This window comes from Spirillospora sp. NPDC047418 (genome assembly GCF_040643275.1).
Classification (GTDB): Bacteria; Actinomycetota; Actinomycetes; order Streptosporangiales; family Streptosporangiaceae; genus Spirillospora.
Map to the genome: position 1 here is coordinate 1 of NZ_JBEYTW010000048.1, position 55,369 is coordinate 55,369.

The 55,369-nt window shown below is 73.4% G+C and carries 55 protein-coding genes and 1 riboswitch (1 of these 56 cut by a window edge); of the genes, 37 read left to right on the plus strand and 18 right to left on the minus strand.

The window, feature by feature from the left end; genetic code table 11:
* Positions 1-145 precede the first annotated feature (145 nt).
* Together ABZ806_RS26535 and ABZ806_RS26540 are read right to left on the minus strand one after the other, a co-directional pair.
* Entirely contained in the window at positions 146-343 is a 198-nt protein-coding gene (locus ABZ806_RS26535) for a DUF397 domain-containing protein (RefSeq protein WP_500220101.1), read from the minus strand.
* Positions 344-350: 7 nt separating this feature from the next.
* The gene (locus tag ABZ806_RS26540; protein ID WP_500220102.1) at positions 351-1,202 is read right to left on the minus strand and encodes a helix-turn-helix domain-containing protein; all 852 of its coding nucleotides are present in this window, start codon (positions 1,200-1,202) and stop codon (positions 351-353) included.
* A 169-nt stretch (positions 1,203-1,371) separates the two neighbouring features.
* Between ABZ806_RS26540 and ABZ806_RS26545 the strand changes: the two genes are divergently transcribed.
* On the plus strand, positions 1,372-2,151 hold the full coding sequence (locus ABZ806_RS26545; RefSeq protein WP_500220103.1) for an ATP-binding protein: 780 nt from the start codon (positions 1,372-1,374) through the stop codon (positions 2,149-2,151).
* Entirely contained in the window at positions 2,148-2,774 is a 627-nt protein-coding gene (locus ABZ806_RS26550) for an SUKH-4 family immunity protein (protein ID WP_500220104.1), read from the plus strand. The genes ABZ806_RS26545 and ABZ806_RS26550 overlap by 4 nt, the downstream gene beginning before the upstream one ends.
* 92 nt (positions 2,775-2,866) lie before the next feature.
* On the opposite strand, the gene ABZ806_RS26555 is transcribed toward ABZ806_RS26550, so the two are convergent.
* Positions 2,867-3,277 carry a DoxX family protein gene (locus ABZ806_RS26555; protein WP_500220105.1) on the minus strand — a complete coding sequence of 137 codons (411 nt, stop codon included), beginning with the start codon at positions 3,275-3,277 and terminating at the stop codon, positions 2,867-2,869.
* Positions 3,278-3,432: 155 nt separating this feature from the next.
* A riboswitch (FMN riboswitch) is annotated at positions 3,433-3,563 on the plus strand.
* Between the two features lie 72 nt (positions 3,564-3,635).
* On the opposite strand from ABZ806_RS26555, the gene ABZ806_RS26560 reads away from it, so the two are divergent.
* Genes ABZ806_RS26560 through ABZ806_RS26570 form a run of 3 tightly spaced genes read left to right on the plus strand, consistent with a single transcriptional unit; the run spans position 3,636 to position 6,105 of the window.
* A complete protein-coding gene (locus tag ABZ806_RS26560; RefSeq protein ID WP_500220106.1) occupies positions 3,636-4,229 on the plus strand; it encodes a riboflavin synthase in 594 nt (197 codons plus the stop codon).
* Positions 4,226-4,870 carry a nicotinamide riboside transporter PnuC gene (pnuC, locus tag ABZ806_RS26565; protein ID WP_500220107.1) on the plus strand — a complete coding sequence of 215 codons (645 nt, stop codon included), beginning with the start codon at positions 4,226-4,228 and terminating at the stop codon, positions 4,868-4,870. Before ABZ806_RS26560 ends, pnuC begins: the two co-directional genes overlap by 4 nt.
* Positions 4,867-6,105 carry a bifunctional 3,4-dihydroxy-2-butanone-4-phosphate synthase/GTP cyclohydrolase II gene (locus ABZ806_RS26570; protein ID WP_500220108.1) on the plus strand — a complete coding sequence of 413 codons (1,239 nt, stop codon included), beginning with the start codon at positions 4,867-4,869 and terminating at the stop codon, positions 6,103-6,105. Before pnuC ends, ABZ806_RS26570 begins: the two co-directional genes overlap by 4 nt.
* On the opposite strand, the gene ABZ806_RS26575 is transcribed toward ABZ806_RS26570, so the two are convergent.
* Entirely contained in the window at positions 6,062-7,441 is a 1,380-nt protein-coding gene (locus ABZ806_RS26575; RefSeq protein ID WP_500220109.1) for an RNA-guided endonuclease InsQ/TnpB family protein, read from the minus strand. The genes ABZ806_RS26570 and ABZ806_RS26575 overlap by 44 nt on opposite strands.
* 14 nt (positions 7,442-7,455) lie before the next feature.
* Between ABZ806_RS26575 and ribH the strand changes: the two genes are divergently transcribed.
* From ribH to ABZ806_RS26595, 4 genes are all read left to right on the plus strand, one after another.
* Positions 7,456-7,962 (plus strand): 6,7-dimethyl-8-ribityllumazine synthase, encoded by a 507-nt coding sequence (gene ribH, locus ABZ806_RS26580; protein ID WP_500220110.1) that lies wholly within the window; start codon positions 7,456-7,458, stop codon positions 7,960-7,962.
* Positions 7,963-8,054: 92 nt separating this feature from the next.
* A complete protein-coding gene (gene hisG / locus ABZ806_RS26585) occupies positions 8,055-8,930 on the plus strand; it encodes an ATP phosphoribosyltransferase (protein ID WP_500220111.1) in 876 nt (291 codons plus the stop codon).
* Entirely contained in the window at positions 8,923-9,369 is a 447-nt protein-coding gene (locus tag ABZ806_RS26590) for a PH domain-containing protein (RefSeq protein ID WP_500220112.1), read from the plus strand. The genes hisG and ABZ806_RS26590 overlap by 8 nt, the downstream gene beginning before the upstream one ends.
* 60 nt (positions 9,370-9,429) lie before the next feature.
* Complete coding sequence (locus ABZ806_RS26595) at positions 9,430-10,056, plus strand: Uma2 family endonuclease (protein ID WP_500220113.1); 627 nt, start codon at positions 9,430-9,432, stop codon at positions 10,054-10,056.
* 38 nt (positions 10,057-10,094) lie between these two features.
* Here ABZ806_RS26595 and ABZ806_RS26600 read toward each other — a convergent pair whose 3' ends face one another.
* Positions 10,095-10,733, minus strand: coding sequence for a hypothetical protein (locus tag ABZ806_RS26600; protein WP_500220114.1), 639 nt, complete (start codon positions 10,731-10,733; stop codon positions 10,095-10,097).
* On the minus strand, positions 10,730-12,130 hold the full coding sequence (locus ABZ806_RS26605) for a selenium-binding protein SBP56-related protein (RefSeq protein WP_500220115.1): 1,401 nt from the start codon (positions 12,128-12,130) through the stop codon (positions 10,730-10,732). Before ABZ806_RS26605 ends, ABZ806_RS26600 begins: the two co-directional genes overlap by 4 nt.
* Positions 12,131-12,469: 339 nt before the next feature.
* Here ABZ806_RS26605 and ABZ806_RS26610 point away from each other — a divergent pair, with 339 nt between their 5' ends.
* The 4 genes from ABZ806_RS26610 to ABZ806_RS26625 are packed head-to-tail and all read left to right on the plus strand — an operon-like array spanning position 12,470 to position 16,242.
* Positions 12,470-13,366, plus strand: coding sequence for an AAA family ATPase (locus ABZ806_RS26610; protein ID WP_500220116.1), 897 nt, complete (start codon positions 12,470-12,472; stop codon positions 13,364-13,366).
* Between the two features lie 27 nt (positions 13,367-13,393).
* A complete protein-coding gene (locus ABZ806_RS26615; protein WP_500220162.1) occupies positions 13,394-14,491 on the plus strand; it encodes a vWA domain-containing protein in 1,098 nt (365 codons plus the stop codon).
* Positions 14,484-15,608: an XdhC family protein gene (locus ABZ806_RS26620; protein ID WP_500220117.1), complete on the plus strand. Its 1,125-nt coding sequence runs from the start codon at positions 14,484-14,486 to the stop codon at positions 15,606-15,608. Before ABZ806_RS26615 ends, ABZ806_RS26620 begins: the two co-directional genes overlap by 8 nt.
* A gap of 40 nt (positions 15,609-15,648) precedes the next feature.
* Positions 15,649-16,242 carry a nucleotidyltransferase family protein gene (locus ABZ806_RS26625; protein ID WP_500220118.1) on the plus strand — a complete coding sequence of 198 codons (594 nt, stop codon included), beginning with the start codon at positions 15,649-15,651 and terminating at the stop codon, positions 16,240-16,242.
* Here ABZ806_RS26625 and ABZ806_RS26630 read toward each other — a convergent pair.
* Positions 16,220-16,690, minus strand: coding sequence for a MarR family winged helix-turn-helix transcriptional regulator (locus tag ABZ806_RS26630; RefSeq protein WP_500220119.1), 471 nt, complete (start codon positions 16,688-16,690; stop codon positions 16,220-16,222). The genes ABZ806_RS26625 and ABZ806_RS26630 overlap by 23 nt on opposite strands.
* Before the next feature lie 73 nt (positions 16,691-16,763).
* On the opposite strand from ABZ806_RS26630, the gene ABZ806_RS26635 reads away from it, so the two are divergent.
* Positions 16,764-17,612: a nitroreductase/quinone reductase family protein gene (locus ABZ806_RS26635; protein ID WP_500220120.1), complete on the plus strand. Its 849-nt coding sequence runs from the start codon at positions 16,764-16,766 to the stop codon at positions 17,610-17,612.
* On the opposite strand, the gene ABZ806_RS26640 is transcribed toward ABZ806_RS26635, so the two are convergent.
* The 5 genes from ABZ806_RS26640 to ABZ806_RS26660 form a co-directional block, all read right to left on the minus strand.
* A complete protein-coding gene (locus tag ABZ806_RS26640; protein ID WP_500220121.1) occupies positions 17,609-18,829 on the minus strand; it encodes a DUF6986 family protein in 1,221 nt (406 codons plus the stop codon). The genes ABZ806_RS26635 and ABZ806_RS26640 overlap by 4 nt on opposite strands.
* A gap of 55 nt (positions 18,830-18,884) precedes the next feature.
* Positions 18,885-19,793, minus strand: coding sequence for an aldose 1-epimerase family protein (locus tag ABZ806_RS26645; protein ID WP_500220122.1), 909 nt, complete (start codon positions 19,791-19,793; stop codon positions 18,885-18,887).
* 29 nt (positions 19,794-19,822) lie between these two features.
* The gene (locus ABZ806_RS26650) at positions 19,823-21,229 is read right to left on the minus strand and encodes a YlbE family protein (protein WP_500220123.1); all 1,407 of its coding nucleotides are present in this window, start codon (positions 21,227-21,229) and stop codon (positions 19,823-19,825) included.
* A complete protein-coding gene (locus ABZ806_RS26655) occupies positions 21,226-22,665 on the minus strand; it encodes an AllF/FdrA family protein (protein WP_500220124.1) in 1,440 nt (479 codons plus the stop codon). Before ABZ806_RS26655 ends, ABZ806_RS26650 begins: the two co-directional genes overlap by 4 nt.
* A 155-nt stretch (positions 22,666-22,820) precedes the next feature.
* Positions 22,821-23,786, minus strand: a complete 966-nt coding sequence (locus tag ABZ806_RS26660; RefSeq protein ID WP_500220125.1) for an oxamate carbamoyltransferase subunit AllH family protein — start codon at positions 23,784-23,786, stop codon at positions 22,821-22,823.
* A 213-nt stretch (positions 23,787-23,999) separates the two neighbouring features.
* Between ABZ806_RS26660 and ABZ806_RS26665 the strand changes: the two genes are divergently transcribed.
* From ABZ806_RS26665 to cutA, 5 genes are all read left to right on the plus strand, one after another.
* The gene (locus tag ABZ806_RS26665; RefSeq protein WP_500220126.1) at positions 24,000-25,745 is read left to right on the plus strand and encodes a PucR family transcriptional regulator; all 1,746 of its coding nucleotides are present in this window, start codon (positions 24,000-24,002) and stop codon (positions 25,743-25,745) included.
* Between the two features lie 138 nt (positions 25,746-25,883).
* A complete protein-coding gene (locus tag ABZ806_RS26670; RefSeq protein WP_500220127.1) occupies positions 25,884-27,335 on the plus strand; it encodes a uracil-xanthine permease family protein in 1,452 nt (483 codons plus the stop codon).
* A 3-nt stretch (positions 27,336-27,338) separates the two neighbouring features.
* On the plus strand, positions 27,339-28,202 hold the full coding sequence (locus tag ABZ806_RS26675) for an FAD binding domain-containing protein (protein WP_500220128.1): 864 nt from the start codon (positions 27,339-27,341) through the stop codon (positions 28,200-28,202).
* The gene (locus tag ABZ806_RS26680) at positions 28,202-28,687 is read left to right on the plus strand and encodes a (2Fe-2S)-binding protein (protein ID WP_500220129.1); all 486 of its coding nucleotides are present in this window, start codon (positions 28,202-28,204) and stop codon (positions 28,685-28,687) included. The genes ABZ806_RS26675 and ABZ806_RS26680 overlap by 1 nt, the downstream gene beginning before the upstream one ends.
* Positions 28,688-31,132 carry an aerobic carbon-monoxide dehydrogenase large subunit gene (gene cutA / locus ABZ806_RS26685; RefSeq protein ID WP_500220130.1) on the plus strand — a complete coding sequence of 815 codons (2,445 nt, stop codon included), beginning with the start codon at positions 28,688-28,690 and terminating at the stop codon, positions 31,130-31,132.
* A 115-nt stretch (positions 31,133-31,247) separates the two neighbouring features.
* Here cutA and ABZ806_RS26690 read toward each other — a convergent pair whose 3' ends face one another.
* Positions 31,248-32,090 carry a polysaccharide deacetylase family protein gene (locus ABZ806_RS26690; protein WP_500220131.1) on the minus strand — a complete coding sequence of 281 codons (843 nt, stop codon included), beginning with the start codon at positions 32,088-32,090 and terminating at the stop codon, positions 31,248-31,250.
* Positions 32,091-32,314: 224 nt separating this feature from the next.
* On the opposite strand from ABZ806_RS26690, the gene ABZ806_RS26695 reads away from it, so the two are divergent.
* Positions 32,315-32,974, plus strand: a complete 660-nt coding sequence (locus ABZ806_RS26695; protein ID WP_500220132.1) for an SRPBCC family protein — start codon at positions 32,315-32,317, stop codon at positions 32,972-32,974.
* Position 32,975: 1 nt separating this feature from the next.
* On the opposite strand, the gene ABZ806_RS26700 is transcribed toward ABZ806_RS26695, so the two are convergent.
* Positions 32,976-33,593, minus strand: a complete 618-nt coding sequence (locus ABZ806_RS26700; RefSeq protein ID WP_500220133.1) for a Pr6Pr family membrane protein — start codon at positions 33,591-33,593, stop codon at positions 32,976-32,978.
* 143 nt (positions 33,594-33,736) lie between these two features.
* A complete protein-coding gene (locus ABZ806_RS26705; RefSeq protein ID WP_500220134.1) occupies positions 33,737-34,111 on the minus strand; it encodes an FKBP-type peptidyl-prolyl cis-trans isomerase in 375 nt (124 codons plus the stop codon).
* A 145-nt stretch (positions 34,112-34,256) separates the two neighbouring features.
* Here ABZ806_RS26705 and ABZ806_RS26710 point away from each other — a divergent pair, with 145 nt between their 5' ends.
* Both ABZ806_RS26710 and ABZ806_RS26715 read left to right on the plus strand, forming a co-directional pair.
* Positions 34,257-36,296: a hydantoinase/oxoprolinase family protein gene (locus tag ABZ806_RS26710; protein ID WP_500220135.1), complete on the plus strand. Its 2,040-nt coding sequence runs from the start codon at positions 34,257-34,259 to the stop codon at positions 36,294-36,296.
* On the plus strand, positions 36,293-38,143 hold the full coding sequence (locus ABZ806_RS26715; protein WP_500220136.1) for a hydantoinase B/oxoprolinase family protein: 1,851 nt from the start codon (positions 36,293-36,295) through the stop codon (positions 38,141-38,143). The genes ABZ806_RS26710 and ABZ806_RS26715 overlap by 4 nt, the downstream gene beginning before the upstream one ends.
* Positions 38,144-38,180: 37 nt before the next feature.
* Here ABZ806_RS26715 and ABZ806_RS26720 read toward each other — a convergent pair whose 3' ends face one another.
* Positions 38,181-38,996, minus strand: a complete 816-nt coding sequence (locus ABZ806_RS26720; RefSeq protein WP_500220137.1) for a class I SAM-dependent methyltransferase — start codon at positions 38,994-38,996, stop codon at positions 38,181-38,183.
* A gap of 34 nt (positions 38,997-39,030) precedes the next feature.
* Positions 39,031-39,630 carry a uridine kinase family protein gene (locus ABZ806_RS26725; RefSeq protein ID WP_500220138.1) on the minus strand — a complete coding sequence of 200 codons (600 nt, stop codon included), beginning with the start codon at positions 39,628-39,630 and terminating at the stop codon, positions 39,031-39,033.
* A gap of 61 nt (positions 39,631-39,691) precedes the next feature.
* Between ABZ806_RS26725 and ABZ806_RS26730 the strand changes: the two genes are divergently transcribed.
* Together ABZ806_RS26730 and ABZ806_RS26735 are read left to right on the plus strand one after the other, a co-directional pair.
* Entirely contained in the window at positions 39,692-40,927 is a 1,236-nt protein-coding gene (locus ABZ806_RS26730; protein ID WP_500220139.1) for a CaiB/BaiF CoA transferase family protein, read from the plus strand.
* On the plus strand, positions 40,927-42,324 hold the full coding sequence (locus tag ABZ806_RS26735; protein WP_500220140.1) for an acyl-CoA synthetase: 1,398 nt from the start codon (positions 40,927-40,929) through the stop codon (positions 42,322-42,324). The genes ABZ806_RS26730 and ABZ806_RS26735 overlap by 1 nt, the downstream gene beginning before the upstream one ends.
* A gap of 25 nt (positions 42,325-42,349) precedes the next feature.
* On the opposite strand, the gene ABZ806_RS26740 is transcribed toward ABZ806_RS26735, so the two are convergent.
* Positions 42,350-42,925 (minus strand): TetR/AcrR family transcriptional regulator, encoded by a 576-nt coding sequence (locus ABZ806_RS26740; RefSeq protein ID WP_500220141.1) that lies wholly within the window; start codon positions 42,923-42,925, stop codon positions 42,350-42,352.
* A gap of 90 nt (positions 42,926-43,015) precedes the next feature.
* Here ABZ806_RS26740 and ABZ806_RS26745 point away from each other — a divergent pair, with 90 nt between their 5' ends.
* The 13 genes from ABZ806_RS26745 to ABZ806_RS26805 form a co-directional block, all read left to right on the plus strand.
* Positions 43,016-43,657, plus strand: coding sequence for an NAD(P)-dependent oxidoreductase (locus ABZ806_RS26745; protein ID WP_500220142.1), 642 nt, complete (start codon positions 43,016-43,018; stop codon positions 43,655-43,657).
* A gap of 145 nt (positions 43,658-43,802) precedes the next feature.
* Positions 43,803-44,729 (plus strand): ABC transporter ATP-binding protein, encoded by a 927-nt coding sequence (locus ABZ806_RS26750; RefSeq protein WP_500220143.1) that lies wholly within the window; start codon positions 43,803-43,805, stop codon positions 44,727-44,729.
* The gene (locus ABZ806_RS26755) at positions 44,726-45,523 is read left to right on the plus strand and encodes an ABC transporter permease (RefSeq protein ID WP_500220144.1); all 798 of its coding nucleotides are present in this window, start codon (positions 44,726-44,728) and stop codon (positions 45,521-45,523) included. Before ABZ806_RS26750 ends, ABZ806_RS26755 begins: the two co-directional genes overlap by 4 nt.
* A 37-nt stretch (positions 45,524-45,560) precedes the next feature.
* Positions 45,561-46,817 (plus strand): sensor histidine kinase, encoded by a 1,257-nt coding sequence (locus tag ABZ806_RS26760; RefSeq protein WP_500220145.1) that lies wholly within the window; start codon positions 45,561-45,563, stop codon positions 46,815-46,817.
* Complete coding sequence (locus ABZ806_RS26765) at positions 46,814-47,419, plus strand: response regulator transcription factor (protein WP_500220146.1); 606 nt, start codon at positions 46,814-46,816, stop codon at positions 47,417-47,419. Before ABZ806_RS26760 ends, ABZ806_RS26765 begins: the two co-directional genes overlap by 4 nt.
* 70 nt (positions 47,420-47,489) lie before the next feature.
* Positions 47,490-48,653 (plus strand): pyridoxal phosphate-dependent aminotransferase, encoded by a 1,164-nt coding sequence (locus ABZ806_RS26770; protein ID WP_500220147.1) that lies wholly within the window; start codon positions 47,490-47,492, stop codon positions 48,651-48,653.
* Between the two features lie 78 nt (positions 48,654-48,731).
* A complete protein-coding gene (locus ABZ806_RS26775) occupies positions 48,732-49,283 on the plus strand; it encodes an RNA polymerase sigma factor (RefSeq protein WP_500220148.1) in 552 nt (183 codons plus the stop codon).
* Complete coding sequence (locus ABZ806_RS26780) at positions 49,280-50,383, plus strand: CU044_5270 family protein (RefSeq protein WP_500220149.1); 1,104 nt, start codon at positions 49,280-49,282, stop codon at positions 50,381-50,383. Before ABZ806_RS26775 ends, ABZ806_RS26780 begins: the two co-directional genes overlap by 4 nt.
* Positions 50,384-50,461: 78 nt before the next feature.
* Entirely contained in the window at positions 50,462-51,424 is a 963-nt protein-coding gene (locus ABZ806_RS26785) for a carbamate kinase (RefSeq protein ID WP_500220150.1), read from the plus strand.
* Positions 51,425-51,478: 54 nt separating this feature from the next.
* Positions 51,479-52,585, plus strand: a complete 1,107-nt coding sequence (gene bar / locus ABZ806_RS26790) for a barbiturase (protein ID WP_500220151.1) — start codon at positions 51,479-51,481, stop codon at positions 52,583-52,585.
* An 80-nt stretch (positions 52,586-52,665) separates the two neighbouring features.
* Positions 52,666-53,361 (plus strand): SseB family protein, encoded by a 696-nt coding sequence (locus ABZ806_RS26795; protein ID WP_500220152.1) that lies wholly within the window; start codon positions 52,666-52,668, stop codon positions 53,359-53,361.
* Positions 53,362-53,402: 41 nt separating this feature from the next.
* Positions 53,403-54,155, plus strand: coding sequence for a phytanoyl-CoA dioxygenase family protein (locus tag ABZ806_RS26800; RefSeq protein WP_500220153.1), 753 nt, complete (start codon positions 53,403-53,405; stop codon positions 54,153-54,155).
* Positions 54,156-54,187: 32 nt separating this feature from the next.
* Positions 54,188-55,369, plus strand: partial view of a glycine--tRNA ligase gene (locus tag ABZ806_RS26805; protein WP_500220154.1) — the 5' portion only. It continues 1,848 nt past the right edge of the window; 1,182 of the gene's 3,030 nt are visible here — the first part of the coding sequence; the start codon lies at positions 54,188-54,190; the stop codon falls past the right edge of the window.

A 55,369-nucleotide genomic window follows, 5' to 3' on the forward strand; every position in this document is an offset into this window, starting at 1 on the left:
TGTTGTTATGCGGCCGCCGATAACAACAACACGCCGCAGATCAACGCGTCTCGTCCCACGGGGTGAGCCTGCCGACCTTGGCTGGGTTGACGCGTCTGGAGTGGTCGTGTGCCATGGCGGCCGCGTCAGGTCGACGTGCGGCGTCCTACAGGTCGAGCCTGCCGCTCTTGATGCGGCTGACCAGTTCTCCGAACGCAGCAGGTGTGAGCTTGTGCAGGGGGCCGACTGCATCCTTGCTGTCCCTGATGAGCACGCCATCGGATGCCCCGCCTACCTCGACGCAGTCATTGCCTCCAACATGAGACCTGCTGCTCTTGCGCCAGGATGCTTGCGATACGTGCATGTGCGCCTCACTCAAGCTGTCGGGTCAGGTATGCGCGCGTTGCCGCAGTGTCGAGCGCCGCGGCACGCAACCGGTCAAACCTGACCATATAGCGCTCAAGTTCGTCGTCCTCTTCCAGCAGGCGATCGTCGAAACAGGTCTCCAAAAACACGATGTCGCGCTCACCTGCGTCGGGGAACCTCAGGTAGGTGAAGATCTCACCCGCGCCGGGGTAGAGCCCCGCGGACATCGGCAGGAGCTGGACGCTTACGTTCTCGCGTTCGGTCATCGCGAGCACGTGGGAGATTTGGGCTGCTCGAACGGCATCGTTACTGATACGGAGTACTGCGCTCTCGTCGATCACGGCGTGGAATCTGCAAGGCTTGACCTTTTGGGCGAGGATGCGCTGACGTTCCAAGCGCGCGTCTACATGTCGTTGGATCTCGGCGTCGTCATCTATGCCAACGCTGGGCCCCACGAGCTTGATGTATTCGGGGGTCTGGAGCAGACCTGGGATGAACATCGTCTGGTACGTCCAGATTTCTGATGCGCCGGCTTCGAATCCGGGGAACTCGTTGGTGAACACGTCGTTGTACTTGCGCCACCAGCCGCGTTGGCGGGCCTCGCGGGTGAGCTTGATCAGGGCGTCCGTGTCCGTGGGGCCCACGCCGTACAACTCGCAGAGGTCGGCGACCGAGTCGCTGTTGGGGTCGACCCACTTCGCCTTCTCGATGTAGTTGAGCTTGGACGGGCTCCAGCGGAGGCGCTTGCAGACCTCGCTTGTGGTCATCCCGCACTGCTCGCGCAACTCGACGAGTTTGCGGCTCAGAGCACGCTTCTTGATCGTCGGGCTGTAGCCGCTCGCCTGTATCGAAGGCATTTGTCCGGATCTCCGCAAGATCGAATACTGGATTTTCGAGAATCTAACTTGAATCCCTTGATGGTTCGACTTCTTGCGAGCAGTATCTAGCCCGTAACGCAGCGTTCGCAGCCGATTGCGGAAACGATCTCGCTGCTTCGACATAGACCCTCGTGAAGAGGAGACCCCCATGGCTCACGGCCATCTCCCTGATCTGGTGCTCGGCGGATGTTCGGCCTGGCCGCTGCCCGCCGACGAGACGTCCGCCGGTGTCGCCCGCGCGCATCTTCGGGCGGCGCTGACGGCGGCCAAGGCGCCGGGCGAACTCGTCGAGGACGTCACGCTCGCGGCATCGGAGTTGGTGACGAACGGTCTTCGGCACGGCATCGGCGCCACGTCGGCCCGCGCGGCGGCGGCGGGGCAGCGCGTGCTGGAGCTGTGGGCCTACCACCGCGGCACGCCGGAGAGCCAGTTCGTGTTCAAGGTGTTCGACCCGAAGCCTGGGTGGACGCGTCCCATGAAGACGGGCGGCGCCTGGGCGGAGAGCGGCCGGGGGATCGCGGTCGTCGACGCCCTCTCGTCGGAGTGGGGCTGGCAGCGGACGCGATCCCGGCTGGGGCCGCTCTCGGTGCCGGGCAAGGCGACCTGGTTCTGCGTCCCGGCCGCCCGGATGTGCGCACGGCCCCACCACCCTCGTCCACTTCCCTGGGAGGCGGCCGTGGTGCTGCGCCGACTGCTGCTCGCCAGGGGGCTGGACGGCACGCGCTGCCACCACGGGTCCGACCGTTCCGTGGTCACGATGCGGGGCCTGACCGTGTGGTCCGAGCCGCCAGGCGTGTTCCGGTGGCGGGTCCGGCCGGGTACACGGGACGCCTACGCGTGCCGACCGTTCGCGGATCTGCACGATGTCGCGGACGAGGTCGTCTGCCACCACGAGCGCGGCGTCGTCCCCGGAGACGACGTCCGATGACGGTTCGTTCCCACGGTGAGCGGGTGGAGTCGCTCGTCCGAGAAGTGCGGGACGCGGCCCTCGCCGTCCTCGCGCGGGACGACTCGGCCGCCGACGCGAGCCGGTTTCTGGCCGGTGCGGTGGTCGCGCTCGCCGACGTCCTGGACGCGCATCGTCCCGCGAGAGCGGTGGCGTGCCCGGCGTGCGAGACGGCGGCGCCCTGCCGCACCGCGCATCGCGTCGCTGATGCGCCCGTGTCGCACGGCGCCCGCTCGGGCATCCCGCTTGACCCTGGCGCCGCGTGGGTGCGCGCGGACGCCCACTTCAACGGTGCGTCCGCGGGCGGTGCGCGTCGGCTCGTCTCGCTCACCGACCTCGGCGCCTTATACGTCGCCAGGGATGTGCGGGCGGGGTTGTCTGAGCCGCCGCAGGTTCCGGAGCCCGATGGGGAGACTGTGCTGCTCATCGACAAGGCGAGCGGCCGGACGAGCCGATGGCCCCTGCTTCCGGACGCCGACCTGATCGTCCAGTACCGGCGCTACCTGCGCGGTGAACCGATGATCCTCGGCGAGCGGTCGACCGTGGAGCGGCCTTCCCGCCCCCGGCTCATCCGCAGGGGTGCGTGGACGGTCCGGAGTTCATAGGTTCCCCGAAGGGCGCCGTGACTGTGGCGCACTGCGGTCCGGTAGCCGCGCCGCCGGGGGTGGTCGGCGGCGCGGCTGCCGGTGCCCCGGGGTCAGGTGAAGAGGGGGCCGACCAGGTTCAGGCCGGGATGGTTGTCTGAGGCGTACAGGGCGAAGAGGGCCAGGGCGCCGCCGGCCAGCGAGATGTCCTTGAGGAACTGCTGCTGCTCCATCTGCCGCGCCTCCGGGGACTCCTGCGTCCAGAAGTCGTGGAACACCACGGCGGTGACGAGCAGGAACGGGACGAGGGCGATGGCGGCGAGGTCGGGCCAGATGCCGAGGATGAGCAGGGCCGACGCGAGCAGGATGTAGGCGCCCGAGACCTGCACGGCGAGCTTGGCCATGGGCAGCTTCTTCGCGGCCGCGTAACCGGCCATGGCGTCGGTCGCGGTGAGGTGGCCGATGCCGGCGCCGATGAAGATCGCCGTGAAGGCGATGCGGGCGATGAGGGCGACGACGTCCATGACTGCCTCCTGGGGGAAAAGTCGTCATGCGTCACTTGTGTCGCAAGATCTACCCTCGTTCCAAGATCGTTGAACGTTCAACCCGCGACCGGCAGTGGCGATGGTCACATGGGGCTCGGAATGGAATGCATGGCACACTGGTTGGCAAAGCATGAACGCGTGCTCCGGGGTCGGTGAAATTCCGAACCGGCGGTGACAGTCCGCGACCCGGCCGAAGCCATCGGCCGGTTGACCCGGTGGGATTCCGGGACCGACGGTGAAAGTCCGGATGGGAGGCAGCGCGCGGTACGCCCCTGACCAGGGGGCGTACGACGATGTATGAACGTCCCCCGGAGCCCTGAACTAGGAGGCCCGGGAGATGTTCACCGGCATCGTCGAGGAGCTCGGCGAGATCGTCGCGATCGACCCCCAGGGGGACTCGGTCGCCCTCGCGATCCGCGGCCCGCTCGTCACCGAGGACGCCGTGCACGGCGCGTCGATCGCCGTCAACGGCGTCTGTCTCACCGTGGTGGACGTCAAGGACGGGGTCTTCACCGCCGACGCCATCAAGGAGACCCTCGACAAATCCAGCCTCGGCGCGCTGGAACCCGGCTCCAAGGTCAACCTGGAACGTCCGGTCCGGCTGTCCGACCGGCTCGGCGGGCACCTCGTGCAGGGCCATGTCGACGGCGTCGGCGCGATCATCTCCCGCGAGCCGGGGGAGCGGTGGGACGTCGTCACGGTGTCCCTGCCCCCCGACCTGAGCCGCTACCTGGTGAACAAGGGCTCGATCACCATCGACGGCATCAGCCTCACGGTGGTGGAGGCCGGCGCCGACCGGTTCAGCGTCGCCCTCATCCCGACGACGCTCGCCCTCACCACGCTCGGCCACAAGAAGCCCGGCGACCCGGTGAACCTCGAAGTGGACGTCGTCGCCAAGTACGTCGAGCGCATGATGGGCGACCGGTCGTGAACTGGCTCGGCGCGGGTTTCGAGGTCTTCGGCGAGCACATCCTGTGGACCGACCTGGTCGGCAACGTGCTCTCGCTCGCCGTCGTCTGGCTCGCCATGCGCAAGACCCTCTGGACGTGGCCGGTGCAGCTCGTCGGCGCACTGCTGCTGCTCGCCGCGTCCCTGCACGCGGACGTCCCCGGCAACGCCCTCAAGCAGGTCCTCTTCTGCGGCCTCGCCCTCTACGGCTGGGTCATGTGGACGCGCGGACGCCAGGGCACCGGCGGCCTCGTCGTCCGGCAGGCGACCCTCAAGGAACGCGTCGTCCTGATCAGCGCGCTGCTCGTCGGGACGGCCGTGGTCGCCCAGCTGTTCACCCACCTCGACTGGCTGCAGATCGCCTGGTCGCCGTGGGCGAACGCCTACATCTTCGTCGGCAGTGCCGTCGCGACGTTCGCGCAGAGCCGCGCGCTGGTCGACTTCTGGATCGTGTGGGTGCTCGTCGACCTGGTCGGGGTGCCGCTGGCGCTCAAGTCCGGGCTGTACGTCTCCGGCGCGGTCTACGGGATCTTCTTCGTGATGGTGATGGCCGGGTTCAGGAACTGGCTCCGGGAGTCCCGGAGCATGCAAACCCCCACGGCAGGTAAGGCGGTGACCGCATGAGCGGCAACGACATCAACGACGGCAGCGGGATCTTCGACCCGATCGAGGACGCCATCGCCGACATCGCGGCGGGACGTCCCGTCGTGGTCGTCGACGACGAGGACCGCGAGAACGAGGGCGACATCATCTTCGCGGCGTCCAAGGCGACGCCCGAGCTGCTGACGTTCACGATCCGCTACACCAGCGGCGTCATCTGCGTTCCGATGGAGGGCGAGGACCTCGACCGGCTGCAGATCCCGCTGATGACCGCGCAGAACACCGAGCGGATGCGCACCGCCTACACCGTCAGCGTGGACGCCCGCCTCGGCGTCACCACCGGCATCTCCGCCGCCGACCGCGCGCGGACGATCCGGACGCTGTGCGACTCGGCGTCCGAGCCCCGCGACCTCGTCCGCCCCGGGCACATCTTCCCGCTCCGCTACCGGGAGGGCGGCGTGCTGCGCCGCCGCGGCCACACCGAGGCCGCCGTCGACCTCGCCCGGCTCGCCGGCCTCGCCCCGGCCGGCGTCCTCGCCGAAGTGGTGAACGAGGACGGCACCATGGCGCGCCTGCCCGAACTCCAGGTCTTCGCCAAGGAGCACGGGCTCAAGCTGGTCTCCATCGAACAGCTCGCCGAACACCGCCGCCGCACCGAGAAGATGGTCGCCCGCGTCGTCGAGACCCGGCTGCCCAACCGGTACGGGATGTGGCGCGCCGTCGGGTTCTCCAGCTCCATCGACGGCGGCGAGCACATCGCGCTCGTGCTCGGCGACCTCGGCGACGGCGACGACGTCCTCGTCCGGGCGCACTCGGAGTGCCTCACCGGCGACGTCCTGCACTCCGAGCGCTGCGACTGCGGCACCCAGCTGGACGCCGCCATGGAGCGCATCTCGCAGGAGGGCCGCGGCGTCGTCCTCTACCTGCGCGGGCACGAGGGGCGCGGCATCGGCCTGCTCGCCAAGCTGAAGGCGTACGCGCTCCAGGACAACGGCTCCGACACCGTCGACGCGAACCTGGAGCTCGGGCTCCCCGCCGACGCGCGCGAGTACTCCAACGCCGCGCATATGCTGCGTGACCTGGGCGTACGGTCGGTGCGGGTGCTCACCAACAACCCGGACAAGCTCAAGGGCCTGGACGGCTTCGGCGTGGACGTGCGCGGACGCGAGTCCATGCCGGTCGTCGTCACCGAGCACAACCGGCGCTACCTGACGGTCAAGCGCGACCGTCTCGGACACCAGATCGAGGGACTCTGTTGACGTCCTCCCTCGCCCGAAGGCGGAGATTCCAATCCGTCCCCCACGCAGGCAGGAGAGCAGGTTGAGGTTCGCGGTTCGCAGGCCGGGCCAACGCCCCGCCTCCCCGCGCAGCCACCGTGCGTCCCACGGCGGTGTCTCTGATGTTACGGGCGGCGTTGACGTCGGCGTTGGCCCGGTGCCCGCAGGCGACGCACCGGAACACCGCTTGGCTCTCGCGGTTGTCCCGGGCGCGGTGCCCGCACGCATGACAGGTCTGCGACGTGTACGCCGGGTCGACCCGGACCAGGCGTCCGGGTGCCTTGTGCTCCAGCCGGGTGACGAGCCGTCCCCACCCGTTGACGAGGATCGAGCGGTTCAGTCCGGCCTTGGCCCGGACTCCCCTGCCGGGAGTGTCCAGGGTGCCGCGCGCCGACCGGGTCATGGCGACCAGGTTCAGGTCCTCGACGGCGATCACGTCGTACTGGCGCGCCAGGTCCGTGCTGGTCTTCTCCACCCAGTCCCTGCGGCGGTCGGTCTCGCGCGCCTTGACCCGGGCGATGGCGGCCTTGACGAGGGCACGCCGGTTCGATCCCCGCTTCGTGCGGGCCAGACGGCGCAGCAGCCGGTTCAGCCGCCGCGCTTCACCCGGCGTCAGGCCCGAAACGCTGGAGATTCCGCCGGTGGACGGCGCGGCGGATATCGCCACGCCCCGGTCGACTCCGACCGCCGCACCGTTACCGGGTGCGGGAATGGGGTTGGGGACGTGCGCGAACGCGACGTGCCGGCGTCCGGCGCGGTCCCGTGCCACCCGGAACGATTTCACCCCGGGCGGGACGGGGCGGGACCAGCGGAATCGCACCCAGCCCACCTTGGGGATCCGCACCGCACCGGTGCGGCGCGACAAGCGCCGCACGTCCCAGGCTCGGCTGCGGGCCCCCACGATCCGGAACCCCTCGTGCATCCCGGCCTTACGCCAGGTGGGGCGCCGGTGCGTACCCGTGAAAAAGTTCGCCATCGCCTGTGCGAAGTCGCGGAGGGCCTGCTGCTGCACCGTCTGCGACCCGGCCGCCAGCCACGCATACGCGGCACGGGCCTCGGTCAACTGGCGTGCCTGCGCGGCATACCCCGGCGCCCGACCCCGCCGCGGCGTCCACCATGCATGCTGCTCCACCGCCAAATTCCACACGAATCGGGCATGCGAGCAGTGCTCCAGCAGCCCCGCCTCCTGCGCGGGCGTCGGACACAACCGGTACCGGGACACGCCCGCAACATACCGACCGCCACTGACAGACTCCGGAGGGTCACCATGTCGCACTGTTCCGCGTTTTCTCCCCGCCCACAGGGCCGGGAGCTCCATGCCGGAGGTATCCGATGAGCGGCGCGGGACGCCCCGAGGACATCACCGTCGACGCGGCCGGGCTCACGCTCGGCATCGTCTGCACCCGCTGGCACGGCCACATCACCGACCAGCTGCTCGACCGGGCGCTGGCCGCGGCGAAGGCGTGCGGCGTGGACGAGCCCGTCGTCGTCCGCGTCGCCGGCGCGCTCGAACTGTCCGTGGTCGCCCAGCAGATGGCCCGCGACCTCGACGCCGTCGTCTGCCTCGGCGCGGTCATCCGCGGCGCCACCGCCCACTTCGACTACGTCTGCGACTCCGTCACCACCGGTGTGACACGGGTCGCGCTCGACGAGTCGACTCCGGTGGGCAACGGGGTCCTCACATGTGACACCATTGAGCAGGCACTGGAACGCAGCGGGCTGCCGGGCAGCTCCGAGGACAAGGGATGGGAGGCGACTGTGGCCGCACTCGACACGGCACTGACCCTGCGAGGTCTGCGGCATCACGGTCACGCCGGGCACGGCCTGGAGCATTTCTAGCGGGTACAGGGGTTCCGCCCCTGAACGACTCGCGCATCGGAGCTCCTGAACCACCCGGTATCCCGTACGCATCCTCACCGAAAGGCAATTCCGTGCTGTCACTCGTCCTGCCCAAGGGGTCGCTGGAGAAGGCGACCATGCAGCTGTTCGACGCCGCCGACCTCACCGTCCAGCGCTCGTCGGACCGCGACTACCGCGCCTCCATCGACGACCCGCGCATCGACCGGGTCCGGGTCCTGCGCCCGCAGGAGATCCCGACCTACCTGGAGCAGGGGCTGTTCGACCTCGGCATCACCGGCCGCGACTGGATCACCGAGACCGACGCCGACGTCGTCAGCCTCGGCGAGCTGAAGTACTCCAAGGCGACCGCCAACCCGGTCCGCGTGATCATGGCGGTGCCGGACGGCGCGCCGTGGCAGTCGGTGGCCGACCTGCCGGAGGGCGTCCGGATCTCCACCGAGTTCCCGGCGCTGACCAAGCGGTTCCTCGACGAGCACGGCGTGAAGGCGACGGTCGTCCCGTCCTACGGCGCGACCGAGGCGAAGGTGCCCGACATCGTGGACGCGATCGTCGACCTCACCGAGACCGGCTCGTCGCTGCGCAAGAACGGCCTGCGCATCCTCGACACGCTGCTGACCAGCTACACCGAGCTGGTCGCGAACCGCGCGGCCTACGAGGACGCCGAGAAGCGCGCCGCGATGGAGGACATCTCGCTCCTCCTGCAGGGCGTGATCCGGGCGCGCGGCAAGGTGCTGCTGAAGCTGAACGTCGCGCAGGGCGACCTGCGGAAGGTCCTCGACATCATGCCCGCGATGTCGTCCCCGACGGTCACCTCGCTCGCCGGCGGCGAGTCGAACGCCGTCGAGTCGGTCGTCGCCAAGCGCGGCATCAACACGCTGATCCCGGCGCTGAAGGCGGCCGGTGCCCACGACATCCTCGAGATCCCCATCACGAAGATCATTGGCTGAGACACCGGCCCTGCCGACCGTGTGGCGCCCCCGCACCACCCGGATCGTGGCCTACACCACGGCGGGCGTGGTCGTGCTCGGCCTGATCGCGCTCGCCGCGGTGGTGCCGGAGCAGTACAAGACGTTCGACCGCGCCCTGATGGTCGGCTTCGGCGCGGCCGTGGCGTGGATCCTGCACATGCTCGCCCGCTGCCGCGTCACCGCCGACGAGTCCGGTGTCACCGTCGTGAACGCCTTCAAGACCCGCCGCCTCGAATGGCCGGAGATCCTGGACGTCAGCATGACGGTAGGCGACCCCTGGCCCACCCTCGACCTGTCGGACGGCACGTCCATCGGCGCCATGGGCATCAACGGAGCCGAGAAGGCCCTCGCCGCCCGCCAGCTGGCCGAGCTCCAGTCCCTCCTGCACACCCGAGGCGAAGCCCCCGACCCCGTCTGAGGGTGTCTGTTCTAGGCTGTTGCCAAGACCGGGAGCGCGGTCGTGTGTCAGGGTAGTGCCATGATTGCGCAGAGTATCGAGAGTATTGCGGAAAGTGGCTACATGGACCTTGAGCCGCTGCCAGACTGGGTGATCCCCCCGCCGGGCGGTTTCACCGCCGACGACTTCCTGCGCATGCGAGGTCTGCCCCGGCACACCGAGCTGATCGACGGGAGCCTGGTCTTCGTGAGCCCGCAACGCAAGTGGCGCGTGCGTGTGATCGACCTGTTGCGGGCCGAACTCGACCGGCAGGCTCCTGCGCATCTGTGCGCGGATCGTGAGATGACCGTCCGGCTCTCCGCACGGCACGCGCCCGAGCCGGACGTGCTGATCGTCTCCGCGGAAGCATACGAGCGAGAAGAGCCATCGACCTACTATCGCCCGGAAGACGTCGTCCTCGTGGTCGAGGCGGTATCCCCGGATTCGGAGATACGCGACCGGGAGATCAAACCGCGCAGGTACCGGGAAGCCGGTATCAGGTATTACTGGCGCGTTGAAGAGGATGAGGGAAGAACCGTCGTCTATGTGTACGAGTTCGACCCCGCCTGTGCCGGCTACGTCCTCACCGGCATTCACCATGATCACCTCAAGGTGACCGGGCCGTTCGACATCGATATCGACCTCACCGCCGTCGGCAGGCGCCGCTAGGACCACGGCGACCGGCTTTCGCGGACTCGCCGTGGTGGTCACAGGGCGGTGAAGAGGGTGAAGGTGCCGGCGCCGATGAGGGCGACGGCCCAGACGCGGTCGAGGTTGAACCAGGCGCGGCGCAGGATCGCCAGGCCGACGATTTCGTAGACGAGCACCGCGATGACGCCCGCGACGACGAACATCGCGAGGGTGTGCACCGCGGTGACGAAGACGCCGGTCGACAGGGCGCTGCCGGACGACGACGTCAGCCCGTGGTCGTGGTGCGCCGGGGCCGTCCCCGAGGACGTGAGCACGGGCAGCAGCATCAGCCCGGCGCCGTGCATCGACGACATCAGGAACGACCAGCCGGCGAGCTGCCACAGCGAGATCCGCATGCCGACCCAGCGGAAGTGCCGCTGGGACAGCAGCCGCCAGAAGCCGAAGGCGACGAGCGCGGCGCCGCCGCCGATCGCGACCGCCTGCGTCGCGACGACCGAGCGGGTCAGCGCGATGAGGACCGCGACGGCGCCGACGGACGCGGCATGGCCCGCGGCGATCGCCGGGAGCGCCTGCAGGACGAGTTTCCTGCTGCGCTCCTGGAGGCCGCGGGCCACCGCGAACAGCCAGCCCATCGCCGGGTTGAGGCCGTGGAACGCGCCGAGCGCCACGAGGGCGGCGAGCGAACCGTCGGTCATGGGTAGCAGTAGGAGTCCGAGGAGGCGTCGCCGCCCTGCAGGCGCGTCTGGTGGGGGCGGCGGCCCCGGAAGGCGTCGCCGTTGGGGAAGAAGCGCTCGTCGAGGGAGAATGCGTCGGGGGTGGAGTCGAGTTTCGCCATCCACGCGCCGACGCCGTCCGGGTAGAACTGGTCGTCCCAGGAGCCGTAGAGCGAGTTGGTGACGTAGACGCGCTTCCCGTCGCGGCTGATCTCCACCATCTGCGGGCCGCCCGGGAGCGGACGGTCGGGAGCGGCGGGGTGCGGTGTCCGGTCGACGATGCCGCCGATGCGGACCGAGCCGGCCTCGACCGGGTTGAACGGGTCGCTGACGTTGTAGCGCTTCAGCTCGCCGGTGCCCCAGCACGACACGTACAGCCACTGGTCGTCCACCGACAGGTCGATGTCGGTGACGAGCGGCGGCACCGCGCCGAACGGCCGGATCACCGGGGGCAGGGCGGAGGCGTCGGCGGGTTCGGCGGGAATGGTGATGACCTTCTTCGCCGCCCACGCGTCGCCGTCGCGGTGCCACACCCAGACGGACGCCGACAGGTCCTCCACGCTGACGACCACGCCGGCGAACCCGTACAGCTTGGTCGGGTCGTGCGCGGGGCGCAGCTCCAGGACCATCTGGTGCTCGTCGCCGAGGTCGACGGTCTGGACGTGCTTGCGCTTGCGCAGGTCGAAGAAGTTCAGCGAGTGCCCGTACTTGCGGCCGAGCAGGAGCTCGCCGACGACGCCGTCCTCGACCATGGAGGGCGTGCCCCACTCGGACGTGATGAGGACGTCGTGCGCGATGTGCCACCACGCGTCGTAGGCGAAGTACTGCGGCCCCCGGTCGACCTCCCAGCGCCCGAGGACGTCGAACGAGTTGTGGTCGAGCAGCGCGATCCCGCCCGGCCCGTCCTCACCGCCGGCGCCGCCGAGCGCCGTCAGGTAGAGGCCCTCGGGCCCGCAGTGGACGGTGTGGGGCCGCGAGTACCCGGCGCGCTTGGCCAGCTCGTCCGGCTCCAGCACCTTGACGATCTTGGGTGCGACGGGGTCGTCCTTGGTGTCGATGACGTACACCCGCGACGACCGCAGGCCCGGCACGATCAGGTACCGGCGCTCGACGTGCGGGTGCGGCGAGCCGGGGCACAGCGCGCTGCTGCACGCGTTCCACCCGAAGTGGTGCAGCTCGTCGCCGAGATAGGGCAGGTCGGTCCAGCCCACCACGGAGCCGTAGGAGCCGGAGCCCGGATCGACGTCCAGGACCGCGATCGCGTCCGGCTTGCGCGCCGCGCGGTCGAACGCCGCCACGTACGCGAGCTTCTCCGCCGGGGCGGAGGCCGCGTCGCGCGGGGACGCGTAGAAGGTCGGGTCCGGCTTCCACAGTGCCATGTTCGTCCTTTCCAGCGGGTGGCCCGGCGCGGTACGGGGGCGCCGGCCGGGTGGCCGGCGACGGTGCGGCGGGTGGAGCCGGCCGCCGGCCGCCGGCGTCCGCCGGAGGTCGCGCGCCTGTCCACGTAGTCAGCGTCCAGCCGGCGCGGCGCCCTGTCCACGGCCGCGCGGGTAAGACCTGCATGCTCCGATGCTCCTCGGCGGTCCGGGTCGACTTTCCCTACCGGTTTATCAGAAAATTCCGAGCACGAGGAGAGGGCCGCGAAAACGCAAGGGGCCGGGGCATGGGAGTTGCGCCTCCCTCCGAGTAGCCTCGGAGCCGTGGGGGAGACCGCGCCGATGACCACGGAGACGACCACGGACCAGCTCGGATCGCCCGCGGATCTCGCGGGCCTGCTCGACCGGCACGCCTACCTGTGCGACGACGGGCTCGCGACGGCGTGCTTCCTCGCACTGCGGATGGGCAGGCCGCTGTTCCTGGAGGGCGAGGCCGGCGTCGGCAAGACCGAGCTGGCCAAAACACTCGCGCGCGGGCTCGGCGCGCCGCTGATCCGGCTGCAGTGCTACGAGGGCCTCGACGCGTCCCAGGCCCTCTACGACTGGGACTTCCCGCGCCAGCTGCTGCACCTGCGCGCCGCCGAGGCGGCGGGTGTGAACGACGTGTCCCGCCTGGAGGGCGAGCTGTACGACCGGCGGTTCCTGCTGGCCCGGCCGCTGCTGCAGGCGCTGGAGACCTCGCCGAGCGTCCTGCTGGTGGACGAGCTCGACCGCGCCGACGACGAGTTCGAGGCGTTTCTGCTGGAGGTCCTCAGCGACTTCACGATCACCGTCCCGGAGCTCGGCACGATCCGGGCGGAGCGCCCGCCGGTCGTCGTGGTGACCTCCAACCGCACCCGCGAGGTCCACGACGCGCTCAAGCGGCGCTGCCTGTACCACTGGCTGGAGCACCCGTCGTTCGACCGGGAGGTCGCGATCATCCGGCGGCGGCTGCCCGGCGCGGCCGGCCGGCTCGCCGGGCAGGTCGCCCGCGCCGCGCAGCGGATGCGCGAGAGCGACCTGCTGAAGCCGCCCGGCGTCGCCGAGACCCTCGACTGGACGGAGGCGCTCGTCGCCCTCGGCGTCCGCGAGCTCGACCCGGCGGCCGCCGCGCTGACGCTCGGCGCCGTGCTCAAGTACCGCGAGGACCAGCAGCGGGTCCTCGGCGCCGGGCTGGAAGCCCTGCTCAACGGGGGATGAGCGGTGCAGCGGGACGTCACCGAGACGATGGTCGGGTTCGCCAGGACGCTGCGCGCGGCGGGCGGCGCCGCCGACCCCGAGCGCGTCCAGGCGCTGCTGGCGGCGCTCGACCACCTCGACGTCCTCGACCCGAACGACGTGTACTGGGCCGGGCGGCTGACCCTGTGCGCCGACCCCGACGACCTCGCCCGCTATGACCGGTGCTTCGCCGCCTACTTCTCCGGCGCGACCGCGCGGATGCGGCGCAGGCCGCCGCCCGTCGTCGTCCGCCGGATGACGCTGCCCGACCCGGGCGCGCTGGCGGGGAACGAGGAGGCCGGGGAGCTGAAGGCGGCCACCGCCAGCGAGGTGGAGGTGCTGCGCGACCGCGACCTGGCGCGGCTGACCGCCGCCGAGCGCGCCGAGGTCGCCCGGCTCATCGCCGTGCTCGGCGCGGGCGCGGAGCGGCGCCGGTCGCGCCGGTTCACACCGGCGCCGGCGGGGCGGCTCGACCCCGCGCGGACGGTCCGCGAGACGCTGCGGCGCGGCGGCGAGATGTCCCTGCTGCGGCACCGCGCGCACCGCACCCGCCCGCGCCGCGCCGTCCTGATCGTGGACGTCAGCGGGTCGATGGGCCCCTACGCCGACGCGCTGCTGCGGTTCGCGCACGCCGCGGCCCGGTCCGGCGGGCGCGCCGTGGAGGTCTTCAGCGCCGGGACGCGCCTCACCCGCCTCACCCGGGAGCTGCGGCACCGCGACCCGGACGCGGCGATGGCCGCGGCGACCGCCGCCATCCCGGACTGGAGCGGCGGCACCCGCCTCGGCGAGGAGCTGAAGGAGTTCCTCGACCGGTTCGGGCAGCGCGGCCTCGCCCGCGGTGCGATCGTCGTGATCGCCTCGGACGGCTGGGAGCGCGGCGACGCGGCGCTGCTCGGCGAGCAGATGGCGCGGCTGCACCGGCTCGCGCACCGGGTCGTGTGGGCGAACCCGCACAAGGCGCGGCCCGGCTACGAGCCGCTGACCGCCGGGATGGCGGCGGCGCTGCCGCACGTCGACGACTTCACCTCCGGCCACAGCCTCGCGGCCCTGGAGGAGCTGGCCCGCATCGTCGCGGGCACCGCTGGAAAGGGGAGCGCTCATGCGTGACGTCCTCGGCGACATCGCCGGCTGGTACGCGTCCGGGGAGACCTTCGGGCTCGCGACCGTCGTGCACACCTTCCGCAGCGCGCCGCGCCCGCCGGGCGCGGCGATGGCCGTGTCGCGCGGCGGGGAGGTGGCGGGCAGCGTGTCGGGCGGCTGCGTGGAGGGCGCCGTCTACGAGCTGGCGCAGTCGGTGCTGGAGACGGGCGAGCCGGTCGTCCAGCGGTACGGGGTGAGCGACGACGACGCGTTCTCCGTCGGCCTCACCTGCGGCGGCATCCTGGACGTCCTGGTGGAGCCGGTCGGCCCCGCGACGTTCCCCGAGTTCGCCGAGGTCGCCGAGTCGATCGAGCGGCACGAGCCGGTCGCCGTCGCCACGGTCATCGCCGGCCCCGGCCGGATCGGCGCCCGCCGCGTCGTCTGGGCCGGACGCGCCTCCGGCTCCCTCGCCCCCGGCGAACCGCACGCCGAACGCCTCGACGCCGCCGTCGACGACGACGCCCGCGGCATGCTCGCGCAGGGCGTCACCGGCCAGCGGCACTACGGGCCCGAGGGGGAGCGGCGGCTGGACGACCTGACCGTGTTCGTCCACGCGTACGCGCCGCCGCCGCGGCTGCTGGTGTTCGGCGCCATCGACTTCGCCGCGGCCGTCGCCCGCGTCGGCGCGTTCCTCGGCTACCGCGTGACGGTGTGCGACGCGCGGCCGGTGTTCGCGACGCCGAAGCGGTTCCCGGACGCCGACGAGGTCGTGGTGAAGTGGCCGCACAAGTTCCTGGAGGAGGAGCGCGGCGCCATCGACGAGCGCACCGCGATCTGCGTGCTGACCCACGATCCCAAGTTCGACGTGCCGCTGCTCGAGGTGGCGCTGCGCACGGACGCCGGCTACATCGGCGCGATGGGGTCGCGCCGCACCCACGACGACCGGCTCGCCCGGCTGCGCGAGGCGGGCCTGACCGGCGCCGAGCTCGGCCGGCTGCGCTCCCCGATCGGCCTCGACCTCGGCGCCCGGACGCCGGAGGAGACCGCGGTGTCGATCGCGGCGGAACTCGTCCAGCTCCGCTGGGGCGGCTCGGGACGCCCGCTCACCGACACCAGCGGCAGGATCCACGCCGAAGCACCCTGACCTTCCACACCGGGCCGCCCGTCCGCACTACCCTCGCTGGATGACGTTGCACGGTGCGCTGTCCCCGGCCGGCCTGCTGCTCGCGGCGGGCGAGGGCCGCCGGCTCGGCCGTCCGAAGGCGACCCTGGAGCTGGACGGCGAACGCCTCGTCGACCGGGGCGTCGCGACCCTGCGGGACGGCGGCTGCTCGCCGGTCCTGGTGGTGGCGGGCGCCGCGCAGCTCGAGGTCATCGGCGCCGTCGTCGTCCCGAACCCCGGCTGGCGGGAGGGCATGGGCTCCTCCCTGCGCGCCGGCCTGGCCGCGCTGCCGCCCGCCTGCCCCGCCGTGGTCGTCGCCCTGGTCGACCAGCCCCTCGTCACCCCGGCCGCCGTCGCGCGCCTGGTCGCCGCCTACGACGAGGGCGCGCGGATCGCCGTCGCCACCTACGGGGGAGCGCGCCGCAACCCCGTCCTGCTGCGCGCCGAGCACTTCGCGGGCGTCGCCGAGGCCGCGACCGGCGACCAGGGCGCCCGCGGCTACCTGCGCGCCCACACCGACCTGATCACCCCGGTGCCGTGCGACGACGTCGCCGCGCCCGACGACATCGACACCCCCGGCGACCTGGACGCCTTCAACCGCCGCGAGCGGCACTGACCGCCCGCTCGTAGGCGAGCAGCGTGTCGATGAACATCGTGCGCTGATCCGGTGCGAGGGGTTCCAGGGCGGCGCGCCAGGCGCCCGCGCCCTGGCCGAGCCAGCCGTTGATCGCGGGCAGGTGCGCGCCGGCGACGCTGACGATCGTGCGGCGCCGGTCGCCGGGGTCCTCGCGGCGTTCGAGGATGCCCTGCCGGCTGAGGTCGCCGACCATCAGGCTGACCGTGGCGGGCGCGACCTCCAGCCGCCCGGCCAGCGTGTTCACGCTCATCGGCCCGTCGAACAGCAGGTAGGCCAGCAGCGACAGGTGTCGTGGCGCGAGGTCGAAGGACGCCAGCTCGGCCGGCACCCTGATCTTCTTGGCGGCGGAGACCAGCCGCGGCATCAGCAGCAGCATCGTCCGGACGGCGTCGTCGACGTCCGGCCCGGCGCTCTCTTCGGTTGACATTGCCTCTGTTTCCAAAATAGCTTTGCTTTCAAAGCAAATAATCCGATCGGCTCCAGGATAGGAGACGGCTCCGATGAGCGACGGGAACCGGCAGGTCATCGAGGAGTTCCGGGCGAACGGCGGCCGGGTCGGCGGCCCCTTCGAGGGCGCGGACCTGCTGCTGCTCACCAGCACCGGCAGGAAGTCCGGCGCACCGCACACCACACCGCTCGGCTCCATGGCGGACGGCGACCGGCTGCTCGTGTTCGCGTCCAACGCGGGCGGGCCGAAGCACCCGGCGTGGTACCACAACGTCCGCGCCGACCCCCGCGTCACCGTCGAGGCCGGCACCGAGACCTTCGACGGCGTCGCGATCCCCGTGGAAGGCGAGGAACGCGACCGGCTGTACGCGCTGCGCGGCGAACTCGTCCCCGCGTTCGCCGAGTACCAGCGGCAGACCGAGCGCGTCATCCCGGTCGTCGCCGTCCACCGGGCCGGACGCGCCGCGGGCACCCAGCTCGCTCGGATCCACCACGACCTGCGGGCACGGCTCGCGGATCTCCGCGCCGACGTCGACGCCCTCCACAACGGGACCCGCGGCGTCCCCGGACTGGCCCGGCAACTCCGCGAGCACTGCGTCTCCGTCTGCGGCGTCCTCGGCGAGCACCACGACAACGAGGAGGGACGCGCCTTCCCCCGCCTGGAGGCCCAGTTCCCCGGCCTCGCCCCGGTCATCGGCCGGCTGCGCCGCGAGCACGCCGCCGTCACCGGCAACAGGCGCAGGCTCCAGGCCGTGCTGGACGACGCCGGCTCCCGCGAGCCGGACGCCGTCCGCGCCGGACTCGACCGGATGACCGCCGAACTCGACGCGCACTTCGCCTACGAGGAGGAGCAGCTCGGCGCCGTCCTCGACGTGGTCGTCCCGCTCTGGCGGAAGGGCTAGGACGCGGGCAGGACGCTCTCGTCCAGGGCGCCGCAGTCGACCGCGCGGCGGAGCCGGGCCGTGAGCGCCGTGATGGTGGCGGGCTCGTCCAGGAAGCCGCTCGCGTCGCCCGCCGCCTGCTCGTGCCACGCCCGGACCCGCCCGATGACCTCGTCGACGCCGGTCAGGTGGAACGCGTACACGGCCGCGTACCGGCTCGGCAGGTGCGCCGGGTGCAGGTCCCAGCCCTGGTAGAAGCCGTGGGCGAGGGAGTGCCGGACGTGGGCCGCGTGCACCGCCCACGCCGCGTTGACCTCGTCGGGGCCGTCGTTGCGCGGGATCACGTTGGTGGAGCCGTCCGACAGCCGCACGCCGGTCCCGGCGAGCGACACCTGCATGAGGTGCCGGGCGAAGTCGCACGCCGGATGGTCGAGGCGCTGCTCGTGCGGCGGCAGCCCCAGCGCGGCGGTGTAGTCGAACACGCCGAAGTGGGCGGCGGTGACGCGGCCCTGCGCGGCGTCCACGAGCGGGCCGAGGCCGGTCCGCTGCTCCGCGTGGTCGATGAGCGACTGCGGCGTCTCGACCTGGATCTCGAACCGCAGGATGCCCTGCGGCAGCCCGAGCGCGGTCTCCAGCCGGTCCAGGAACTCGGTGAACAGCCGGACGTGCTCGACCGTCACCACCTTCGGGAAGGTGATCGTGAACCCGCCCGGCAGCCGCCCGAGCCGGTCGCGGAGCGCGGTCAGGAACCCGTCGAGGGTCCGCATCGCGCGCTCGTGCCCGCCGTCGGCGAACGACTTCACCCGCACCCCCCAGTAGTGCGGGAGGCCCTTCACCTGGTAGGCGGCGGCGACGGCCTCGACGACCTGCTCGACGTGCGCGTCCTCCTCGGAGTCGGCGCGCACGCCGTAGCCGTCCTCGAAGTCGATCCGGACGTCCTCGACCGGCTCGTTCGCGAGCTTCGCCGCGACCCGCGCGCGCACCGGCTCGGCCAGCTCCGGGTCGAGCCCGAACGCGGCGCCGAACGACCCGGCGCCCGGCGTGTGGGTGTTCAGCAGCCGCAGCGCCTCGGCCCCGAACTCGGCGGGCGTCGAGCGGGAGAACCGGTCGGCGGGCACGTACACGGTGTGCACCGGCTGCCGGCCCTCCGCGCCGCCGGGGAAGCGCTCGCCGTGCGCGTCACGGGCGGCGGCGATGCGCGCGGACAGGTCGTCGAACGAGGACACACTGAGGTTCACCCGGCAATGATCCCCCAAGGGCCGCCCATCGGGGAACCGGTCGGGCGGGACCGGATCAGGCGCCCGCGACGATGCCCCACGTGCCGGTGAACTCGGCGCCGGGTTCCAGGTGGACGAGGCCCTCGCCGGAGACGAAGGCGTTCGGCGGGCAGGTCATCGGCTCGACGCCCAGGCCCTCGCGCGGGACGGGGGTGCTGTCGGCGGTGTAGATCTCCATCCACGGGTGCGCCTCGTCCGCCCAGAGCCGGACCGTCCGGTCGCCGCCGGACAGGATCACCCAGACGCGGCCGTCGCCGTCGCGGTTCAGGTCGGCGAACGCGTTGTCGATCTGCCGGTCGCTGAGCAGCGGGCCCGTGCGCAGGTCGTACTTGGTGCCCGTGACGTCCTCGGACGGCCCGGACGGGACCATCCGGTCGTTCACCGGGACGTACCTGTCGGCGAGCAGGTGGACCGTGCAGGCGTCGATGGGCTCGCCGACCGTCAGGTACGGGTGCGCGCCATGGCCGTAGGGGGCGGTGTTCGACCCGGGGTTGCGGACGGTCATCCGCACCCGCAGGCCCTCGGACGCGTCGAGGGAGTACTCGGCCTCCAGGTCGAGGCGGAACGGGTAGCCGCCCGTCGCGAGCAGGCGGTGGGTGAGCCGCACCCGGTCCGGCCGGTGCTCGGCGGCCTTCCACGACGCCCACCGAACGAGGCCGTGGATCGCGCAGTCGCGGGCCGGCTCGGACACGTCCAGCTGGTGCTCGGCGCCGCCGTAGCTGTAGCGGCCGCGGTCGACGCGGTTCGGCCACGGGACCAGCAGGTGCCCGAACGCGGCGGGGGCGGGCTCGTCGGCGCCGTGCGACAGCACCAGCGGCCGGCCCTCGTGGGTCAGCTCGCGCAGGCTCGCGCCCGACTCGGTGACGACGGCCTGGTACGGCCCGGCGCTGAGGGCGTACTGCTCCCCGGTGATCGACTCGCTCATGTCCGGGACGCTACCCCCTGGCGGGACCCCTACGCGATCTCCGCGAGGGCGTGCAGGGCGTCGGTGAACACGTTCGACGGCGGTTCGACGAGGCCGGCGCCGACCTGGCCGGTGCCCGCCTCCCGGCCCGCGATCCCGGTGTCGATGACGGGCAGGATCCCGGTGCGGACGACGCGGGTCACGTCGACGCCGACCGGGGTGCCGCGGAACGACAGCAGCGGGATCTGCAGGGACGGGTGCTCGGCGAGGGTGATCTCGTACATGCGCTGCGTCGCGGCGACCGCGTCCGGCACCTCGCCGCCGACGAACCGGACGATCGCGGGCGCGGCGGCGAGCGCGAACCCGCCCGTCCCCGCCGTCTCGGTGATCGCCGAGTCGCCGATGTCGGGGTTGGCGTCGCCGGGGCCGTAGTCGCCCAGGTAGAGGCCGTCCGGGACGCCGGCGGGCCCGGTGAACCAGCGGTCGCCCGTGCCCGACACCTGGATGCCGAAGTCGGTGCCGTTGCGGGCCATCGCCACGACCAGGCTGGACCCGGGGACGTCCCGGGCCGCGTCCGCGCACGCCTTCGCCGCCGCCATGCCCGCGTTCAGGAAGAAGTGGTCGTTGCCCGCCGCGAACCGCAGCGCCTCGGCGGCCTGGTCGCGGGGGACGTCCTCGGCGGCGGCCAGGTCGGGGGCCAGTTCGCGCAGCAGCAGCGACGTCGCGGCCCGGTTCCGGTTGTGCAGCTCGTCGCCCATCTGCAGCGCCTGCGCGATGACCGACATCAGGTCGAGCGGCCCGTGCCGCCGGACCGCCGCCCGCAGCGCCGGGCCGAGCACCTCGCCCATCCACGTCAGCCGCTCGATCACCTCCGGCCCGTACGCCCCGTAGCGCAACACCTTCCCGAGCCCCTCGTTGAGGGAGCAGTACGCGGTCCCGCCGTGCTCGGCGTCCTCGACCACGAACATCCACATGGACGGGCTGACGACGCCCGCCATCGGCCCGACGGTCGCGTGGTGGTGGCACGGCTCCAGCACCGCCGACCCGCGCTCCAGCGCGTGCCGGGCGCCGAGCGGCGTCTCCGCCAGCCCCTCCAGGAGCATCGCGCCGATGAGCGCGCCCCGCATCGGGCCGGACGCGCGGTCCCACTCCAGCGGCGGGCCCGCGTGCAGGAACGTCCCCGGCTCCAGGCCGAGGACGTCCCGCGCCGGGCGCACGTCCACCAGGTGGGGGCGGGCCGTCAGCATGCGCTGGACGGCGCGGGCGTTGGCGCCGGCGTGGCCGGGATCGCCGAGGACCGCCGCGAGCGCCGCCTCCGTCCCGGCCGGCGGCGGCCGCCAGTCGACGGCTTCGACCGGGACGGCCTGGTCGGCGAGGGCCCCGGCCAGCACGTCCACGCCGGCGGTGACCACCCTGGGCTCGCGGGACAGCAGTCCGCCCAGCCGCTGCTCGGTCATGCCGGAGCCCCTTCCACCATCCGCAGGGCGTGCCGGGTCGCCTGCGCGTTGGAGCCGAACACGTCGGCGCCCGCCTCGCACAGCGCCGCCGCCTGCCGGTCGCGGTCCTGCGGGTCGCCCGGCGTCCCGCACAGCGACACGGCGATGGCCAGGTCCGGGCGGTCCCGCGCCGCGTCCGCGACGGCCGGGGCCAGCGCGGCGGCCGGGTCGGGCTCGGCACCGTGGCCGAGCACCACGTCCAGCAGCAGGACGCCGCAGCCCGGATCGGCGGCCTCCGCCCGCAGCGCCTCCAGCCGCAGCGTCGGGTCGATCATCGGGTGCGGGCGGCCCCGCGTGTAGGCGTCGTCGCCGAAGTCGGTGAACCGGTGGCCGCGCGCCGCCAGGTCCCAGCCGAGCGCGTCCCGCGCGATCATCTCCGCCTCGTCCCGCAGCGTGCCGCCCGCGAACAGCCCGCGCAGCGCCCGCCCCGGCACCGTGGCCGGACGCCGCGCCGCCGTCCAGCGCGGCCATTCGGGGACGGTCCGCCCGAGCGCCGTGAGCACCTTCTCCGCGGCCCGCGTCAGGTCGTCCTCGCCGGGCATCGGCAGCGCGAACACGACCGGGGTGTCCAGCCGCCGCGCCGCCTCCCGGATCAGGTCGAGCACCTGCGGCGCGGGCGGTTTCGACACCAGCACGATCAGCTCGGTGCCCGGGTCGGCGTCCAGCGCCGCCAGCGCGGACAGCGCCGACCGGCCGCTCACCTCGGGCGACAGGTCGCGCCCGCCGACGCCCAGCACGTGGCTCACCCCGGCGCCCGCCGCGTCGAGCAGGCACATCAGCTGCTGCGCGCCCGTCCCGGACGCCGCGACGATGCCGACCGGCCCCGGCCGGACCGCGTTCGCGAACCCGAGGCCCGCGCCGCCGACCACCGCCGTCCCGCAGTCCGGGCCCATCACGATCAGGCCGCGCCGCGCCGCCGCCTCCTTCAGCGCGATCTCCTGGCCGAGCGGCACGTTGTCGCTGAAGACCATCACGTTGAGGCCGGCGTCCAGCGCGTCCATCGCCTCGGGGAACACGTGCGGGCCCGGCACCGACAGCAGCGCGACGGTCGCGTCCGCCCGCGCCGCCGCCGACCGGGTCGTGCGCGGCGGCTCCGGCGCGCCGAGCAGGCCGCCGCCGGCCGGCGGGCGGGACGCGTCGCGCAGCAGCCCGTCGAGGGCTTCGCGCGCCTCGTCGAGCCCGCCGCCGTCCACCCGGATCGCCACGACGAGGTCGTCGGGGCCAGCGCCGTCCGGGACGCCGAACCCCATCCGCGCGAACATCTCGCGGTTCAGCTCGGTGGCCATCGCCACCATCGCCCCCGCGACGCCGGACCGCTCCGCCAGCTGCCGGCTGACCCGCATGAGCGTGACCGAATCGTGGTAGCCCCCCCGCCGAACCTCGACCCAATCGCTCATGCGTGCCTCCTGTGGGGGGCGACCCTCCACAGGCCCCGGTTCGCTGCGCTCATGCGTGCCTCCTGTGGGGGGCGACCCCCCACACCCCCCGGTTCGCTGCGCTCATGCGTGCCTCCTGTGGGGGGCGACCCCCCACACCCCCCGGTTCGCTGCGCTCATGCGGTCGCCTTCCCGGCATGGCGGGGGGCGGCGGTCAGGGCGAGGGCGGCGCGGCAGCCGGTGAGGACGCCGTGCGCGAGGTCGGTGCCCGAGGTGTGCCCGACCGACAGCAGCCGCCGGACGGCGCCCTGCCCCGTCCGGCCGGGCGGTTCGCAGCCCGCGACGAAGCGCAGCACGGCCGCGACCTCGGCGCCCGCGCCGCCCGCCGCCGCGCAGTGCAGCAGCGTCGCGGCGAGCGCCGTCGTGCGGGTGCCGGCGTCGGCGGTCACGGCGGCGCCGAGCCAGTCCGCCAGCCGCACCGCCGCCTCGCCGTGCCGGACGGCGCCGCCGATCAGCCGCAGCGACACCAGCAGGCCGCACAGGATGTCGTCGCCAGACGGCGTCAGCCCCGGCCCGAGGCCCACGATCCGCTCGGCCGCCTCCACGGCGCCCGCGAGGTCGCCGGCCGCGCAGGCCGCGGCGAGACCGCCCGGGTCCGGGTGCCCGGCCAGGCCGCCGCCCGCCGGTCCGGCGGCGGTGAGCGCGCCGGCCGCGGCCAGCTCGTCCTCCAGCGCGCGGACGCCGCGGGCCAGCGCCGCCGGCGCCATCCCGCCGAGCGCGGGGGACGGGTCCCACCAGCGGCGGACGCGCACGGCCAGCCCGTCCGCCTCCACCCGCCCCTCGCCGACGCAGGCGTCCCCGCCCTCCCGGACCGGCCGGAACGGGTGCTCGCGGCGCGTCGCCACGACCACCACCGCGTTGGGCAGCCGCCCGGCGTCGGAGGTGACGACGGCGAGCACGCGCGGCTCGGGGCCGCCGCGCATCTCCAGGTACACCGCCGACGGGAACACCGCGATGACCCGGGCCGCGCGGCGCGGCGGGTCCAGCAGCGGCCGCAGCGCGAGGCTCGCGGCCCCGGCGGCGGGCGGCCGCCGCCCCGGCCCGGCCGGGAGCGGGATCGGGTCGCGGACGAGGGCAGTCACGGATCCTCCCGGGGCCGGTGTCGGTGGCCGCCCGCGGCGCGCGGAAGGCCCGGCCTCCGCGACGACGGTAGAACGGGCCCCGCACCGGACGTATGGAGAAAGCTGCCAAGGATGGTTGTCATCGTTCGTCTTTGTTGTCATTTTTGATCAGGAACCGGTAGCGATCACATGGTCACGGACGATGTACGCACCAAAAGCGAGGTGACCCCTGGCATGAGCTACACCACTGCGGACCCGGGCCCACCGGCCCTCCGGCTCGCGAGTACCGGAACACTGACCTACGGCCTGTCGGTCGGGGAGGTCCTCGGCGTCAGCACCCTGAACGGCGCCCGCCTCATCGCCGGCCGGGCCGGACTCGAGCGCGTCGTCCAGCGGCTGAACGTGATGGAGGTCCCCGACATCCTGTCGTGGGTCAAACCGAACGAGCTGCTCCTCACCACCGGCTACCCCCTGCGCAACACCCCCCAGTCCCTCGACAACCTGGTCGCCGACCTCGACGAGCGCGGCCTCGCCGCCCTCGCCATCAAGCTCGGCCGCTACCTGGACGCCCTGCCCGCCGAGATGATCGCGCAGGCGGACCGGCGCGGCTTCCCGCTGATCCTGCTCCCCAACGACGTCGGCTTCGACGACATCCTGAACCAGGTCCTCACCGACATCCTGAACCGGCAGGCGGCCGTCCTCGCCCGCACCGAGGAGGTGCACCGGGCGCTCGTGCAGATCGTGCTGTGCGGCGGCGGCCTCCAGGAGGTCGTGGACGAGGTCGCGACCCTGCTGGACGTCGCCGTCGTGGTGCTGGACGGCGAGCAGCGCGTGCTCGCCGGCGCCGGGCCGGCCGAGCACGTCCAGGCGATGCGCGCGTTCGACGCGGGCCGGCACGCGGCCTGCGGGCGCGGCGGCTGCGGCATCATCGGCGCGCACGGCACCGGCGACCACCTGGTCGTGCCGGTGATGGCGGGCGGCTTCGACCACGGCCGGATCGTCGCGTTCAGCCCCGCCGGCGCGCTGCGCGGCACCGACCTCGGCATCCTGGAGCGCGCCGCGACCGTCGCCGCGCTCGTGGTGACCAAGCAGCAGGCCGTCGCGGCGGTGGAGAGCAAGTACCGCGCCGACTTCCTGCGCGACATCCTCGCCGGGCGCGCCGGCGGCGACGACCGCGTCGTCGCGCACTGCGGCGGGTTCGGCTGGGACCTGGACCGCCCGATGATGGTGGTCGTCGCCGAACTGGACGGCCGCCCGCGCGGCGAGGGCCCCGACGCCAAGGGCCGCGCGAAGGGCGCCGAGCCCGACGGGCGGGGCCGCGGCGCGGAGGAGCGGACCGCGCAGGAGCGGCTCGCCGCGGCGTGGACGACGGCCGTCCGCCGGCACGACCGGGGCGCGGCGGTCGCGAGCTTCGCGCACGAGGTCGTCGCGGTCGTCGGCACCGACGGCGACGACCCCGCCGAGTGGGCGGCCGGGCCGGTGCAGGCGATGATGAAGGAGGCGTCGTCGATCTTCGCCGAGCACCTGCCGGTGCGGCGGACGTTCTCCACCGGCATCAGCCGGACGGTGGCGTCCCCGGCGGCGCTGCCCGAGGCGTACGAGCAGGCGGTGAAGGCCGTCCGGGTCGGCCGCCAGCTCAACGGCGCGGGCGCGCGCGCCCACTTCGACCAGCTCGGCGTGTACCGGCTGCTCAGCCTGGTGTCGGATCCGGGGGAGCTGCACGCGTTCGTCCGGGAGACGCTCGGCGACCTCGCCGCCGACGACGAGCCGGAACTGGTCGACCTGCGCCGCACCCTGCAGGTGCTGCTGGAGACCAACCTCAACGTCGCCGAGACGGCCCGCCGGCTGCACTTCCACTACAACACGCTCCGCTACCGCATCGGGAAACTGGAACGGATGCTCGGAGCCTTCACGGAGGACGCGCATCTGCGGCTCAACCTCACCCTCGCCCTGCACGTACTGCGCATGCGCGGTATCTGAGCGTAGTGCACGACGGCTCGCACCGGCCGGTGCTCCCAATCGGCGCGGCGGGGTTTGGCAGATGTCGCCGATGCCCGCCTGCCAGGGTAGATCTACCTTGCCCGCATGAACGCGGTCGGCTGAGCAGGAGGCACCCCTATGGCGATCGGCTGGAAGCTGCACGGTGACGGGCGGACGCCGCCGCCGGGGGAGGTCGTCCGTCCGGACGAGCGGCTGTCGTGGCCGCGCACCGCCGGGATCGGCGCACAGCACGTGGTGGCGATGTTCGGCGCGACGTTCGTGTTCCCGATCGTCATGGGCCTGGACCCGAACCTGGCGATCATGATGTCCGGGGTCGCGACGGTCCTGTTCCTGCTGATCGTCGGCGGCCGGGTGCCGAGCTACCTCGGCACCAGCGCGTCGTTCGTCGGCGCCGTCGCGGCGATCCGCGCGGCGGGCGGCGACAGCGCGACCGTGACCGGCGCGATCCTCGTCTCCGGCGCCGTGCTGGCGCTGATCGGCGTGCTCATCCACTTCGCCGGGGCCGAGGTCATCCACCGGGTGTTCCCGCCCGTGGTGACCGGCGCGGTGGTCATGCTCATCGGGTTCAACCTCGCGCCCGTCGTCGCGACCGTCTACTGGCCGCAGGACCAGTGGATCGCGCTCGCCACGCTCGGCTTCGCCGTGTTCTGCGCGGTGCTGCTGCGCGGGTTCTGGGCGCGCATCACGATCCTGCTGGCGCTGGTCTTCGGCTTCGTCCTCTCGTGGATCCTCGACAACACCGCGGGCCAGATCACGTCAGTCCTTCCCGGTCAGAACCTGCTGGACGGCGCCGGCAAGGCGTGCACGGCGGAGGGCGCGTACTGCGTCGCCACGGCGTTCCCCCACGACCGGGTCGACTTCGCGGGCGTCAAGGCCGCCGACTGGTTCGGGTTCCCCAGCCTGCACGCGCCCGACTTCAAGACCTCGGCGATCCTGCTGGCGCTCCCGGCGGTCATCGCGCTGATCGCGGAGAACACCGGGCACGTCAAGGCCGTGTCGGCGATGACCGGCGAGGACCTGAACCCCTACCTCGGCCGCGCCATCACCGCCGACGGCATCGGCACCACCCTCGCCAGCGCGGTCGGCGGCTCGCCCACCACCACCTACGCCGAGAACATCGGCGTCATGGCCGCCACCCGGATCTACTCGACCGCCGCCTACTACGTCGCCGCGATCGTCGCGATCCTGTTCGGCCTGTGCCCGAAGTTCGGCGCGCTCGTCGCCGCGACCCCGGGCGGCGTGCTCGGCGGCATCACCGTCGTCCTCTACGGGATGATCGGGCTGCTCGGCGCGAAGATCTGGATCGAGAACCGGGTGGACTTCGCCGACCCGGTCAACCTCGTCCCGGTGGCCGCGGCGATCATCCTCGCGATCGGGAACGTGACGCTCCAGATCACCGACGACTTCCCGCTGCAGGGCATCGCGCTCGGCACCATCGCCGTCCTGCTCGGCTACCACGTCCTGAACGTCCTGCGCAGACCGGAGGACTACGGCGGCGGCGTCATCGCGCCCGCGGAGGAGGAGATCGGCGGGCCGGTCCGCCCGGCCCCGAACACGGACGCGGGCTGACGCGTGAAGCCGCCACCGTTCGGCTACCACGCCCCCGGCACGGTCGGCGAGGCCCTCGACGCGCTCGCCGCCGCGCCGGGCGGCAAGGTCCTCGCGGGCGGGCAGAGCCTCATCCCGCTGCTGAACATGCGGCTCGCCGCGCCGTCCGACCTGGTCGACATCAACCGGATCGCGGAACTGGACACGCTGCACATCGGGGACGAGGGCGTGCGGGTGGGCGCGCTCGCCCGGCACGCGCGGGCGGAGCGCTCGGCGCAGGCGGCGGCCGTCCAGCCGCTGCTGCGGCAGGCGCTGCGGCACGTCGCGCACCCCGTCATCCGGAACCGGGGCACGGTCGTCGGCAGCCTCGCGCACGCCGACCCCGCCGCCGAACTGCCCGCCGTGCTGGCCGTCCTCGGCGGGACGGTCGAGGCCGCGTCGGCGCGGGGGCGCCGCACGATCCCGGCCGCCGCGTTCTTCACCGGGCCCCTCGAATCGGCGCTGGCGCCCGGTGAACTGGCCGTCTCCGCGTTCTTCCCGGCGGCTCCGCCCCGCACCGGCACCGCGTTCACCGAGACGGCCCGGCGGCACGGCGACTACGCGCTCGCCGGGGTCGCCGCCGTCGTCACCCTCGACGAGGACCTGCGGGTGTCGGCGGCCCGCGCCGGGTACCTGGGCATCGCCGCGACGCCGCTCGTGCTCGACCTGGCCGGCGCGGCCGGCCCGGACGGCGACTGGGCCGCCGCCGCCGCGCACGTCCGCGAGCGGATCGACCCCGAACCCGACATCCACGCGGGCGTCGCCTACCGGCGGCACCTGACCGGCGTGCTCACCGAGCGCGCGCTGCGGGCGGCGGCCGCCGAGGCGCTGCGGAAGGCGGAGGACTGATGGAGGAGAGCTTCGAGGTCGCGCTGAACGTCAACGGGACGCACCGCGCGGCCCGCGTCCCCGCCAGGCGGCTGCTGTCGGACCTGCTCCGGCACGACCTCGGGCTCACCGGCACGCACGTCGGCTGCGAGCACGGCGTCTGCGGCTGCTGCACCGTCCTGCTGGACGGGGAGCCGGTGCGCTCCTGCCTGATGCTCGCCGTCACCGCCGCCGACCGCGAGATCACCACCGTGGAGGGGCTCGCCGCCGAGGACGGGACGCCGTCGCCGGTGCAGCGCGCGTTCCGCGAATGCCACGGCCTGCAGTGCGGGTTCTGCACGCCCGGCTTCCTCTGCACGGTCACCGCACTGCTGCGGGAGACGCCGCACCCGACCGGCGACCAGGTCCTGGAGGGGATCTCCGGGAACCTGTGCCGCTGCACCGGGTACCAGAACATCGTCAAGTCGGTGCACCGCGCCGCCGACCTGCTCGCCGAGGAGTCGTAGATGGGCACGCGCGTCTTCGGAGAACGGGTCGAGCGGCGCGAGGACGCGCGGCTGATCACCGGCCGGGGCCGCTACCTCGACGACCTCGGGCAGGGCGCGCTCGCCGCGGCGTTCGTCCGGTCCCCGCACGCGCACGCCCGGATCGCCGACATCGACGTGTCCGGGGCGCTCGACGTGGACGGCCTCGTCGCCATCTACACCCACGAGGACCTTCCCGGGCGGATCGGGGAGCCGCTGCCGCTGCTCATCCCGCACCCCGCGCTGACGCACGGCCGCACCGGGTACCCGCTGGCCCGCGACGTCGTCCGGCATGTCGGCGAGCCCGTCGCGATGGTCGTCGCCCGCGACCGCTACCTGGCCGAGGACGCCGCCGAGCGCATCCGCGTCGAGTACGAGCCGCTGCCCGCCGTCGTCGGCATCGAGGCGGCGACGCGCGCGGACCGCCTCGTCCACGACGACGTGCCCGGCAACGTCGGGGCCGTCCTCGTCCAGGAGAACGGGGACGCGCGCGCCGCCATCGAGGCGGCGCCGCACGTGCTGGAGTTCGGCCTGTCCATCGAGCGCAGCGCGTCCATGCCGCTGGAGGGGCGCGGCGTCTACGCGCGGTGGGACGCCGACGACGGGTCGCTGCGGGTGTACTCGTCCACGCAGGCGTCCACCAGCGTGCGCGCCGCGATCGCCGCGCGGCTCGGGCTGCCGAACGGCAAGGTCGAGGTGATCGCGCCGGACGTCGGCGGCGGGTTCGGCGTGAAGATCGTCCACCCGTGGCCGGAGGAGATCCTCGTCCCGTGGGCGGCGCGGCTGCTGGACCGCGAGATCAAGTGGACCGAGGACCGCCGCGAGCACTTCGTGTCCGCCGCCCACGAGCGCGGCCAGCTCCAGGACGTGCGGGTCGGGTTCGACGGCGACGGCCGCGTCCTCGGCCTCGACGTCCGGATCCGGCACGACCACGGCGCCTACACCCCGTACGGGATCATCATCCCGATCGTCACGTCCACCCAGCTCCTCGGCCCCTACAAGATCGGCGCGTACCGGGCGGAGGTGACGAGCCTCTACACCAACACGCTCATAGTCACCCCGTACCGGGGCGCGGGCCGCCCGCAGGGCGTCTTCTGCATGGAGCGGACGATGGACCGCATCGCCCGCCACCTCGGCCTCGACCGCGCCGAAGTGCGCGCCGCGAACTTCATCCAGCCGGACGAGTTCCCCTACGACCAGGGCCTCACCTTCCAGGACGGCCGCCCCCTCATCTACGACTCGGGCGACTACCCGGAGCTGCTCGGCAAGGCGAGGGAGCTGATCGGCTGGGACGGGTTCGAGGCCGAGCGCGCCGCCGCGGCGTCCCGGGGCCGCCGCATCGGCATCGGCCTCGGCGTCTACGTCGAGGGCACCGGAGTCGGCCCGTACGAGGGCGGGCACGTCGAGATCGACACCGCCGGGCGCGTGCACGTGTCCACCGGCCTGACCTCGCAGGGCCAGGGCCACGAGACGGTGTTCGCGCAGATCGCCGCCGCCGAGCTCGGCGTCCCGATCGAGGACGTCCACGTCACGACCGGCGACACCCGGCGGTTCGGGTACGCGGTCGGGACGTTCGCGTCCCGCGCGGCGGTGATGAGCGGCAACGCGATCGCGCTGGCCAGCCGGAAGGTCCGGGCGAAGGCGCTGCGCATCGCCGGCGAGGCCCTGGAGGCCGACCCGGACGACCTGGACATCACCGGCGGCGTCGTCCACGTGCGCGGCGACCGGTCGGCGGCCGTCCCGCTGCGGACGGTCGCGGTCCTGTCGAACCCGCTGCGGTACGCCTTCGACGAGGAGGCCGCGGCGGCGACGCAGTTCGCCGTGGGCGGCCCGGTGACCGAGCCGCCGGTCGCCTCCGGCGACGAGCCGGGCCTGGAGGGTCGCGACTACTACTCGCCCGTCCGGTCGACGTTCGCCGCCGGCGCGCACGCCGCGATCGTCGAGGTCGACCCGGACACCGCCGAGATCGCGATCCTCCGCTACGCCGTCGTCCACGACTGCGGGCGGCTCATCAACCCGATGGTCGTCGAGGGGCAGATCCACGGCGGCGTCGCGCAGGGCGTCGGCGGCGCCCTGTACGAGCGGATGGTCTACGACGAGTCGGGCCAGCTGCTCAACGCGTCGTTCATGGACTTCCTCATGCCGTACGCGACGGAGATCCCGCACATCGAGACCGACCATCTGGAGACGCCGTCGCCGCTGAACCCGCTCGGCATCAAGGGCGCGGGGGAGGCGGGCGTCATCCCGGTGTCGGCGGTGATCGCCTCGGCCGTGGAGGACGCGGAGGGCGTCCGCGTCGACGCGATGCCGCTCTCCCCGGACGCGCTCTACACGCTCCGGGAGCGGGCCGCGGACGACCCGTCACTGCGCATCCGGGGGGACGCCCGCACCGCCCGGGGGGACCGGCCGGAGGCCCGGAAGGTCTGATGCTGGCGGGGTCGGCTCGGGTTGCGGGGGACCTCAACCCCGCCAGCGAGTTGACCCTAGTCGAGCCCTGCCCCGGCCCTCGGTGTAACCGGGATTCCTCCGGGAAGGTCGGGAATCAGCCGTGCGCGGGGGTGTCGGGGACGTTCCCGCCGAGCGACTTCGGCAGGTAGTTCTCCACCGCCGCGGGCCGGAACCCGGCCTGCCTGATCCAGCCGAGGATCATCTTGAACTCCCCGGCGAGCCCCTTGCGGTAGTGCATCAGGACGATGTCGCCGGGCTTGAACCCCTTGCCGCCGTCGCCGCGCGCGAACCCGTTGAACCCGACGCCCGGACCGGACGTGCCGTTGTAGAACTCCGCCGACCACAGCAGCACCGACTTGATGCCGCACTCCTTGGCGACCCGCAGGGTCGTCTCGTTGTAGCTGCCGAACGGCGGGCGGAAGATCTCGGGCCGACGGCCGTACTGGGTCTGGATGGCGTCCGACGCCCCGCAGATCTGCTTCTTCTGCGCCTCGGCGCCGAGCGTCGCCATGTTGGGGTGGTCGATGGTGTGGTTCTCCATCGGCGAGCCCGCGTTGCGCATCGCCCAGAAGTACTGCCCCTGGCCCTTGATGTAGGTGGAGGTCAGGAACGTCAGGATCGGGACCTTCTCCTTGCGGACCAGGTCCACGAACTCGGAGTCGTAGGTGTAGCCGTCGTCGATCGTGAGGAAGACGACGCGGTCCTGGGTCTCGATGCGGCTGATGACCGCGGGCAGGCCGTTGGCGGACGGCTTCGGCATCGTCCAGGAGCCGGGCTTGGGCGTCGGCCACTGCTGGTCGCCGAGCACCGAGGCGAGCTGCGTCCGCGTCGACGGGCCCGAGTCGCCGGCCTGCGCCGTCACGACGGGCCAGCCGCCCGCCGCCGCGCCGAGCACTCCGGCGGCGACCATGGCGATCCAGGGGGTCTTCCCTCGCATGGGCCGCGTACTCCGTTCCGGGTGGGGGTTTCAGTCGGGGGTTCCCGTGGGGGGTTCCGCATCGGTTGACGCGCGGGCGGCGCCCGCGGTTCGCACACGACCGGAACCTCCGGACATATCTGATCATTCGAACGGGGTCTCCGGGGCGCATCTGCCCAAACCTCGGCGTGTACTCGGCAGATGTTGCCGTTCGGCGCGGCGGCGGCGTTCTCTACAGTCGGGTCATGCAGCTGAACGGCAGTGCCGGCGTCGCCGCGCCGCTCGACCGCGTCTGGGACGCGCTCCAGGACCCGGCCGTCCTCGCCAGGACGATCCCGGGGTGCCGCTCCCTGGAGGAGACGGGGCCGGGCGCCTACCGCATGACGGTCACCGCGGGCGTCGCCTCGATCCAGGGCACCTACGTGGGGCGGGTGGAACTCGCCGAACCCGACCCGCCGCGCTCGTTCGTGCTGAAGGCGAGCGGGCAGGGCGCGCCGGGCACGGTCGACGCGACCGTCCGCGTCCGGCTGTCGGACGGCGGCGGCGCGACCCGCATCGACTACGACGCCGAGGCGGTCGTCGGCGGCATGGTCGGCGGGGTCGGGCAGCGGATGCTGGGCAGCGTCGCCAAGCGCACCGCGGGCGAGTTCTTCGCCGCCGTCGAACGCGACCTGTGCGCCCCCGCACCGGCACCGGCACCGGCGTCCGCACCGGCCGCCGGGCGCGCCCCGGCCGAGACCCCGGCGGGCGGCGGCGCGGTCTACCCGGGACGCGCCGCCCCGGCACCGGGCCGCCCGTCCGCGGCGTGGCCGATGGTGGCGGCGTTCGCCACCGGCGGCGCGGTCGCGCTCGCCGGCGTCGCCCTCGGCCACCTGCTCGGCCGCCGCCCCCGCCGGCCCCGCTGAGTCACGTCCGCGCCTCCCGCAGCACCGCCGCGGGGAGGCGCCGCCGGTACAGGTCGGCCCAGCCGATCAGCAGCGCCGCCAGCGCCGCGAACATCGCCGCGATGAGGGACGTGCACGACGTGAACAGGCCGTACCCGTAGCGCGCCGCGTCCAGGAACGGGTACGGGTACCAGGACGTGACGCCACCGTAGGCCAGCGTGTAGCCGAGGTAGGCGAGCGGGAAGGCGAGCCAGCCGAGCAGCGTCCGCCAGACGCGCAGCGGGTGCGCCGTCGCGAACAGCAGCCAGTCGAGCGGGACGGCGACGGGCATGATCCGGTGCTGCGCCCAGTCCGCCCAGCCGCCGACCGCGCCGCCCATCAGCAGCGCGTACACCGCGCCGGTGACCGCCAGGTAGAGGGCGGCGGCGCCGCGCAGCCAGTCGACCGCGCGCCGCCCGTGCAGGCCGGGGACGGCGCCGGCGAGGAGCGCGGCGGCGCCGATGAGGTTGCTGAGGGTCGTGAAGTAGCTGAGGAAGTCGACGGCGCCGAGCGACGGCCGGGCCCGGTACCCCGCGGCGACGGCCGCCAGCGCGAACAGCGCGAGCCCGGCCCGCCACACGGACTTCGGGGCACGGCTCACGCCGCGCGCCTCCGGGACGCCGCGGAATCGATCATGCAGCCCTGACTACCGGACGGACCGGCCCCGGACACGGCTGCGGCGGGCACCCGGGCCGATTTTCACCCCCGGATTGCCCGCCGTTGTGCTCGGTGAGCCGGGCCGGGTCAGCCGACCCCGACCAGGTCGACGACGAAGATGAGCGTCTCGCCCGGCTTGATCGCCGGGCTCGGGCTGCGGTCGCCGTAGGCGAGGTGCGGCGGGATGACGAGCTTGCGGCGCCCGCCGACCTTCATGCCGGCGATGCCCATGTCCCAGCCCTTGATGACGCGGCCGGCGCCGAGCTGGAAGTCCAGCGTGGAGCCGCGGTTCCAGGACGCGTCGAACTCCTCGCCGGTGGACCACGACACGCCCACGTAGTGCATCGACACGTTCGAGCCCTTGGCGGCCTCGGCGCCGTCGCCCTTGGTGATGTCGGTGATGTCGAGGTGCTCGGGCGGCTGTCCCTCGGGGAAGTCGATCTCGGGGCGTTCAAGCGCCATGAAAGGGCTCCAGCTAGGTCGTCGTGATGGGGCGTCCGATGGAAAGGGACCAGCCTAGCCGTACGCGGCTTCACGAAAGAACGACCCGCCCGTTGGCAGATTGCGACGGTTTCGCAGGTGGGCGCCGTCCGGTAGACCCTTGCGTATGGCGAGGCGGCTGCGGATCGGGATCGACACGGGCGGGACGTTCACCGACGTTGTCGCGCTGGACGAGCACGGCGCGCTCGTCACCACCAAGACACCGTCGACTCCCGCCGACCCCGCGGAGGGCTTCGCGGACGGCGTCGGCAAGGTGCTCGGCCTGCTCGGCGCGGCACCGGAGGACGTCGCGGCGCTGTCGCACGGCACGACCGTCGCGACGAACCGGCTCCTCGAGGACCGGGTCGAGGACCTCGGGTTCATCACGACCGAGGGGTTCGGGCCGATCCTGGAGATCGCGCGGCAGAGCGTCCCGGACGGCTACGGCAACAGCTACTTCTGGGTGAAGCCGCCGCGGATCGTCCCCGTGCACCGGGTGCGGACGGTCGGCGGCCGGCTCGACTGCACCGGCGCCGAGATCCGCCCGTTCGACGAGGCGTCGGCGGTCGCGGCGGCGCGCTGGTTCCGCGCGCGGGGCGTCCTCGCGATCGGCGTGTGCCTCCTGCACTCCTACGCCGACCCGGCGCACGAACTGGCGATGCGCGAGGTGCTGCGCCGCGAGCATCCGGACGCCGTCGTCTCGCTGTCGTGCGAGGTGCTGCGCGAGTACCGCGAGTACGAGCGGTCGGTGACGACGCTCGTGGACGCCGCCGTGAAACCCGCCATGAACGGCTACCTGGCGCGCATCGCCGAGCGGGTCGCGTCCCCGCTGCTGGTGATGAAGAGCAACGGCGGCGTCCTGTCGGCGGACGAGGTCGCGCGGCAGCCGATCACGACCGTGCTGTCGGGTCCGGCGGCGGGCGCGCTCGGCGCGGCGTTCGTCGTCTCGCACAGCGGCCGCGGCTCCGTGGTGACCCTCGACGGCGGCGGGACGTCCACGGACGTCGCGGTCGTCCTGGACGGCGAGCCGACGCTGACGACCGAGGGCTCGGTCGGCCGCCACCCCGTCAAGATCCCGATGATCGACATCGTGACGGTCGGCGCGGGCGGCGGCTCGGTCGCGTGGCGGTCGCCGGAGGGCGCGCTGAAGGTCGGCCCGCGCAGCGCCGGCGCCGACCCGGGCCCGCTCTGCTACGGGCGCGGCGGCACCGAGGCCACGGTGACCGACGCGCACGCCGTCCTCGGCCGGATCCCGCCGCACCTGCTCGGCGGCGAGGTGCCCCTGCACGTGGACGCCGCCCGGCGCGGCCTCGCCGCGCTGGCCGGGGACCTCGGCCTGCCGCTCGAGCGGGCGGCCGCCGGGATCCTGGAGATCTCCGCGTGGAACCAGGCCAACGCGATCCGGCGGATCACGGTGAAGCGGGGCCTGGACGTCCGCGACTACCCGCTGATCGCGTTCGGCGGCTCGGGGCCGCTGCTGGCCTGCCGGCTGCTCGACGTCCTCGGGCTGCCCGCCGCCGTCGTCCCGGAGAACCCGGGCAACCTGTCGGCGTTCGGCCTGCTCACGGTGGACGTGAAGAACGACCACGTCCGGACGCGGGTCGTCCGCGACGCCGAACTGGACCCGGCCCTCCTGGACGCCGTCTACGCGGACCTGGAGGCCGAGGCCGCCGAGGCCCTGGCCCGCGAAGGGTTCCCCGCCGGCCACCGCCGCTTCGCCCGCTCCGCCGACCTGCGCTACTACGGCCAGGCGTTCGAGGTGCGGGTGCCCGCGCCCGCCGGGCCGCCGGACGAGGCGTTCCGCGCCGAGGCCGTCCGCCGGTTCCACGACGCCCACGAAGCCCTCTACGGGTACTGCTACCGGGACGATCCGCGCCATCCGGTCGAGTGGGTGAACCTGCGCGTCTCCGGCATCGGCCCGATCGACCGCCCGCGCCTGGCCGAACGCCCACCGGGCGACGGCGACCCGTCCCGCGCCCGCACGGGCACCCGCCCGGTCTACTTCGACGCCTGGGCGGACACGGCGATCTACCGGCGCGAGAAGCTCGCCCCCGGCGACACCGTCGAGGGCCCGGCGGTCATCGAGGAGTTCGGCTCGACGCTCCCGCTCCACCCCGGCTTCACCGCGCGGCTCGACGGCTACGGAAACCTGGTGGTGACGCGATGACCGGTGGTGACGCGATGATCGACCCGATCCTGCTGGAGATCGTCGAGGGGACCCTCGCGTCCGTGGAGCGCGAGGTCGAGACGGCCATCGCCCGCACGGCCCGCTCCCCGATGATCCGGGACGCGCACGACTTCCGCGCCGGCATCCACGACCGCCGCCTCCGCAAGCTCACCGGCCGCTCCTACTCCGCGCTCGTCCAGCCGGTCGCGCGCGACTTCCCGGTGGACACGATGCGTCCCGGCGACGTGTTCTTCCACAACGACGTGTACCTGTCGGAAGGCGGTATCGGCCACCTTCCCGACCTGTGCGTCACGGTCCCGGTGTTCCACCGCGAGGAGGTGGTCGCGTTCGTCCAGGCGTTCGGCCACCACGACGACATCGGCGGCGCCGTCCCCGGCTCCATGCCGAGCCACGCCCGCAGCGCGTTCGAGGAGGGCCTGATGGTCCCCCCGATCAAACTCTGGGACCGGGGCGTCCCGAACGAGGCCGCGCTGACGATCATGACGCGCAACTCCCGGATGCCCGACTCCCTCGCGGGCGACCTCGACGCCGAATGCTCCGCCTGCCTGATGGGCGCCCGCCGCCTCGGCGACCTGTTCGCCCGCTACGGCCGCGCCGACGTCGAGGCGTGCTTCGACGCGATCATCGACCGCACCACCGAGACGTTCCGCCGCGAGCTGCTCGCCAAGATCCCCGACGGCACCTTCGTGTGGGAGGACTACGCCGAGCACGACGGCGTCGACCCGCCCCGCCTGCACGCCCAGCGCATCGCCCTCACCGTCGACAAGTCGGCGGCCGTCCCCCTGACCATCGACTTCGCCGGCACGTCCCCCCAGGCCAAGGGCCCCATCAACCACGCCGGCGACTACTCAGGCGGCGTTTTCCTGAAGAAGTGGCTGGCCCCCGTCCTGCGCAACCTGGCCGACACCCCGGAACGCGCCGCCGAACTGGACGTGAACGAGGGCGTCGTCCCCCTCATCGAGATGCGCTTCCCGGAGAAGGGCACCCTCCTCACCCCGGTCTTCCCGGCCCCGACCAACGCCCGGACGTTCGTGATCCTGCGGCTCCTGGGCGTCCTGGCGGGCGTCCTGGCCAAGGCCACCGGCGGCCGGATGCCCGCCGACCAGGAGACGATCCGCTACACCGGCGTCTACGGCGAGGACGACCGGGGCCCGTACCTGATGCGCGAGGTGCTCGGCGGCGGCTCGGGCGGCCGCTACTACGCCGACGGCGAGGACACCATCCACGTCGTCCCCGACTCCCGCAACATCCCCGCCGAGTTCGCCGAGGCCCGCTGGCCGTTCATCGTCGAACGCCTCGGCCTCGCCGTGGACTCCGGCGGCCCGGGGGAGTACCGGGGCGGCCTCGGCTACGACAAGCACATCCGCATGCTCCGCGACGCCCGCTACATGTCGATCGCCGACCGCTCGATCCTGTCCTGCTGGGGCGTCAACGGCGGCCGGGCGGGGAGCCCCTTCCGCGTGGACATCGACGGTGAGGAGATGGACGGCCTGGTGGACGACCACCCGGTCAAGGCGGGCCAGACCATCCGCATCCGCACCACGGGCGGCGGCGGCTGGGGCGACCCCCTGAACCGCGACCCGTCCCGCGTGGCCGCCGACGTCCGAGACGGCAAGGTCTCCCCGGAAGGCGCCCGCGACGACTACGGCGTAGTCCTCGCACACGAGGCCGTGGACGAGAAGGCGACGACGACCCTGCGAGCACGCCTGCGCGCCGAACGCGGCCCCGTCCCCTTCTTCGACCGAGGCCCCGGCTACCCCGAACTCTCCGGCGGCCGCCCGTCCGCCGACCTCGACACCCTCGAACACCCCCCGAACCCCCCGTAATCGACGCACGACCCGTGACCCGGACGGGGTGCGGGATTCAGTCGGCTTCGGGTTTGGTGGCGCGGAGGGAGTACATCAGGGGGACGCGGGGGCGGCCTTCGGGGAGCCGGTAGGCGGTGCCGTGCCGTTCAAGGGCGGCGTACCGCTGCCAGAGCGTGTGGTCGTGTTCGCGCAGCGAGTCGATGCGCAGGCCCGCGCCGGCCAGGGCCGTGACCACCTCGCCCAGGCCGTGGACGAACTCGACCGACCGGGTGTGCTGGACGGACGCCTGCGGGTCGGCGTAGCTGCCCGCGTCCGGCTCGTCCCAGATCTGGGGTCCTTCGGCGAAGTAGTCGTAGGTGACCGTGCGGCCCTCCTCGTCGTCGAGGGTGTCGGCGAAGGGGTGGAACTCCGCGAGGTAGACGAACCCGCCCGGACGCAGGAGGGACGCGACGACCCGGGACCAGCGGTCGACGTCGGGCAGCCAGCACAGGGCGCCGAGACCCGTGTAGACGATGTCGTAGGCGTCGCCGAGGACCATCGGCGCGTCGTAGACGTCGGCCGCGACGAAGCGGGCCCGCAGCCCTGTCTCGTCCGCCACCGTGCGGGCGGCCTCGACGGCCTTCTCGGAGAAGTCCAGGCCGGTGACGTGTGCGCCTCGGCGGGCCCAGGAGAGTGTGTCGAGGCCGAAATGGCACTGCAGGTGGACCAGGCGGAGGCCGGTGACGTCCCCGACTTCGGCGAGCTCGAAGTCCCGCAGGGTCTGGCCACCGGCCTTGAACCCGGCGACGTCGTAGAAGTCGCTGGCAACGTGGATCGGGACTCGTTCGTCCCAGAGCGCCTTGTTAACCGTGACGTAGTCCGCACCAGTCATGGGCGGGAGCGTAACCGGATGCGGCCGGTATCCGTCATGGGATTAGTGCGGTGGTGAAGCGGTGCGCGGTGAACGCGGTGCCGTCCACGCGGAGATCGCAGCGGGACTGCGTTCCGTCGGCCGCGAAGAGGGCGGACTCGTGGCCGGCCCAGCGCTCCCAGGCGTCGGCGTGCTCGGGGCCGTCGCGGTCCAGGGCCCGGGCGCGGCGGAGGGCGTAGGGGGCGTCCAGCCAGATGCGGTAGGCGGCGGGCGACCCGGCCCAGGCCGAGCCGACGCCTTCGAGGACGAGGACGGGCGGCGGCGGGATCTCCTCCTCGGGACCGTAGGCGTCGTGGCGCCAGTCATAGCGGCGCAGGACGGCCGGCCGGCCATCGCGGAGCGGGTCGAGAACAGACCTGCGCAGAGGCTCCCACCAGGTGAGCGGGTCGGCGTCCCAGGGAACCCGGAAGTCGTCCGAGCGGATGACGGGCGCGCCGACCAGGACCTCGGCCAGGTGATCGGCGAACGTCGACTTTCCCGCGCCGCTCGGGCCGTCCACCGCGACCAGGCGCGCCGGTCCGCACGAGGGCGGCAGCGTGAGCAGCCGCGCGGCGAGCGCGGGGTAGGTCATGGTGGAATCCGGCACGGACGGCATACTTCCAGGTGCCGCACCCGCGGGCCGTACCCGCGGTCGTACCGCGCGAAGGAGGACGTCCTTGCCCGGACCGCTCGAAGACGTCGTGATCGTCGACCTCAGCCGCGTGGTGGCAGGCCCGCAGGCCACCATGACGCTCGCCGACCTCGGCGCCAGGGTGATCAAGGTCGAGCAGCCCGGCGGCGGGGACGAGACGCGCGGCTGGGGCCCGCCGTTCGCGGGCGATGACCAGGTCAGCACCTACTACCTGTCGATCAACCGCAACAAGGAGTCGATCACCCTCGACCTGAAATCGGACGAGGGCACGGCCACCCTCACCCGGCTCGTCCGGCACGCCGACGTGCTCGTGGAGAACTTCCGGCCGGGCGTGCTCGACCGGCTCGGCTTTCCGGTCGGGCGGCTGCACGAGCTGAACCCCCGGCTGATCGTCCTGTCCATCACCGGGTTCGGGCACGACGGGCCGGAGGGAGGACGCCCCGGCTACGACGCCATCGTCCAGGGCGAGGCGGGGATCATGAGCGTGACCGGCCCGCCCGGCACGCCGAGCAAGGTCGGCCTCTCGATCGCCGACATCCTCGCGGCGGGCAACGGCGTCGCCGGAGTGCTGGCCGCCCTCTACGAGCGGACCCGCACCGGACGCGGGACGGTCGTCCGCACCTCGCTGCTGGCGTCGGTCGTCGGCGCGCACATGTTCCAGGGGACGCGTTGGACGGTCGCCCGCGACGCCCCCGAATCGGTCGGCAACGACCATCCGTCCATCGCCCCGTACGGGACGTTCCGCTGCAAGGACGGGCAGATCCAGATCGGTGTCGCCAACCAGAACCTGTGGCGCCGGTTCGCGCCGCTCGTCGGCCTCGACGCCGGCGACCCCCGCTACGCGACGATCCCGGACCGCGCGGCGCGGCGCGGCGAGCTGACCGCCGACATCGAGCGCGTCCTCACCGGGGACACCCGGGACGCATGGCTCGCGCGGCTGGACGAGGCGGGCGTCCCGGCGGGCGCGATCCGGTCGATCGACGAGGTGTACGAGTGGGAGCAGACGAGGTCGCAGGGCCTCGTCATCGAGGTCGACCATCCGCAACTCGGCCGCATCGAGCTGCCGGGACCGCCGCTGCGCTTCGACGGCGCCCCGCCGCGCGTCCACACCGCGCCCCCGCTGCTCGGCGAGCACGGCGACGCCGTCCTCGCCTGGCTGGACGAGAAGGACGATCTGGCCGAAAAGGAAGCCGAGAGGGAAGAGCCGGGCAGGAAGAGCGGGCCGGCCGAGTTGCGCGAGAAGAACGAGAGGGGCGTGTGATGGATCTGCTCGGTGAGGCCGGCGGCGGACCGATCCGCATCGCGGGGCGGGAGCTGTCGCGCGATGAGCTGCTCGGCCGGGCGTCCGCGGTCGCCGCGGAGATCGCCGGGGCGGACGCCGTCGCCGTGCACGCCACCGCGTCGCTGGAGACGGTCGCGGCGGTCGTCGGCGGCGTCCTTGCGGGCGTCCCCGTGGTGCCGCTGCCGCCCGACTCGGGCCCGGCCGAGCGCGCCCACATCCTCGGCGACTCGGGCGCGAGCATGATCCTCGCCGCCGGGGACACCGAGCCCGCGGCGGGGGAGCCGCCCCTCCTCCCGGTCGACCGGCTGCCGCGCGGCGGGAGCGCCGCGACCGGCGTCCCGGCGGACGCGACCGCGCTGATCCTCTACACGAGCGGCACGACCGGCGCGCCGAAGGGCGTGCTCATCTCGCGGAGCGCGATCGCCGCCGGGCTCGACGCCCTCGCCGAAGCCTGGGCGTGGACGCCCGACGACGTGCTCGTCCACGGGCTGCCCCTCTTCCACGTGCACGGCCTCGTCCTCGGCGTGCTCGGGCCGCTCCGGACCGGATCACCCCTCATCCACACCGGACGCCCCAGGCCCGAGCTGTACGCGGCGGCGGCGCGCGACGACGGCGGCAGCCTGTTCTTCGGCGTCCCCACCGTCTGGTCGAGGACGGCGGCGGATCCGGACACCGCGCGGGCCCTGCGGAGCGCCCGGCTGCTCGTCTCCGGCAGCGCACCCCTGCCCGTCCCCGTCTTCGAGCGGCTCTCCGAGCTCACCGGCCACCGGCCCGTCGAGCGCTACGGCATGACCGAGACGCTCATCACGCTGAGCGCGCGCGCCGACGGCGACAGGCGCCCCGGTTACGTCGGCACCCCGCTGCCCGGTGTCGAGACCCGCCTCGTCGCCGAGGACGGCACGCCCGTCCCGCCGGACGGGGAGACGCCCGGCGAGCTGCACGTCCGCGCGCCGCTGCTGTTCAAGGGCTACCTCAACCGCCCCGAGGCGACCGCGCGGTCGTTCGCGCCGGACGGCTGGTTCCGCACCGGCGACATCGCCGCCATCGGCCCGGACGGCTGGCACCGCATCGTCGGCCGCGCGTCCACCGACCTGATCAAGAGCGGCGGCTACCGGATCGGCGCCGGCGAGATCGAGAACGCGCTGCTCGCCCATCCCGCGGTGCGGGAGGCCGCCGTCGTCGGCACCCCGCACGACGACCTCGGCGAGCAGGTGACCGCCTACGTCGTCGCCGACGGCGTCGCCGGGCCCCAGCTCATCGACTTCGTCGCCGAGCGCCTGTCGGTGCACAAGCGGCCGCGCGTGGTCCACCTGGTCGACTCGCTGCCGCGCAACGCCATGGGCAAGGTCGTCAAGACCCGCCTCGGCGAACTCTAGGGCGGCGACCCCGCCGGCACTGGCTCTAGGGCAGCAACTCCGCCAGGACGGGCCGGACGAGTTCGCGCGCGAACGACTCCGGGAGGTCGGGGCCGTCCTCGCCGTCGGTGAAGTAGTGCAGGAAGCCCTGCTGGAAGCACGCCCCCATCAGCAGCGCGGCGACCGCGGAGGTGTCGGCGCCCGCGGCGACGCGGCCGAGGCCGCGCTCGGCGTCCAGGTACCGGGTGAGGGCCCGCACCGGTTCCCGCGGGCCGGCGCCGTACTTGCGCAGCGACTCGCGGGTCGCGTTCAGCAGCCGGGGCTGCGCCGCCATCGACGCCATCATCGGGAACGCCAGCCGGTAGAAGCGCAGGCCGCCGTGGACGACCGCGACGAGGCTGGCCTCCACCGTCTGCTCGCCGGGCACGCCCATCGAGACGAAGGGCGGCATCCGCTCCTTCAGCACGCTCAGCATCAGCTCCTCCTTGTCGCGGAAGTGCTTGTAGAGCATCGCCTCGGAGTAGCCCGCCGCCTTCGCGATCTCCTTGGTCGTGGCGCGGGCGACGCCGTGCCGCCGCATGACGTCCGCCGCGGCGTCCAGGATCCGTTCCCGCGCGCTCAATGAGGCCCCCCTTGACAGGTGAGTGAACGCTTACCATGCTAGTGGTTAGTAAATACTCACTCACCCTACGACCGACACCAGGGGGATCCGATGAAGCTCACGATCTTCGGGGCGACCGGCGGGACCGGCGTGCTGGCCGTCCAGCGGGCACTGGACGGCGGGCACGAGGTGACCGCGGTCGTCCGCGACCCGGCCGGCCTGCCGTCCGACCTGCGCGCCTGCGCCGACGTCGTCCGGGCCGACGTCATGGACCCGGCCGCGATCGAGGAGGCGGTGCAGGGGCGCGACGCCGTCCTGTGCGCCCTCGGCACCCGTACGGGCCGCGCGCCGACGAGCGTCTGCGCGGACGGCGCGCGCAGCATCGTCACCGCCATGACCGCGACCGGCACCGACCGGTTCGTCCTGGTCAGCGCTGCGGGGCTGCACGCCGGTCCGGGCGACGACCCGTTCACCCGGTTCGTCGTCAAGCCGCTGATCATCGGACGGCTCCTCAAGCACGCGTTCGCCGACATGCGCGTCGCCGAGGACCTGACCCGGAACTCCGGCCTGCGCTGGACGATCGTCCGCCCGCCCCGGCTCACCAACGGCGCCGGAAACGGCCGCTACCGCAAGGCCATCGACCGCAACATCCTCGGCGGCGCCTCGATCGCCCGCGCCGACCTCGCCATCGCCCTGCTCGACGTCGCGGACGACCCGTCCGCCGTCGAGCACGTCGTCAGCGTCTCCGGCTGAGCACGACCGCGCGCCCAGCCCGAGCCCACAGGCCGAGCACAGGCCGAGCGCGTGACACCTGTCATGCCGATCGCCTGACAGCCGCCTGCAGAACCGGTGACACGCGCTTCTACCGGCGGGCGCGCGTGATCACCAGGCTGGAGGCATGGACAACGCAGCCATCCGCGTCGACGGCCTCCGCCAGCGCTACGGGGACTTCGAGGCCGTCGCCGGCATCTCCTTCGACGTCGCGGCGGGGGAGCTGTTCGCGCTGCTCGGCACGAACGGCGCGGGCAAGACGACCACCCTCGAGACCCTGGAAGGGCACCGGGCCGTCCACGCGGGCACGGTGCGGGTCCTCGGGCACGACCCGCACCGGGAGCGGCGCAAGGTCCGCCCCCGGATCGGCATCATGCTGCAGGACGGCGGCTTCTTCGCCGACCTCACCGTCGCCGAGACCGTCGACCACTGGCGCGGCTTCACCCCGGCCGCGCGCGACCGGGACGAGGCCATCGGCATCGCCGGGCTCGCCGACAAGGCCGGGGTCCGCGTCCGGCAGCTGTCGGGCGGGCAGAAGCGCCGCCTCGACCTCGCGCTCGCGCTGCTCGGCCGGCCGGCGGTGCTCTTCCTGGACGAGCCGACGAGCGGCATGGACCCGGAGGCCAGGCACGCCACCTGGAAGATCGTCCGGGACGTGGTGGCGGGCGGCACGACCGTCCTGCTGACCACCCACTACCTGGAGGAGGCCGAGCACCTCGCCGACCGGCTGGCGATCCTGCACCGCGGCCGGATCGAGACGTCCGGCACGGTCGGCGAGGTCGTCGCCGGGCACGGCGACCGCATCAGCTTCCAGATGCCGGGGGACCTCCCGGTCACCGAGCTTCCCGACCTGCGCGGCGCCCGCGCCGACATCTCCGTGGACGGCGGCCGGACCGTCGCGTCCTACACCGTCGACGGCGTCGGTCTCCAGGCGGGCCTGTACGAACTGCTGCGCTGGGCCGACGAGGAACGAGTCCGGCTCGACGGCCTGCACGCACGCAGCGCGTCCCTCGAAGACGTGTTCCTCCGCACCGCCGAAGGAGCGACCCGATGAACCTCTCCGCGATGTCCCGCGTCGCCCGGCTCGACCTCACCCTCCTGTGGCGCAACCGGACCGCCCTGTTCACCGTCTTCGGCCTCCCGATCCTGTTCGCCGGGATGCTCGTCCCGATGAAGGGCCAGGAGATCGGCGGTGTCGACGGCGCACTCCTCCAGGGCACCGGCCACCTCGGCTTCTTCCTCGTGTTCGCGGTCTTCATGAACCTCGTCACCGTGTTCACCGCGCGCCGCGAGGACCGCACGCTCAAGCGGCTGCGCGGCACCGCGCTGTCGGACGCCGAGATCACCGGCGGCAGCGTCCTCACCGCGACCGCGATGTACGCCGTCCAGGCGCTGGCGCTGCTGGCCGTCCTCGGGATCGCGTTCGGCGGCCGGTTCCCCGCCGACCCGGTGCTCCTGCTCGCCGGCCTCGCGGGCGGCGCCGCGGTCTTCGCGACCCTCGCGTTCGTGATCTCCGGCATCACCCCGAACGCCGAGATGGCGCAGCTCACCGTCCTGCCGATCATGTTCGCCTGCATGCTGGGGGCCGGTGTGATGTTCCCCATGGACGGCCTGCCCGAATGGCTCCAGCAGGTTTGCCGGTTCACCCCGCTCAGCCCCGTCGTGGAGATCGCCCGCACCGGGTACTTCGGGCAGGACTTCGTCCACCGCACCGCCTCCCACCCGCCCGTCGGCATCGCCGAGGGCTGGCTCACGTGCGTGCGGCCGTTCCTCTACCTGGCCTTCTGGGCCGTGATCGGCCGCGCCCTCGCCTCCCGCTGGTTCCGGTGGGAGCCGCGGCACGCCTAACCAGGGAATACTGGACGGGGTCGGGAGGAACGGGGATATGACGGTCGCGACCACGGCGGACATCGAAGAGCAGGCCGCACGCAGGCTGGAACGCTACCGACGGGTCACGTACCGGTCGTTCCTGTTCGCCGCCGTGGGCTTCATCGCGCCGAGCCTCGCCGGGCTCCAGGTCGCGCACGGCAACGGCGACGCCGGCCCGCCCGTCATCGGCGCGGTGATCGCCGGGCTCGGGCTGCTCACCTGGTGCTACGCGCGGCTCGTCCGGACGGGCCTGGAGGGCGGCGCGTCCCGGCGGGACGTCGTGTTCAGCGGCGCCGTCGCCGGTGCGCTCAGCCTGATGCTGCTCACCGGCCCGCTGTTCGGCGTCATCCCCGTCTTCTGGGTGTCGGCCCTGGTGCTGTCGCCGATGAGCCGGAGGCAGATGGTGCTCCTGTGCGCCGGCTCCGGAGCGTTCTGCGGTGTGCTGTCCTCGATCGCGGCGATCCGCCTCTACCCCGGCGGGGACCTGCCCTGGTACGCGCTCTTCCCGATCATGTTCGCGGTGAACACCGCGATCTGCGGGTTCGTCGTGTTCATCAACCGCTACCAGCGGCGCATGTGGGACCTGCACCAGGAGACCTACGCCGCCCGCGACGTCCTCGCCCGGCTCGCCGTCACCGAGGAGCGGCTCCGCTTCTCCCGCGACCTGCACGACCTGCTCGGCCACAGCCTGTCGCTGATCGCGGTGAAGAGCGAGCTGGCCATCCGGATGGCGGGCACCGACCCCGCGCGCGCCGGGGCCGAGATGGCCGACGTCCAGCGGGCCGCCAGGGAGGCGCTCCGCGAAGTGCGCGCCGCCGTCAGCGGGTACCGCGCCGTGGAGCTGGACGCCGAGCTGGCCGGGGTCCGGGCGGTGCTGGAGGCCGCCGGGGTCCGCTGCGAGATCGGCGACCCGCCGGGGACGCTGCCGTCCGAGGTCCGTGCGGTGCTGGCCTGGGTCATCCGGGAGGGCGCCACCAACGTGATCAAGCACAGCGAGGCCCGGCACTGCGCGATCTCGATCACGCTCTACGGTGGGTCCGTGGTCCTGGAGATGCGCAACGACGGCGTCCGCGCCGGCGACGCCACGGACGGTTCCGGCCTCACCGGGCTCGCCGAACGCGTCGCCGTCCTCGGCGGCGAGATCACCGCCGGACGGCACGGCCGCGGCGGCTACCTGCTGCGCGCCGCCGTCCCGCTCCCCGGCCCGGTGGACGACACCGTCCCCGAGCCCGCCGGGACGACCGCGGGAACCACCGCCGGGAGCGGCGCGTGATCCGCGTCCTGCTCGCCGACGACGAGCACCTCATCCGCGGCGCCGTCGCCGCGCTGCTCGGCCTCGAGGCCGATCTGGAGGTCGTCGCCGAGGTCGGCCGGGGCGACGAGGTCGCCGCGGCGGTCGCCCGCCACGACCCGGACGTCGCCGTCCTCGACATCGAGATGCCGGGCCTGGACGGGCTCACCGCCGCCGAGGAGCTGAACGCCTCCGGCGCCCGCTGCGCGGTGTGCATCCTGACGAGCTTCGGCCGCCCCGGCTACCTGCGCCGCGCGATGGCCGCCGGGGTCCGCGGCTTCGTCGCCAAGGACGCCCCCACCCAGGAGCTCGCCGCCGCCATCCGCAAGATCCACGGCGGCGGCCGCTACCTGGACGCCGAACTCGCCGCCGGCGCCATGGCCGCCGGCGACAACCCGCTCACCGAGCGCGAGCGCGAGATCCTCCGCCTCACCGGGACCGGCACCGAGACCGCCCGCGTCGCCGCCCTCCTCCACCTGTCCGAGGGCACCGTCCGCAACTACCTGTCCGCCGCCATGGCCAAACTCGGCGAGTCCAACCGCGTCGGGGCCTTCCAGACCGCCCGCGAGATGGGCTGGATCTGACCCCCGTCCGGCGGCTGACGCTCCGCCATGCCCGCGCGCACGCGGGGATGGCGGGTTCTAGTCTTGTGGCGTGAGTGAGCCACTGGTCGACCGCATGCAGGGTTTCGGTGAGACGATCTTCGCTGAGATGTCGGCGCTCGCCGTCCGGACCGGGGCCATCAACCTCGGCCAGGGATTTCCCGACACCTCGGGCCCTGCCGGGATCCTGGACGCGGCGGTGGACGCGATCCGGTCAGGGGCCAACCAGTACCCGCCCGGGCCCGGGGTACTGGAGCTGCGCGAGGCGGTGGCCGTGCAGCGGCTGGGGCGGTACGGGCTGTCGTACGACCCGGCGACCGAGGTGTACGTGACGGTCGGTGCCACCGAGGGCATCGCCGCGTCCGTGCTCGCGCTGGCGGGGCCGGGCGACGAGGTCATCGTCTTCGAGCCGTACTACGACTCCTACGCGGCCGTGATCGCGCTGGCCGGGGCGGTGCGCAGGCCCGTCATGCTGCGGCCGGTGGAGGGGCGCTTCACGTTCGACCCGGACGAGCTGCGCGCCGCCGTCGGGCCGCGCACCAGGGCGATCCTGGTGAACTCGCCGCACAACCCGGCGGGCACCGTCTTCACGCGGGACGAGCTGGAGGCCATCGCCGGCGTCTGCCGCGAGCACGACCTGGTCGCGATCACCGACGAGGTGTACGAGTACCTCACGTTCGACGACGCCGAGCACATCCCCCTCGCCACCCTCGACGGGATGCGCGAGCGGACGGTGTCGGTGTCGTCCGCCGGCAAGTCCTTCTCCGTCACCGGGTGGAAGACCGGCTGGGTCACCGCGCCCGCCCGCTACGTCCGGGCCGTCCAGACCGTGAAGCAATTCCTCACCTACGCGGTCAGCGCCCCCTATCAGCAGGCCGCCGCGTACGCGCTGCGCAACGAGATCCCGTGGGTGGAGGAGCTGCGCAAGTCGCTCCAGGCCAAGCGCGACCGGCTCATCACCGGCCTGGAGGCCGCCGGATTCACGGCGTACCGGCCGCAGGGCACCTACTTCGTGCAGGCCGACATCCGGCCGCTCGGCTTCACCGACGGCATGGAACTGGCCCGCGCCCTGCCGGAGAAGGCGGGCGTCGTCGCGATCCCGTCGCAGGTGTTCTACGACCACGCCGAGGCCGGCGCCCACTTCGTCCGGTTCGCGTTCTGCAAGAAGGACGAGGTCATCGACGAGGCCGTCGAGCGCCTCGCCCGCCTCCGCTGAGAAACAGGGGACCCGCCTGTAAACGGCGCCGCCCCTGCGGGATTACGACACGACAACCGACCCCGACGGGAGGTCTTCGTGGATGATCCCGAATCACGGTTCACCCGCTTGTACGACGAGAACCATCGCCGCGTCCTCGCCTACGCGCTCACCCATGCCGAGCCGCACACGGCCGAGGACATCGCCGGTGAGACGTTCCTCATCGCCTGGCGGCGCCTGGACGCCGTCGCCGATCCGCCGCTGCCGTGGCTGCTCGGCGTCGCCCGCAACCTGCTGCACAAGCAGCGGGACCGGGGCCGCCGCGACCACGTCCTCGCCGCGCGGATCCGCGCGCTGACCACGCCCGCCGACCTCGCCGCCTGGGACGCCGCCGACCACGTCGTCGAACGCGAGGCGGCGCTGTCGGCGATCACCGCGCTGCCCGGGCGCGACCTGGAGGTCCTCGCGCTCGTCAACTGGCACGGCCTGGACCCGCGGCAGGCGGCGAAGGTCATGGGCTGCTCGGTGCCCGCGTTCGCCGTCCGGCTGCACCGGGCCCGCAAGCGCCTCGCCCGCGCCCTCGACACCGCCGAGCCCGCCCCGGCCCGCCCCGTCCCCGCCGCCCCGGCCGCCGGGGAGGCGGCCCGATGAACCCCGGAGAGAAGATGCCCGACACGATCTTCCGCGCGCTGAAGCCGGCCGCGCTCGACGAACTGGCCGACGACGGCCACGCGCGCCGCCGTGACACCGACCTGGCCCGCGCCATGAGCGCCGCCGCCGAGTCCGGCCCCCGCCCGCGCGCCCGCCGGCGGCCCGTGCTGCTCGTCGCCGGGCTCGCGGCCGCCGCCTGCGCCGCCGCCGGGGCCGTCGTCGTCACGGGCGGCGACGGCACCTCGCCGCAGCCGCCCGCGGTGCGGCAGGGGCCCGCCGACGCGCGCACGTTCCTGCTGGCCAGCGCCACGACGGCGGCCAAGGCTCCGGCCACGACCGGCCGCTACTGGTACAACCGGCAGCTGACGACGATCGAGGCGGGCGGGCACCGCAAGGTGGCCGTCGGCACGGGGCGGGACCGCCGCAAGGTGGACAAGAAGATCACCTACAAGGCCCTGATCGAGAGCCCCGGCGAGGTCTGGCTCCCGCGCGACGGAGGCAGGGCGCGCAAGACCGGCGGCCCGGACAGGCTCGTCTTCCCCACCGCCCGGGACAAGGCCCTGTGGCGGCAGGACGGGTCTCCCCGCCTCGGCGGCTCCAGTGAGAAGCAGGTCTGGGAAGGGCCGATGCGCCGGGGCCCCGGCACCGGGGAGATGACCCCCGAGCAGCTCGCGGACCTGCCCGAGGACCCGCGGAGCCTGTCGGCCGTGCTGCGCGACCGCTACGAGCGCGAGTTGAAGGCCGCCGAGAACCCGTTCAAGGGCACCTTCACCTTCACCGCCTACGTGTGGGGGATCGCGCACGACCTGCTCGGCGGGCCGATCACGCCGGGCGCCAAGTCGGCGCTGTTCAAGGTCCTCGCCGGGCAGCCCGGGATCCGGCTGGCCGGCCGGGCCACCGACCGGCTCGGCCGCCCCGGCATGGCGGTCGTCGCGGCGTCGGCCCCGGACGGCGGCGCGGCCGCGACCGAGTCCCGGCTGGTCATCTCGGCGACGACCGCCGACCTGCTCGAATTCCGGACGACCGAGGCCGGGCGCGGGACCGTCACGACCACCTACGAAGCGATGGGCTGGGTCGGCCGGCTTGGCGCGCGTCCCTAGAAGTTGCCGAAGAAGCGGCGCTCGTTGGGCGGATTTCGCCCGTGAGCGCCGCCCTTCGCGCGGGTTAGCGTCCGTCCCGTGACCTGGAACGGCGGGGGACCGCTCGGCGGCGAGCGGATCCTGATCGCGCTCGGCGGCAACGCCATGACCGCGCCGGACGGCAGCGCCGCGCCGGACGCGCAGGCGGCGGCGATCGAGGCCGCGATGGCGCCGGTCGCGGACCTGGTCGCGGCGGGCGCGCGGGTCGCGCTCACGCACGGCAACGGGCCGCAGGTCGGCAACCTGCTGATCAAGAACCAGCTGGCCGCGGGCGTGGTGCCGCCCGTCCCGCTGGACTGGTGCGGCGCGCAGACCCAGGCCACCGTCGGCGTGATGATCATGAACGCGCTGGACCGGGCGCTGTGCGCGCGGGGCGCCGCCCGCCCGGTGTCCACGGTGGTGACGCGGACGCTCGTGGACGCCGCCGACCCCGGCTTCACCGCCCCCGCCAAGCCGATCGGCCGGTACTTCCCTGAGGAGCGGGCGCGCCTGTCCATGGCGCACGGGGAGACGTGGCGGCCGTTCGGGGCGCGGGGCTGGCGGCGCGTCGTCGCCTCGCCCGAGCCGCTGGAGATCCTGGACGCGGACGCCGCGGCGGCGCTGCTGGACGCCGGGCACGTCGTCGTCGCGGCGGGCGGCGGGGGAGCGCCCGTCGTCCGGTCCGGCGGGGCGCTGCGCGGCGTCGAGGCCGTGGTCGACAAGGACCTCGCCGCCCAGCTGCTGGCCCGCCGGCTCGGCGCGTCCATGCTGGTGATCGCCACGGACGTGCCGAACGCGGTGGCCGGGTTCGGGACGCCGGCGGCCCGCCCCCTGCACCGCACCACGGTCGCGGAGCTGGCCGGGCTCGCCGCCGCCGGGCACTTCGCCGGCGGCACCATGGGCCCGAAGGTGGAGGCGGTGCGGCGGTTCGTCGCGGCCGGCGGGCGGCGCGCCGCGATCGCGGAGCTGGCCCGGCTCGGCGACGCCGCCCGCGGCGGGGCCGGGACGGTCGTGGAGGCGTGACCCCCGGAGGCGTCCGGGGTAGAGATCGATTCGACCGAGCTGAGGAGCGATGACGTGCCCGATCCGATCGAAGTCCGCAAGATCCCCATCGAGTCCGTGACCGACGCGGCCGGGCTGGCCCGGCTGATCGACGACGGCGTCCTGGAGGCCGACCGGGTCCTGGCCGTCGTCGGCAAGACCGAGGGCAACGGCGGCGTGAACGACTACACCCGGCTGCTGGCCGACCGGGCGTTCCGCGAGGTGCTCCTCGCCAGGGGCACCCGGAGCGCGGCCGAGGTGGCGCGCGTCCCGCTGGTGTGGTCGGGCGGCACCGACGGCGTCCTCAGCCCGCACGCCACCGTGTTCGCCACCCTCGACCCGGCGGGGGCGCCCGCCTCCGACGAGCCGCGCCTGTCGGTCGGCGTCGCGATGAGCGGCGTCATCCTGCCCGAGGACATCGGCCGGCCCGCGATGGTCGAGACCGTCGCCGCCGGCGTCCGCGAGGCCATGAAGACCGCCGGGATCGACGACCCGGCCGACGTCCACTACGTCCAGACGAAGACGCCGCTGCTCACCCTCGACACGATCAACGACGCCAAGTCGCGCGGCCGCGACGTCGTCACCGAGGACACCCTCGCCTCGATGGACATCTCCAACTCGACCACCGCCCTCGGCATCGCCGTCGCGCTCGGCGAGATCGAGGCGCCGTCGGCGGAGCAGATCCACCGGGACCTGTCGCTGTACTCGTCGGTGGCGTCGTGCTCGTCCGGCGTCGAACTCGACCGGGCGCAGATCGTCGTCGTCGGGAACGTGCGCGGCATCGGCGGCCGGTACCGGGCCGGGCACGGTGTGATGAAGGACGCACTGGACGCCGACGGCGTCTGGGACGCGATCAGGTCGACCGGCCTCGACCTGCCCGACAGGCCCCGCACGTCCGACCTCGGCGACCGGCTCGTCAACGTGTTCATCAAGTGCGAGGCCGATCCGAGCGGCGCGGTCCGGGGGCGCCGCAACATCATGCTGGACGACTCCGACGTGCACTGGCACCGGCAGATCAAGGCGTGCGTCGGCGGCGTCGCGGCGTCCGTCACCGGCGACCCGGCGGTGTTCGTGTCGGTCGCCGCCGTCCACCAGGGGCCCTCCGGCGGCGGCACGGTCGCCGCCATCGCCGACCTCGGGTGACCTCTCGGGCGACGTTCCGGTTGCGGACAGTATCCGGATAGGTACGCGCGGCGGTCGCCGGAGGCTATAGCCTTCCTGCCGTGTCCGGACTGACGATTCCCGAACCACTGAACCCCGGGGACGACGGGAGCGCCGACCCCCGGCTGTGCGAGGCGCTGGCCGGGTACGCGGCCGGGCGGGTCGGCGCGCACACGGTGCTGCGGCGGCTGCAGGGCGCCCGGCTGCTCGTGCCGATCGTCGCCGTCCTCACCGAGGAGGAAGAGGTCGCGCCCACCGAGCTGCGGCGGGAGAAGAACAGCGAGATGGCGCTGCCGACGCTGATCGGCGACGACGGCCGCCGCGGCGTGCTCGGCTTCACCTGCACCGAGACGATGCGGGCCTGGCGCGCCGACGCCCGCCCCGTGACAGTGCGCGGCGGCGACGCGTGCCGCGCCACCCTCGACGAGGGCGCCGACGCGTTGGTCGTGGACGTGGCGGGCCCGGTGCCGTTCGCGGTGGACGGGCTGCGCCTGCACCTGCTCGCCGAGGGCCGTCCCGTCCCGCCGCCGCACGAGGACCCGGACGTCCTCGCCGCCGTCGACGCCGCGTTCGGCTCGGACCCGTCCGTGACCGGCGTCCGGGTGGTCGAGGGGACGTCCGCCGAGGTCGCGGTCCGGTTCGCGGTCGTGCCGGGCCACGACGAGCGCGGCACCGTGCAGCGGGTGTCGGACCGGCTCGCCGAAGTACTCCGCGGGCGCATCGTCGGTGGCGTCGAGCTGAACGTCCTGCGCCGGTAAATCGCTCGCGTCCGCCCGGAGCGTTTTGGCAGGCTGGCGCCATGGTCGATGTTGACTCCTTCCTCGCCGACGGGTTCGTCCGGGTCGAGGAGGCGTTCCCCCGGGAACTGGCGGACGAGTGCCGGGCGATCCTGTGGCGCGACACGGGCTGCGACCCCGGCGACCCCGCGACCTGGACGCGTCCGGTCGTGCGGCTCGGCGACTACGCCCAGGAGCCGTTCCGGGCCGCCGCGAACACGCCCCGCCTGCACGACGCGTTCGACGCCCTCGTCGGGACGGGCGCCTGGCTGCCGCGCGGCGGCCTCGGCACGTTCCCGGTGCGGTTCCCCAGCGACGACGCGCCCGGCGACGACGGCTGGCACGTCGACGCGAGCTTCCCCGGCGACGACCCGGCCGACTTCATGTCCTACCGGGTGAACGCGGCGTCGAAGGGCCGCGCGCTGCTGATGCTGTTCCTGTTCTCCGACGTGGGCGGCGACGACGGGCCGACCCGTATCCGCGTCGGTTCCCACCTGGACGTCCCGCCGATCCTGGAACCCGCCGGGGAGGACGGGCTGGCGTTCATGGAGCTGGCGCGAGAGGCCGTCCCGGCGACCGGGCACCGGCCGCTCGCCTACGCGACGGGACGCGCCGGCGACGTCTACCTGTGCCACCCGTTCCTCGTCCACGCCGCGCAGGAGCACCACGGGACGCGGCCCCGCTTCATGGCGCAGCCGCCGCTCGCGCCGTCCGGCCCGCTTCCCGCGGAGTCTCCCGTGCGCGTCGCGATCGAGCGAGGTCTCGGGCGCTTCTAGGCTTGTCCTTTCGCGCCACTTTGGAGACTCCCGTGCCGACCACGCCCGTGCTGACGATGCAGGACGCCCTGATCAGGCTCACCGACTACTGGGCGGGGCGCGGCTGCCTCGTCGCGCAGCCCATGAACACCGAGGTGGGGGCGGGCACGCTGAACCCGGCCACGGCGCTGCGCGTCCTCGGCCCGGAGCCGTGGCGGGTCGCCTACGCCGAGCCGAGCGTCCGCCCCGACGACTCCCGCTACGGCGACAACCCGAACCGGCTGCAGACCCACACCCAGTTCCAGGTGATCCTCAAGCCGGAGCCGGGCGACGCGCAGGAGCAGTACCTCGGCAGCCTCACCGCGCTCGGCATCGACCTGCGCGCCCACGACGTCCGGTTCGTCGAGGACGACTGGGCCTCGCCCGCGCTCGGCGCGTGGGGGCTCGGCTGGGAGGTGTGGCTGGACGGCCTGGAGATCACCCAGTTCACCTACTTCCAGCAGTCCGGCGGGCTGACCCTCGACCCCGTCTCGGTCGAGATCACCTACGGGATGGAACGCATCCTGATGGCGCTGCAGGGCGTCTCCCACTTCAAGGACATCGCGTACGCGCCCGGCATCGCCTACGGGGAGGCGTTCGGGCAGGCCGAGTACGAGATGAGCCGCTACTACCTGGACGACGCCGACATCGCGACGAACCGGGAGCTGTTCGAGGCGTACGCGGCCGAGGCCCGCCGGATGCTGGACGCGCGGCTGCCCGTCCCCGCCCACACCTACGTGCTGAAGTGCTCGCACGCGTTCAACGTGCTGGACGCGCGCGGCGCGATCGGCACCACCGAGCGGGCCCGCGCGTTCGCCCGGATGCGCGGCCTGGCCCACGAGGTCGCCGCCCTGTGGGTGGAGCGCCGCGCCGAGCTCGGGCATCCGCTCGGCGACGCCGCGACCCGGCCGGCCGGCTCCGAACCCGGCTCCGAACCCGGCTCCGAACCCGGCTCCGAACCGGGCGCGCTGCCGGACGCCCCGGCGGGGACGTTCGCGCTGGAGATCGGAGTGGAGGAGCTGCCGCCGCACGAGGTCGCGCGGACGGCCGCACACGTGGCGGAGCGGCTGCGCGACGGGCTGGCGGAGGCCGGGCTGTTCACGGACGCGTCCTCGCTCGACACGTGCGCGACGCCCCGCCGGATCATCGTGCTCGCCCGCGACCTGGAGGCCCGCGAACCCGACACCGAGCAGGTC

What these genes read in the sequence shown, in the direction of transcription:
- ABZ806_RS26535 (WP_500220101.1), bottom strand. Translation starts at nt 343, where the DNA reads ATGCACGTATCGCAAGCATCCTGGCGCAAGAGCAGCAGGTCTCATGTT.
- ABZ806_RS26540 (WP_500220102.1), bottom strand. Translation starts at nt 1,202, where the DNA reads ATGCCTTCGATACAGGCGAGCGGCTACAGCCCGACGATCAAGAAGCGT.
- ABZ806_RS26545 (WP_500220103.1), top strand. Translation starts at nt 1,372, where the DNA reads ATGGCTCACGGCCATCTCCCTGATCTGGTGCTCGGCGGATGTTCGGCC.
- ABZ806_RS26550 (WP_500220104.1), top strand. Translation starts at nt 2,148, where the DNA reads ATGACGGTTCGTTCCCACGGTGAGCGGGTGGAGTCGCTCGTCCGAGAA.
- ABZ806_RS26555 (WP_500220105.1), bottom strand. Translation starts at nt 3,277, where the DNA reads ATGGACGTCGTCGCCCTCATCGCCCGCATCGCCTTCACGGCGATCTTC.
- ABZ806_RS26560 (WP_500220106.1), top strand. Translation starts at nt 3,636, where the DNA reads ATGTTCACCGGCATCGTCGAGGAGCTCGGCGAGATCGTCGCGATCGAC.
- ABZ806_RS26570 (WP_500220108.1), top strand. Translation starts at nt 4,867, where the DNA reads ATGAGCGGCAACGACATCAACGACGGCAGCGGGATCTTCGACCCGATC.
- ABZ806_RS26575 (WP_500220109.1), bottom strand. Translation starts at nt 7,441, where the DNA reads ATGGAGCTCCCGGCCCTGTGGGCGGGGAGAAAACGCGGAACAGTGCGA.
- ribH (WP_500220110.1), top strand. Translation starts at nt 7,456, where the DNA reads ATGAGCGGCGCGGGACGCCCCGAGGACATCACCGTCGACGCGGCCGGG.
- ABZ806_RS26595 (WP_500220113.1), top strand. Translation starts at nt 9,430, where the DNA reads ATGATTGCGCAGAGTATCGAGAGTATTGCGGAAAGTGGCTACATGGAC.
- ABZ806_RS26600 (WP_500220114.1), bottom strand. Translation starts at nt 10,733, where the DNA reads ATGACCGACGGTTCGCTCGCCGCCCTCGTGGCGCTCGGCGCGTTCCAC.
- ABZ806_RS26605 (WP_500220115.1), bottom strand. Translation starts at nt 12,130, where the DNA reads ATGGCACTGTGGAAGCCGGACCCGACCTTCTACGCGTCCCCGCGCGAC.
- ABZ806_RS26610 (WP_500220116.1), top strand. Translation starts at nt 12,470, where the DNA reads ATGACCACGGAGACGACCACGGACCAGCTCGGATCGCCCGCGGATCTC.
- ABZ806_RS26615 (WP_500220162.1), top strand. Translation starts at nt 13,394, where the DNA reads ATGGTCGGGTTCGCCAGGACGCTGCGCGCGGCGGGCGGCGCCGCCGAC.
- ABZ806_RS26620 (WP_500220117.1), top strand. Translation starts at nt 14,484, where the DNA reads ATGCGTGACGTCCTCGGCGACATCGCCGGCTGGTACGCGTCCGGGGAG.
- ABZ806_RS26625 (WP_500220118.1), top strand. Translation starts at nt 15,649, where the DNA reads ATGACGTTGCACGGTGCGCTGTCCCCGGCCGGCCTGCTGCTCGCGGCG.
- ABZ806_RS26630 (WP_500220119.1), bottom strand. Translation starts at nt 16,690, where the DNA reads ATGTCAACCGAAGAGAGCGCCGGGCCGGACGTCGACGACGCCGTCCGG.
- ABZ806_RS26635 (WP_500220120.1), top strand. Translation starts at nt 16,764, where the DNA reads ATGAGCGACGGGAACCGGCAGGTCATCGAGGAGTTCCGGGCGAACGGC.
- ABZ806_RS26645 (WP_500220122.1), bottom strand. Translation starts at nt 19,793, where the DNA reads ATGAGCGAGTCGATCACCGGGGAGCAGTACGCCCTCAGCGCCGGGCCG.
- ABZ806_RS26650 (WP_500220123.1), bottom strand. Translation starts at nt 21,229, where the DNA reads ATGACCGAGCAGCGGCTGGGCGGACTGCTGTCCCGCGAGCCCAGGGTG.
- ABZ806_RS26655 (WP_500220124.1), bottom strand. Translation starts at nt 22,665, where the DNA reads ATGAGCGATTGGGTCGAGGTTCGGCGGGGGGGCTACCACGATTCGGTC.
- ABZ806_RS26665 (WP_500220126.1), top strand. Translation starts at nt 24,000, where the DNA reads ATGAGCTACACCACTGCGGACCCGGGCCCACCGGCCCTCCGGCTCGCG.
- ABZ806_RS26670 (WP_500220127.1), top strand. Translation starts at nt 25,884, where the DNA reads ATGGCGATCGGCTGGAAGCTGCACGGTGACGGGCGGACGCCGCCGCCG.
- ABZ806_RS26680 (WP_500220129.1), top strand. Translation starts at nt 28,202, where the DNA reads ATGGAGGAGAGCTTCGAGGTCGCGCTGAACGTCAACGGGACGCACCGC.
- cutA (WP_500220130.1), top strand. Translation starts at nt 28,688, where the DNA reads ATGGGCACGCGCGTCTTCGGAGAACGGGTCGAGCGGCGCGAGGACGCG.
- ABZ806_RS26690 (WP_500220131.1), bottom strand. Translation starts at nt 32,090, where the DNA reads ATGCGAGGGAAGACCCCCTGGATCGCCATGGTCGCCGCCGGAGTGCTC.
- ABZ806_RS26695 (WP_500220132.1), top strand. Translation starts at nt 32,315, where the DNA reads ATGCAGCTGAACGGCAGTGCCGGCGTCGCCGCGCCGCTCGACCGCGTC.
- ABZ806_RS26705 (WP_500220134.1), bottom strand. Translation starts at nt 34,111, where the DNA reads ATGGCGCTTGAACGCCCCGAGATCGACTTCCCCGAGGGACAGCCGCCC.
- ABZ806_RS26710 (WP_500220135.1), top strand. Translation starts at nt 34,257, where the DNA reads ATGGCGAGGCGGCTGCGGATCGGGATCGACACGGGCGGGACGTTCACC.
- ABZ806_RS26715 (WP_500220136.1), top strand. Translation starts at nt 36,293, where the DNA reads ATGACCGGTGGTGACGCGATGATCGACCCGATCCTGCTGGAGATCGTC.
- ABZ806_RS26720 (WP_500220137.1), bottom strand. Translation starts at nt 38,996, where the DNA reads ATGACTGGTGCGGACTACGTCACGGTTAACAAGGCGCTCTGGGACGAA.
- ABZ806_RS26725 (WP_500220138.1), bottom strand. Translation starts at nt 39,630, where the DNA reads ATGCCGTCCGTGCCGGATTCCACCATGACCTACCCCGCGCTCGCCGCG.
- ABZ806_RS26735 (WP_500220140.1), top strand. Translation starts at nt 40,927, where the DNA reads ATGGATCTGCTCGGTGAGGCCGGCGGCGGACCGATCCGCATCGCGGGG.
- ABZ806_RS26745 (WP_500220142.1), top strand. Translation starts at nt 43,016, where the DNA reads ATGAAGCTCACGATCTTCGGGGCGACCGGCGGGACCGGCGTGCTGGCC.
- ABZ806_RS26750 (WP_500220143.1), top strand. Translation starts at nt 43,803, where the DNA reads ATGGACAACGCAGCCATCCGCGTCGACGGCCTCCGCCAGCGCTACGGG.
- ABZ806_RS26755 (WP_500220144.1), top strand. Translation starts at nt 44,726, where the DNA reads ATGAACCTCTCCGCGATGTCCCGCGTCGCCCGGCTCGACCTCACCCTC.
- ABZ806_RS26760 (WP_500220145.1), top strand. Translation starts at nt 45,561, where the DNA reads ATGACGGTCGCGACCACGGCGGACATCGAAGAGCAGGCCGCACGCAGG.
- ABZ806_RS26780 (WP_500220149.1), top strand. Translation starts at nt 49,280, where the DNA reads ATGAACCCCGGAGAGAAGATGCCCGACACGATCTTCCGCGCGCTGAAG.
- ABZ806_RS26800 (WP_500220153.1), top strand. Translation starts at nt 53,403, where the DNA reads ATGGTCGATGTTGACTCCTTCCTCGCCGACGGGTTCGTCCGGGTCGAG.